57 protein-coding genes (2 of these 57 cut by a window edge) are annotated in these 55737 nt (G+C 64.4%); 21 read left to right on the top strand and 36 right to left on the bottom strand.

The genetic code is table 11. The annotated features are described in order from the left end of the window. Positions 1-21: the start of an ATP-binding cassette domain-containing protein gene (locus tag FJ936_RS16230; protein ID WP_181171359.1), read on the bottom strand. Its footprint begins 771 nt before the window's first position; only the first 21 of its 792 coding nucleotides appear in the window; the start codon lies at positions 19-21; its stop codon lies beyond the left edge, outside the window. A gap of 289 nt (positions 22-310) precedes the next feature. On the opposite strand from FJ936_RS16230, the gene FJ936_RS16235 reads away from it, so the two are divergent. After that, positions 311-1045: an isochorismatase family cysteine hydrolase gene (locus FJ936_RS16235; protein ID WP_140791446.1), complete on the top strand. Its 735-nt coding sequence runs from the start codon at positions 311-313 to the stop codon at positions 1043-1045. Here FJ936_RS16235 and FJ936_RS16240 read toward each other — a convergent pair. The 9 genes from FJ936_RS16240 to FJ936_RS16280 all read right to left on the bottom strand — a co-directional run bounded on the left by FJ936_RS16240 (position 1003) and on the right by FJ936_RS16280 (position 10290). Continuing rightward, a complete protein-coding gene (locus FJ936_RS16240) occupies positions 1003-1944 on the bottom strand; it encodes an LLM class flavin-dependent oxidoreductase (protein WP_141906771.1) in 942 nt (313 codons plus the stop codon). The genes FJ936_RS16235 and FJ936_RS16240 overlap by 43 nt on opposite strands. A gap of 138 nt (positions 1945-2082) precedes the next feature. Further along, positions 2083-2238 (bottom strand): hypothetical protein, encoded by a 156-nt coding sequence (locus FJ936_RS16245; RefSeq protein ID WP_015315103.1) that lies wholly within the window; start codon positions 2236-2238, stop codon positions 2083-2085. 265 nt (positions 2239-2503) lie between these two features. Then, positions 2504-3448, bottom strand: coding sequence for an ABC transporter permease (locus FJ936_RS16250; protein ID WP_140791442.1), 945 nt, complete (start codon positions 3446-3448; stop codon positions 2504-2506). After that, the gene (locus tag FJ936_RS16255) at positions 3445-4500 is read right to left on the bottom strand and encodes an ABC transporter permease (protein WP_140791440.1); all 1056 of its coding nucleotides are present in this window, start codon (positions 4498-4500) and stop codon (positions 3445-3447) included. The genes FJ936_RS16250 and FJ936_RS16255 overlap by 4 nt, the downstream gene beginning before the upstream one ends. Next, on the bottom strand, positions 4500-6008 hold the full coding sequence (locus tag FJ936_RS16260; RefSeq protein ID WP_140719814.1) for an ABC transporter ATP-binding protein: 1509 nt from the start codon (positions 6006-6008) through the stop codon (positions 4500-4502). Before FJ936_RS16260 ends, FJ936_RS16255 begins: the two co-directional genes overlap by 1 nt. Positions 6009-6244: 236 nt before the next feature. Next, positions 6245-7276, bottom strand: coding sequence for a BMP family protein (locus FJ936_RS16265; RefSeq protein WP_140616526.1), 1032 nt, complete (start codon positions 7274-7276; stop codon positions 6245-6247). Positions 7277-7428: 152 nt separating this feature from the next. Further along, positions 7429-8634, bottom strand: a complete 1206-nt coding sequence (gene pcaF, locus FJ936_RS16270; RefSeq protein WP_140719812.1) for a 3-oxoadipyl-CoA thiolase — start codon at positions 8632-8634, stop codon at positions 7429-7431. A 1-nt stretch (position 8635) separates the two neighbouring features. Further along, on the bottom strand, positions 8636-9436 hold the full coding sequence (locus tag FJ936_RS16275; protein WP_140719810.1) for a CoA-transferase subunit beta: 801 nt from the start codon (positions 9434-9436) through the stop codon (positions 8636-8638). Further along, complete coding sequence (locus tag FJ936_RS16280) at positions 9433-10290, bottom strand: CoA transferase subunit A (RefSeq protein WP_140719808.1); 858 nt, start codon at positions 10288-10290, stop codon at positions 9433-9435. The genes FJ936_RS16275 and FJ936_RS16280 overlap by 4 nt, the downstream gene beginning before the upstream one ends. Positions 10291-10411: 121 nt before the next feature. Between FJ936_RS16280 and FJ936_RS16285 the strand changes: the two genes are divergently transcribed. Further along, positions 10412-11182 carry an IclR family transcriptional regulator C-terminal domain-containing protein gene (locus tag FJ936_RS16285; RefSeq protein ID WP_140791438.1) on the top strand — a complete coding sequence of 257 codons (771 nt, stop codon included), beginning with the start codon at positions 10412-10414 and terminating at the stop codon, positions 11180-11182. A 54-nt stretch (positions 11183-11236) separates the two neighbouring features. Here the strand turns inward: FJ936_RS16285 and FJ936_RS16290 are convergent, their stop codons facing one another. From FJ936_RS16290 to FJ936_RS16335, 10 genes are all read right to left on the bottom strand, one after another. Beyond that, a complete protein-coding gene (locus tag FJ936_RS16290; protein ID WP_181171356.1) occupies positions 11237-12535 on the bottom strand; it encodes an FAD-binding oxidoreductase in 1299 nt (432 codons plus the stop codon). 2 nt (positions 12536-12537) lie between these two features. Then, positions 12538-13908, bottom strand: coding sequence for a glutamine synthetase family protein (locus tag FJ936_RS16295; protein ID WP_141906816.1), 1371 nt, complete (start codon positions 13906-13908; stop codon positions 12538-12540). Positions 13909-13913: 5 nt separating this feature from the next. Continuing rightward, positions 13914-14147, bottom strand: a complete 234-nt coding sequence (locus tag FJ936_RS31275; protein WP_348642609.1) for a hypothetical protein — start codon at positions 14145-14147, stop codon at positions 13914-13916. 336 nt (positions 14148-14483) lie between these two features. Beyond that, positions 14484-14738: a serine hydrolase gene (locus FJ936_RS16305; RefSeq protein ID WP_246680482.1), complete on the bottom strand. Its 255-nt coding sequence runs from the start codon at positions 14736-14738 to the stop codon at positions 14484-14486. A 170-nt stretch (positions 14739-14908) separates the two neighbouring features. Next, positions 14909-15727: a hypothetical protein gene (locus FJ936_RS16310; RefSeq protein WP_140791434.1), complete on the bottom strand. Its 819-nt coding sequence runs from the start codon at positions 15725-15727 to the stop codon at positions 14909-14911. A gap of 285 nt (positions 15728-16012) precedes the next feature. Continuing rightward, positions 16013-16774: a glucose 1-dehydrogenase gene (locus FJ936_RS16315; RefSeq protein ID WP_140791432.1), complete on the bottom strand. Its 762-nt coding sequence runs from the start codon at positions 16772-16774 to the stop codon at positions 16013-16015. A gap of 10 nt (positions 16775-16784) precedes the next feature. Beyond that, entirely contained in the window at positions 16785-17597 is an 813-nt protein-coding gene (locus FJ936_RS16320; protein ID WP_140791430.1) for an ABC transporter permease, read from the bottom strand. Beyond that, positions 17597-18487, bottom strand: a complete 891-nt coding sequence (locus FJ936_RS16325) for an ABC transporter permease (protein WP_015315089.1) — start codon at positions 18485-18487, stop codon at positions 17597-17599. Before FJ936_RS16325 ends, FJ936_RS16320 begins: the two co-directional genes overlap by 1 nt. Positions 18488-18523: 36 nt before the next feature. Beyond that, on the bottom strand, positions 18524-19687 hold the full coding sequence (locus FJ936_RS16330; protein WP_015315088.1) for a spermidine/putrescine ABC transporter substrate-binding protein: 1164 nt from the start codon (positions 19685-19687) through the stop codon (positions 18524-18526). Beyond that, positions 19668-20804, bottom strand: a complete 1137-nt coding sequence (locus tag FJ936_RS16335; RefSeq protein ID WP_140791428.1) for an ABC transporter ATP-binding protein — start codon at positions 20802-20804, stop codon at positions 19668-19670. The genes FJ936_RS16330 and FJ936_RS16335 overlap by 20 nt, the downstream gene beginning before the upstream one ends. A gap of 114 nt (positions 20805-20918) precedes the next feature. Here FJ936_RS16335 and FJ936_RS16340 point away from each other — a divergent pair, with 114 nt between their 5' ends. Continuing rightward, complete coding sequence (locus tag FJ936_RS16340; protein WP_140791427.1) at positions 20919-21731, top strand: LuxR C-terminal-related transcriptional regulator; 813 nt, start codon at positions 20919-20921, stop codon at positions 21729-21731. A 27-nt stretch (positions 21732-21758) separates the two neighbouring features. Here FJ936_RS16340 and FJ936_RS16345 read toward each other — a convergent pair whose 3' ends face one another. The 5 genes from FJ936_RS16345 to FJ936_RS16365 all read right to left on the bottom strand — a co-directional run bounded on the left by FJ936_RS16345 (position 21759) and on the right by FJ936_RS16365 (position 28455). After that, positions 21759-23819, bottom strand: coding sequence for a 3-hydroxyacyl-CoA dehydrogenase NAD-binding domain-containing protein (locus FJ936_RS16345; RefSeq protein ID WP_140791425.1), 2061 nt, complete (start codon positions 23817-23819; stop codon positions 21759-21761). Positions 23820-23938: 119 nt separating this feature from the next. Then, positions 23939-24886 (bottom strand): ABC transporter permease, encoded by a 948-nt coding sequence (locus FJ936_RS16350; protein WP_140618406.1) that lies wholly within the window; start codon positions 24884-24886, stop codon positions 23939-23941. A 3-nt stretch (positions 24887-24889) separates the two neighbouring features. Further along, a complete protein-coding gene (locus tag FJ936_RS16355) occupies positions 24890-25870 on the bottom strand; it encodes an ABC transporter permease (protein WP_181171352.1) in 981 nt (326 codons plus the stop codon). A 1-nt stretch (position 25871) separates the two neighbouring features. Next, positions 25872-27392 (bottom strand): sugar ABC transporter ATP-binding protein, encoded by a 1521-nt coding sequence (locus FJ936_RS16360; protein ID WP_246680483.1) that lies wholly within the window; start codon positions 27390-27392, stop codon positions 25872-25874. 49 nt (positions 27393-27441) lie between these two features. Beyond that, positions 27442-28455 carry an ABC transporter substrate-binding protein gene (locus FJ936_RS16365; protein ID WP_015315081.1) on the bottom strand — a complete coding sequence of 338 codons (1014 nt, stop codon included), beginning with the start codon at positions 28453-28455 and terminating at the stop codon, positions 27442-27444. Between the two features lie 210 nt (positions 28456-28665). On the opposite strand from FJ936_RS16365, the gene FJ936_RS16370 reads away from it, so the two are divergent. The 8 genes from FJ936_RS16370 (at position 28666) to FJ936_RS16405 (ending at position 37847) form a co-directional block, all read left to right on the top strand. Beyond that, positions 28666-31083: a glucan 1,4-alpha-glucosidase gene (locus FJ936_RS16370; RefSeq protein ID WP_140791421.1), complete on the top strand. Its 2418-nt coding sequence runs from the start codon at positions 28666-28668 to the stop codon at positions 31081-31083. Positions 31084-31132: 49 nt separating this feature from the next. Next, complete coding sequence (gene gnd, locus FJ936_RS16375; protein WP_140618400.1) at positions 31133-32149, top strand: phosphogluconate dehydrogenase (NAD(+)-dependent, decarboxylating); 1017 nt, start codon at positions 31133-31135, stop codon at positions 32147-32149. A gap of 22 nt (positions 32150-32171) precedes the next feature. Further along, positions 32172-33548: a glucose-6-phosphate dehydrogenase gene (gene zwf / locus FJ936_RS16380; protein ID WP_140791419.1), complete on the top strand. Its 1377-nt coding sequence runs from the start codon at positions 32172-32174 to the stop codon at positions 33546-33548. A 14-nt stretch (positions 33549-33562) separates the two neighbouring features. Continuing rightward, positions 33563-34267, top strand: coding sequence for an ROK family protein (locus FJ936_RS16385; protein ID WP_015315077.1), 705 nt, complete (start codon positions 33563-33565; stop codon positions 34265-34267). A gap of 207 nt (positions 34268-34474) precedes the next feature. After that, entirely contained in the window at positions 34475-34939 is a 465-nt protein-coding gene (locus FJ936_RS16390; protein ID WP_041163289.1) for a MucR family transcriptional regulator, read from the top strand. A gap of 125 nt (positions 34940-35064) precedes the next feature. Then, positions 35065-36165, top strand: coding sequence for an aminotransferase class I/II-fold pyridoxal phosphate-dependent enzyme (locus FJ936_RS16395; protein WP_140791417.1), 1101 nt, complete (start codon positions 35065-35067; stop codon positions 36163-36165). Positions 36166-36323: 158 nt separating this feature from the next. Continuing rightward, positions 36324-37562 carry an MFS transporter gene (locus FJ936_RS16400; RefSeq protein WP_015315074.1) on the top strand — a complete coding sequence of 413 codons (1239 nt, stop codon included), beginning with the start codon at positions 36324-36326 and terminating at the stop codon, positions 37560-37562. Positions 37563-37577: 15 nt separating this feature from the next. Continuing rightward, positions 37578-37847 carry a hypothetical protein gene (locus FJ936_RS16405; protein ID WP_051041236.1) on the top strand — a complete coding sequence of 90 codons (270 nt, stop codon included), beginning with the start codon at positions 37578-37580 and terminating at the stop codon, positions 37845-37847. A gap of 37 nt (positions 37848-37884) precedes the next feature. Here the strand turns inward: FJ936_RS16405 and FJ936_RS16410 are convergent, their stop codons facing one another. The 6 genes from FJ936_RS16410 to hemC form a co-directional block, all read right to left on the bottom strand. Next, positions 37885-38601 carry a glutamine amidotransferase gene (locus tag FJ936_RS16410; RefSeq protein WP_015315072.1) on the bottom strand — a complete coding sequence of 239 codons (717 nt, stop codon included), beginning with the start codon at positions 38599-38601 and terminating at the stop codon, positions 37885-37887. A gap of 15 nt (positions 38602-38616) precedes the next feature. After that, entirely contained in the window at positions 38617-39096 is a 480-nt protein-coding gene (locus FJ936_RS16415; protein ID WP_015315071.1) for a TerB family tellurite resistance protein, read from the bottom strand. A gap of 36 nt (positions 39097-39132) precedes the next feature. Beyond that, positions 39133-40725 carry a heme biosynthesis protein HemY gene (locus FJ936_RS16420; protein ID WP_141906773.1) on the bottom strand — a complete coding sequence of 531 codons (1593 nt, stop codon included), beginning with the start codon at positions 40723-40725 and terminating at the stop codon, positions 39133-39135. Between the two features lie 10 nt (positions 40726-40735). Next, positions 40736-42208 (bottom strand): COG4223 family protein, encoded by a 1473-nt coding sequence (locus tag FJ936_RS16425; RefSeq protein ID WP_140791413.1) that lies wholly within the window; start codon positions 42206-42208, stop codon positions 40736-40738. Between the two features lie 109 nt (positions 42209-42317). Beyond that, the gene (locus FJ936_RS16430; RefSeq protein WP_140791411.1) at positions 42318-43034 is read right to left on the bottom strand and encodes a uroporphyrinogen-III synthase; all 717 of its coding nucleotides are present in this window, start codon (positions 43032-43034) and stop codon (positions 42318-42320) included. Between the two features lie 2 nt (positions 43035-43036). After that, entirely contained in the window at positions 43037-43963 is a 927-nt protein-coding gene (gene hemC / locus FJ936_RS16435) for a hydroxymethylbilane synthase (protein ID WP_140791409.1), read from the bottom strand. A 101-nt stretch (positions 43964-44064) separates the two neighbouring features. Here hemC and tsaD point away from each other — a divergent pair, with 101 nt between their 5' ends. The 7 genes from tsaD to FJ936_RS16470 are packed head-to-tail and all read left to right on the top strand — an operon-like array spanning position 44065 to position 48842. Then, positions 44065-45150, top strand: coding sequence for a tRNA (adenosine(37)-N6)-threonylcarbamoyltransferase complex transferase subunit TsaD (gene tsaD / locus FJ936_RS16440; protein ID WP_181171357.1), 1086 nt, complete (start codon positions 44065-44067; stop codon positions 45148-45150). Continuing rightward, positions 45147-46169: an NAD(P)H-dependent glycerol-3-phosphate dehydrogenase gene (locus FJ936_RS16445; RefSeq protein ID WP_015315065.1), complete on the top strand. Its 1023-nt coding sequence runs from the start codon at positions 45147-45149 to the stop codon at positions 46167-46169. The genes tsaD and FJ936_RS16445 overlap by 4 nt, the downstream gene beginning before the upstream one ends. Before the next feature lie 36 nt (positions 46170-46205). Further along, the gene (locus tag FJ936_RS16450; protein ID WP_140791405.1) at positions 46206-46502 is read left to right on the top strand and encodes a YciI-like protein; all 297 of its coding nucleotides are present in this window, start codon (positions 46206-46208) and stop codon (positions 46500-46502) included. A gap of 39 nt (positions 46503-46541) precedes the next feature. Then, positions 46542-46967: an EVE domain-containing protein gene (locus FJ936_RS16455; protein ID WP_140791402.1), complete on the top strand. Its 426-nt coding sequence runs from the start codon at positions 46542-46544 to the stop codon at positions 46965-46967. Further along, the gene (locus tag FJ936_RS16460) at positions 46922-47647 is read left to right on the top strand and encodes a methyltransferase (protein ID WP_181171351.1); all 726 of its coding nucleotides are present in this window, start codon (positions 46922-46924) and stop codon (positions 47645-47647) included. Before FJ936_RS16455 ends, FJ936_RS16460 begins: the two co-directional genes overlap by 46 nt. A 21-nt stretch (positions 47648-47668) precedes the next feature. Next, a complete protein-coding gene (locus FJ936_RS16465; RefSeq protein WP_140791398.1) occupies positions 47669-48085 on the top strand; it encodes a DUF1761 domain-containing protein in 417 nt (138 codons plus the stop codon). Positions 48086-48098: 13 nt separating this feature from the next. Continuing rightward, complete coding sequence (locus FJ936_RS16470) at positions 48099-48842, top strand: glycosyltransferase family 25 protein (protein ID WP_140618372.1); 744 nt, start codon at positions 48099-48101, stop codon at positions 48840-48842. Between the two features lie 4 nt (positions 48843-48846). Here the strand turns inward: FJ936_RS16470 and gcvA are convergent, their stop codons facing one another. Beyond that, positions 48847-49779, bottom strand: a complete 933-nt coding sequence (gene gcvA, locus FJ936_RS16475) for a transcriptional regulator GcvA (protein ID WP_015315059.1) — start codon at positions 49777-49779, stop codon at positions 48847-48849. Between the two features lie 166 nt (positions 49780-49945). Here gcvA and FJ936_RS16480 point away from each other — a divergent pair, with 166 nt between their 5' ends. Then, entirely contained in the window at positions 49946-50188 is a 243-nt protein-coding gene (locus FJ936_RS16480) for a hypothetical protein (protein ID WP_140618370.1), read from the top strand. Between the two features lie 73 nt (positions 50189-50261). On the opposite strand, the gene FJ936_RS16485 is transcribed toward FJ936_RS16480, so the two are convergent. Further along, positions 50262-50798, bottom strand: a complete 537-nt coding sequence (locus FJ936_RS16485; protein ID WP_181166327.1) for a L,D-transpeptidase — start codon at positions 50796-50798, stop codon at positions 50262-50264. A gap of 144 nt (positions 50799-50942) precedes the next feature. On the opposite strand from FJ936_RS16485, the gene FJ936_RS16490 reads away from it, so the two are divergent. Both FJ936_RS16490 and FJ936_RS16495 read left to right on the top strand, forming a co-directional pair. Continuing rightward, on the top strand, positions 50943-51626 hold the full coding sequence (locus FJ936_RS16490; RefSeq protein ID WP_015315056.1) for a response regulator transcription factor: 684 nt from the start codon (positions 50943-50945) through the stop codon (positions 51624-51626). 123 nt (positions 51627-51749) lie between these two features. Next, positions 51750-52205 (top strand): cyclic nucleotide-binding domain-containing protein, encoded by a 456-nt coding sequence (locus FJ936_RS16495; protein WP_015315055.1) that lies wholly within the window; start codon positions 51750-51752, stop codon positions 52203-52205. A 169-nt stretch (positions 52206-52374) separates the two neighbouring features. On the opposite strand, the gene FJ936_RS16500 is transcribed toward FJ936_RS16495, so the two are convergent. The 3 genes from FJ936_RS16500 to FJ936_RS16510 all read right to left on the bottom strand — a co-directional run. Further along, positions 52375-53181, bottom strand: coding sequence for an exodeoxyribonuclease III (locus FJ936_RS16500; protein WP_015315054.1), 807 nt, complete (start codon positions 53179-53181; stop codon positions 52375-52377). A 98-nt stretch (positions 53182-53279) separates the two neighbouring features. Then, entirely contained in the window at positions 53280-53960 is a 681-nt protein-coding gene (locus FJ936_RS16505) for an outer membrane lipoprotein carrier protein LolA (RefSeq protein ID WP_015315053.1), read from the bottom strand. Positions 53961-54093: 133 nt separating this feature from the next. Beyond that, positions 54094-55737: the 3' portion of a DNA translocase FtsK gene (locus FJ936_RS16510; protein ID WP_140791394.1), read on the bottom strand. It continues 1017 nt past the right edge of the window; the window shows 1644 of its 2661 coding nt (coding positions 1018-2661); the start codon falls outside the window, past its right edge; it ends in the stop codon at positions 54094-54096.

A 55737-nucleotide genomic window follows, 5' to 3' on the forward strand; every position in this document is an offset into this window, starting at 1 on the left:
CTGGCTATCGGCTTCGGTCATGGTCACGGCATTTCTCCAGCCCCGCCGCCGCATTCCGATCCTGTCTGCGGAGGCAGGTCCCCGGTTGACTATGAAACATGATATTGTTAGTCAAGATTTAAGATGGGAATGCACCGCAAAAACCTGAAACGCTCCGGGGCCGGTGCCATTGTTGCCGCGTACGGGCCCTCACCCGCGCAGCCGGCCGATCCGCGCCGGCGATCTCGGTCCCGGGCCACACGATGTCGGCATCCGGTGTCGCCGCATCGATGCGGACACGCTAGGGTGAGCCGGCGGCAAGGAGCTCCGGATGATCAAGGCGACACCCTTCGACTACCCCTATGACGGCAGGCTGGTTGCCGAAAACACCGCGCTCGTCGTCATCGACCTGCAACAGGATTTCCTGTCCACATCGGGCTATTTCGCGAGGAAGGGGTATGACCCCTCGCGGCTGCGGGCGATCCTGCCCGCCGTGAACCGCCTGATCGCGGCCGCGCGCAAAGCCGGCGTCACGGTCATCCACACAAGACAGGGTTACCGCGCCGACATGGCCGACATGACGCCCTACGAGAAATGGCGCCGCAAGCGTTCCGGCCTCGACGGCACCGACGTCCTGCTGCGCTCAGGCGCTGGGTTCCAGATCGTCCCGGAGATCGACGTCGCGCCGCACGACATCATCATCGACAAGACCTGCAACAGCGCCTTCACCTATACGGATTTCGAGCTTGTGCTGCGGGCGCAAGGCATCACGCATCTGATGTTTTCCGGATGCACGACGGATGTCTGCGTCCACACCACGCTGCGCGAGGCCTGTGACCGCAATTTCCAGTGCCTGACGATTTCGGACGCCTGCGCCAGCGGCGACAGACAAGCGCATGAAGCGGCGTTGCACATGGTGACGGTCGAGGACGGCGTCTTCGGCGTGCTGGCCGATTCGGACGCCGTCATTGAAGGCCTGTCGCGGCTTGGCGACAGCCTGAAGCAGCAGGCGATTGATGGGCTTCACCCCGCTGCTCGCGTCTCCAATCCTGGGCGAGGCGCATAAGCTCCAGGCTGGAACTCGCTGGCCTCCCGGCGCGCCAGGGAGTTGCGCAGCAGCGCCAATGTTTCCCGGCCGGCCGTCGCGATCTCGCGCGGCGTGTCGACGCCGACGATCATGAACTCATCGATTCCGAGCCCGGCATAGGCGAGCAGCGACAGCGCGGCCTGAGCAGGCGGGCCGGATAGGTCGACCGCCTTGTGGCCGGCGGCGGAAACACCCTGGTGGATCCTGACCGGAAGCGCGAAGCGCAGTTTGCCCGCACGGCCATGTTCGGCCGCGGCGCCACGTGCCCGCTCCATCAATTGCCTGATATCGTCGATCGGCCCCGGCGCCAGTTCGAAGACATCGGCATGCCGGCCGGCCACCTTCAGCGCCGTTCCGGATTGCCCGCCCATGCGGACCACGAGGTCGGCGCCATGCGGGCCCTTGCGCGGCACATAACCGCTTTTGATGCTGTAGAACGCGCCTTCGTGATCGAAGGGCCGGTCGTTCGACCACAGCCGCTTCAACAGCACCAGATATTCGTCGATGCGCTGCCAGACGACGCCATGTCCGACCGGCCGTGTCTCGGCATCGTCGTCGTTCAAGGGCTCGCTGATCATCCTGAGCGTCAGCCGTCCGCCGCTCTCCCTGTCGATGGACGCCAGCTGGCGGGCAGCGACCGTGGGTTCGATCACGCCGGCCCAGTGGGTGAGCACCACTTCCAGCGAAGCGGTGCGGTTGAGCACCTGCGAGGCCAGATCCATGTTGGTCAGCAGCCCGGCCGAATCGTCGACGACGATCTCCTGGAAACCGCTGTCCTCGATCAGCCCGAGCTTGGTCGAGGTCTCGGCGAAGTCATAGAAAAAGGGAACCGCCGCGTCTGCGGTCTTGCCGGGTAAATGCGTGAATTCGATCGGCATTGTCATCTCCTCCATCACTGGAATCACCGATGCTGTGAAATGCGAATCCTCAGGCGCGCGAAAACGCCCCGGGATCCGGCTCATTCAACTCCGATTGCCTGAAAGTTGTGGGGCAGCAGCCCCTGTCGATCCCGTGCCTTAGGGAATAAGGCCCAGCACGACTGCCCCGGTGAACACGAACGCAAGGGCAAAGACGAGATAGGCGAAAGCGCCGGCATAGGCCGGGCGAAAGCCCTGCGCATTGGCCACTCGCTGGCCGTTGCTGTCGGTCTGGGCGTTCTGGAAATAGGACATGTCGACCTCCGTCTCGCCGCTTAATCTATAAAACTGGTAGACTTTGTCGATTGCTATTTTTGTGCAAATGGCAGAATTATTTTCTCGTCGACCGCCGAAGATTGGTGTGAAATTGCTGTGGGCATGGGTTCCAGGCAATCGATCGGAAGAGCGCGGCGGTATCGATGTGAGGCGTCCGAAGGTCCAGCTTCTTCATTGCGGGACAGCTTGACGCCCTTCCTCTCCCCCTCCGGAGGGATAAGGAAGGACACCAAATCCTACTCGTCTAACGCTCTTCCCTTCGAAACGGCTTGAGCAGCGCCGATGGCGCCACAGCGTTGCGCGACATGACGGCCATGGCGACGATGGTGAAGATGAACGGCAGCATCAGGAACGTCTCGTAGGGGATGTGTCCAAGCCCACTCGCCTGCATGCGCAATTGCAAGGCATCGACGAAGGCGAACAGCAGCGCGGCCCCTGCCGAGCGCCAGGGATCCCAACGGCCGAAGACGACCAGTGCGATCGCCACCCAGCCGCGCCCGGAAACGACGCCGAAGGTGAAGGCGTTGAACTGCGCCATCGACAGGAAAGCACCAGCGAGCCCCATCAGGGCGCCACCGAGAATGACGGCCTGGAAGCGCGTGGCGATGACGCTGACGCCCGCAGAGTCCGCGGCGCGCGGGTTCTCGCCGACCATGCGCACCGACAGCCCCCACGGGGTGCGGTAAAGGATGAAGCCCGCCAGAGGAATGGCCAGGACGGCCATGTAGACCAGCGCGAACTGGTCGAACACCGCAGGACCCAGCACGGGAATGTCCGAGAGAACCGGGATCGGCAGCGTCTGAAAACCCTTGATGCTCGGCGGCACCGATTGCTGGCCGAAGATCAGCCGGTAGAGGAAATAGGCCAGCCCCGACGAGAACAGGGTGACGCCGATACCGCAGACATGCTGGCTGAGGCCGAGAACCACCGTGAACAGCGCATGCAGCGCGCCCATCAGCATGCCGGTCAGCACCGCCACCAGGACACCCAGCCACAGGCTTCCACTGAGGCTGGTGGCGGTGAAGCCGGTCATGGCGCAAAGCAGCATGATGCCTTCGATGCCGAGATTGAGCACGCCGGCCCGTTCGGAGAACATCTCCCCGAGCGTGGCAAAGGCCAGCGGCGTGGCGATGCGGATGATGGCGGCGAGAAAGCCGACCTGAAAAATCTGCTCGAACACCGCGCTCATCCGACGGCTCCGACGCGGCGGATGCGATAGGCCGTGAACAGCAGCGCCACCAGCATGGCGAGCAGCGCCGTGCCCTGGATGACGTCGCTGAGGAAGGCCGGCACGCCGGTCGCCCGCGACATCGCCTCGGCGCCGGTCATCACGGCTGCAAGGAAGATCGCCGCCGGCACGACGCCGAGCGGGTTGAGCCGCGCCAGCATGGCGACGACTATGCCGGAATAGCCGTAGCCCGGCGAAATATCGCTCATCACCTGGAAATGCACGCCGCCGACCTCGCCGACGCCGGCCAGCCCCGCCAACGCGCCCGACAGCAGCGCCGTCGACAGCAGCACGCGCTCGACATGGATGCCGCCATAGCGTGCCGCTTCCGGGTTTTCGCCGGTGACCCTGATCCGGAAGCCCAGCGTCGTGCGCACGATCAGGAACCAGATAACCGGGGCCGCGATCAGCGCCGCGACGACACCGAGATGCAGCCGCGTGCCTTCGATCAGCACCGGAAAGTTCGCCGAATCCTCGATCGGCGGCGAGATCGGATAGCCGCTGAAGCTGTCCTTCCACGGTCCCTCGATCAGTGCCATCAGGGCATAATAGATGACCGAGTTGAGCAGCAAGGAGCTCACGACATCGTCGACCTTGAACTTTACCCGCAGCGTCGCAGGCACCAGCGCGACCGCCGCGCCCGCGGCCGCCCCCGCCAGCGCCATGAAAAGCATGGCAAGCGATCCTGGCATCGGGATCGCACCAACGAAACAGCTCGCCACCGCGCCGGCCAGCAATTGCCCTTCCGCGCCGATGTTCCAGAACTTTGCGCGGAAGGCGACCGCTACCGCAAGTCCGGTAAAGATCATCGGGGCGGCGCGGACCAGCGTTTCGGTGACGGCGTAGCTGTCGCCAAGCGAGGCCGTGAACATCACGCCGTAGGATTCGAACACCCCGGCCCCGGCCAGCGCGATCAGGCCGCTGCACAGGATGAGCGTGGCGACGATCGCCAGCAGCGGCAGCGCGAGGTTGAACCAGGCGGGCGTGGACGTGCGGACTTCGAGGCGGAACATCAGTGGCCCTCCGCGCCGGTCATCAGCAGGCCGAGCCGGGCGACGGTCGCATCGGCACTGTCCAGCGTGCCGACGATGCGGCCCTCATACATCACCGCGATGCGGTCGCAGAGCACCAGCAGTTCCTCCAGATCCTCGCCGATGACGATGATGCCGCAGCCCTTGGCGCGCATGTCGAGGAATTTTTCATGGATGAAGCGCGCCGCACCGATGTCGAGGCCACGTGTCGGCTGTGAAACGATCAGCACCTTCGGATCGAAAGCAAGCTCGCGCGCCAGAAGCGCTTTCTGCAGATTGCCACCGGACAGCGCGCCGGCGCGCGTCATCGGCCCGGGACATCTGATGTCATAGGCCTTGATCTGTTCCTCGGCGAAAGCGCGGATCGCATCCGGCTTGAGCAGGCCCTTGGCGGAGAAGGCTGAAGTGCCGATGCGCGGCAGCACCATTGAATCGGCGAGCGGCAAATTGGTGACCAGCCCCGTCGTCATGCGATCTTCCGGGATGCGGCCAAGGCCGAGCGCCTGCACCTCGCGCGGCGAGAATTTTGCCACCTGTTTGCCGGCTATCGTCATTCGGCCCGTCTCGGGCGCCAGCACGCCGGAGATCACCTCCGCCAGCGCCCGCTGGCCATTGCCGGAGACGCCGGCGATGCCGAAGATTTCGCCGGCACGAACCGCAAGCGACACATCGCACAACGCCGTGCCGGAATGCTTCGAGGTAGAAATGCCGTCGAGCGTCAGCACATCGGCGCCGGGCGTCGACGATCCCCTTGCCGGCGGCACGATCTCATGGCCGCACATCAGTTCAGCCATTGCAGCCGACGTCGTGTTGGCCGGATCGTCGACACGGCCGGCGACGCGGCCATGCCGCAGCACGGTGCAGCGATGCGTCAGCGCCCGCACCTCGTTGAGCTTGTGCGAGATGAAGATGATGCCCAGGCCTTGCGCCGCCATCGAGCGCAGGGCCGAAAACAGTCCGTCTACCTCGCTCGGTGCCAGCACCGCCGTCGGCTCGTCAAGGATCAAGAGCTTGGCACCGCGAAACAGCGCCTTGACGATCTCCAGCCGCTGCTGCTCGCCGACCGACAGCGCCGAGACCGGCAGATTGGGATCGAGCGTCAGCCCGTGCCGGCTGCTGATTTCGGCAAGCCGCGCCAGCCCGCCGCCGCGGTCGATCCGTCCCGATTTGCCCGGAATACCAATGAGCAGATTTTCCAGCACGGTGAGCCGTGGTGCCAGATGAAAATGCTGATGCACCATGCCGATGCCCGCGGCCAGCGCATCGGCCGAGCTGGTGATCCTGACTGGCTGGCCCTGGATCAGGATCTCACCGGCATCCGGCGCGTAGGCACCGAACAGCACGTTCATCAATGTCGTCTTGCCGGCGCCGTTCTCGCCGAGCAGCCCGAGGATTTCGCCCGGCGCCACGCTGAGATCCACAGCCTCGTTCGCCTTGACGGCGCCGAAGGTCTTGGTGATGCCGCGCATTTCAATGAGAGGGGCGGACAAGAATGCTCCTGATTTTTCCGATCCGGCCTTAGCTGCGGAGGGCGGCGCTGCACCCCCCTCTGTCCTGCCGGACATCTCCCCCTCAAGTGGGGAGATTGGCAGCTTCGCCGACTTCGCTTATGTTTCAAGGTCGGCGATTGGCGAAAGCCGAAGTGACATCTGATCTCCCCCCTTGAGGGGGGAGACGGCCGGCAGGCCAGAGGGGGGCGCCACGCGCCAGCCCCTCAATCATGGCGTCAATCCGAGACCGGCGTATTCTCGTCCACATCCACCCGGAAATTGCCTTCCAGGATCTCGGCCTTCTTCTTCTCGACCAGATCCTTGACCTCGGCGGGCAAAGTCTTGTCGAACTTGTGGAAGGGCGCCAGATACGAACCGCCCTTGGCCATGCGCGAGAAATCGCCATAGTCTTGCGCGGTGTAGACCCCGGCCTTGACCAGCTTGATCGCCTGCTCGACCGTCGGGTACATGTCCCAGACCGGACCGGTGATGACGGTGTCGGGGCCGAGGCTCGACTGGTCGGACATGTTGGAGATGGCGAAGATCTTCTTTTCCACCGCCGCCTCGATGACGCCGAAGCGTTCGGCATAGATGACATCGACGCCGGCATCGATCTGCGCCACCGCGGCTTCCTTGGCCTTGGGCGGATCGAAGAAGGAGCCGATGAAGGCGACCTTCCTCTTGACGTTCGGGTTGACCTCCTTGGCGCCGGCGAAGAAGGCGTTGACCAGCCGGTTCACTTCCGGAATGCCCATCGCCGCCACCGCGCCGACCGTACCCGACTTCGACATCTTGCCTGCGATCATGCCGGAGAGATAGGCGGGCTCGTGGATCCAGTTGTCGAACACGCCGAAATTCGGCTCGGCCGGCCCGGCGCCGGAGCCGAACAGCCAGGCTGTCTTGGGGAACTGCTTGGCCGTGCGGCGCGATTCACGCTCGGCGGCGAAGGCATCGCCCAGCACCAGCTGGTAGCCGCCCTGCGCATATTCGCGCATGACGCGGCTGAAGTCGGCGGTCTGGACCTTCTCCGACCATTTATATTCTATGCCCAGTTCCTTCTCGGCCTTCTGCAGGGCGACGTGGATCTGGTTGTCCCAGGGTTCCTCGATCGGCGTGGCGAAGATCGCCGCCACCTTCAGTTTTTTGCCCGCCGCGAAGGCCGCACCCGGCAGCATCGTCGCGGCCAGGCCAAGCGCGCCCAGCTCCAGCACGTTGCGTCGCGACAGCCCTTCGCGCATCGAATGAGATCTGTTCTTCCGGTCTTCCATTGAAGTGCCCCTCTGTTTGACAGCCGTGTCGAGCCGGCCGTTCCTGAAATCAGACGGGGAACTATGGAACGGGTCCGGACTTTTGTCCACATGGTCAAATTTGGCAGGATCGAGCATATCCACTCTCCTGGCCTGCCAGGAAGAGCGATTGCTCAGGCCCGTTCGAGCGCGATGGCAATGCCCTGGCCGACGCCGATGCACATGGTGGCCAGCGCATAGCGGCCGCCGCGCTCGCGCAGCTCCAGCGCCGCCGTGCCGGAGATGCGCGCGCCCGACATGCCCAGGGGATGGCCAAGTGCGATGGCGCCGCCATTCGGGTTCACGTGCGGCGCATCCTCGGCAATGCCGAGTTGGCGCAGCACGGCGATGCCTTGCGAGGCAAAGGCTTCGTTGAGTTCGATGACATCGAATTGTTCCGGCGTCAGGCCAAGCCGCGCACAAAGTTTCTGCGTCGCCGGCGCCGGACCGATGCCCATGATGCGCGGCGCGACCCCGGCGGCGGCCCCGCCAAGAATACGGGCGATCGGCGTCAGCCCGCATGTCTTCACCGCCGCTTCCGAGGCAACAATGAGCGCCGCAGCGCCGTCATTGACACCAGACGCATTGCCGGCCGTCACCGTGCCACCTTGCCGGAACGGCGTCGGCAATTTGGCCAGCGCCTCGACGGTTGTGCCGGCGCGAGGATGTTCATCCTTGCTGATAGTGACCGCATCTCCCTTGCGCTGTGGGATGGTCACCGGGGTGATCTCCTTCGCCAGCCGGCCATTGGCTTGGGCCGCGACCGCCTTGTCCTGGCTGCGCACGGCAAAGGCATCTTGGTCCGAGCGGGAAACAGCGAAGTCTTCCGCCACATTCTCGCCGGTTTCCGGCATGGAATCGACGCCGTATTGCTTCTTCATCAGCGGGTTGACGAAGCGCCAGCCGATGGTGGTGTCATAGATCTCGGCATTGCGCGAGAACGCCGTGTCAGCCTTGGGCATGACGAAAGGCGCGCGGCTCATCGATTCGACACCACCCGCGATCATCAGTTCCGCCTCGCCGGCCTTGATGGCACGCGCCGCGATGGTCAGCGCGTCCATGCCCGAGCCGCACAGACGATTGACCGTCGAGCCTGGTATCTCCTTCGGCAGCCCAGCTAGCAGCAAGGCCATGCGCGCCACGTTGCGGTTGTCCTCGCCGGCCTGGTTGGCGCAGCCATAGACGACATCGTCGATCCGCTGCCAATCGATCCCGGGATTCCGCTCGAGCAAAGCCTTCAGCGGGATGGCGGCAAGATCGTCGGCACGAACCGAAGACAGCGAACCGCCGAAGCGGCCGATCGGCGTGCGGATGTAGTCGCAGATGTAGGCCTCGGCCATTTTATGCAGCCTTTGTTTTTCCGGTTCCCTCATGCGCCGCCTTGGTGCGGGCCTGCAGGTCGCGCAATGTCTTCAGTTCGAGTTCGCTTGGCGCGGGTGTTTCGTCAAGCGCCTCGGCGAACTTAACAACCCAGCCACAGCTCTCCTGCACCTGCTGACGGGTTACCTTGGGGTGCAGCGACACGACCGTGAATTCCTTGGTCACCGGATCGGGCTTCCAGATGGCAAGATCGGTGATCAGCAGCGTGGGGCCCGCGGTCTCGATGCCCAACCGCTGTCGATGATCGCCGCCCTCGCCATGGCCGAAGGAGGTGACAAAGTCGATCTTCTCGACCATGCCGCGCTTGGTCTGCGCCATAGTGATGTAGATCTCCTTCGACGATGTCGCGATCTCCGGCGCGCCGCCGCCGCCGGGCAGTCGGGTCTTGGGATGGAAATAGTCGCCTATCACAGTGGTGTTGATGTTGCCGAACTTGTCGAGCTGCGCCGCACCGAGGAACCCGATGGAAATGCGGCCGCCCTGCAGCCAGTAGCGGAACATCTCCGGCACCGCGACGGTGGTGACGGCGGTTTCGCACAATTCGCCATCGCCGATCGACAGCGGCAGCACGTCGGGCGCCGTACCGATCGTGCCGCTCTCATAGATCAAGGTGATGTCGGGCGCATGCGTCAGCCGCGAGACGTTGCATGCCGCGGACGGCGCGCCGATGCCGACGAAGCAGACATCGTCATTCCTCAGCGCCCGGCTCGCGGCGATCGTCATCATCTCGTTGGGGGTGAAGCCCAGCTGATTGTCGCTCATGCCGCGTTCCGCAGATGCGAGACCCGGGCCGCGAAATCGTCGGGACTTTTCTCGATCACGTTTGCCTGCATCCAGGCCCGGAATTTCTCGCGGTCGGCCGCGACCTCGTCCCATTCGATATAGGCGGCATTGTCGCGCGCATAATAGCCATGGGCATAGGAGGGGTGCGAGCCGCCGGGCACGACCGAGATCGCCGCGATCGTCCAGCGGGGCAGCACAGTCAGATTGGGGTGAAGATCGTCAAAATTGTCGACCACCTCCTCCACCGTCACCACCGCGCGCCTCGCCGCCAATACCGCCTCCTTCTGGACGCCGATGATGCCTTCGACCAGCACATTGCCTTTTCGGTCGGCTTTCTGCGCATGGATGAAAGTGACATCGGGCCGGATGGAAGGCACGGCCGCCAGCATCTCGCCGGTGAACGGACAGGTCACCGCTTTGATGTTCGGATTGACATCAGCCAGCCCCGTGCCGCGATAGCCGCGGAACACCGCGCAGGGCAGGCCGGCCGCACCCGCCTCGTAGCCATTGGCCATGCCGGCATGGCTGTGTTCCTCGACCGCGATCGAGCGGGGAAAACCGTTCTCGATCGCATCGCGGGCGCGCCGCAGCAGGCCGACACCGGGATTGCCGACATAGGAGAAGACGATTTTCTGGGCCATGCCCATGCCGATCATCTGGTCGTAGATCAGGTCCGGCGTCATGCGGATCAGGGTCAGGTCGCGATATCCCTGGCGGATCGCCTCATGCGCCGCAGCCGTCGGGATCAGGTGGGTGAAACCTTCGAAGGCAGCGGTGTCGCCATCGTTCAGGTTCTCGGCCACGGCCTGTTTGAGCGGCAGGAACTTGACCATCGCGGCGACTCCCAGAGTCCAAAAGTTCGTATTGCGAACACATGTATTGAATGCGATACTTTCTAAACTCCGTTGAGCCGGGGTGTCAATCGTGGCGAGATCGCCCGGACCGAGAGATGAGATGGACAACGAGACCGTTTCCCGTGATCACGTCGGCTCGCTCGAGCGCGGACTCGGCGTGATGGAGATATTGGCCCGCCATCCCTCCGGCATGACCCTGACCGAAATGGCCGAACAAGCCGGCCTGACCCGTGCCGGCGCCCGGCGATTCCTGCTGACGCTCACCGCTACCGGCTATGCGACGCAATCGGGGCGTGTGTTCTCCCTGTCCCCGCGCCTGCTGACCGTTGCGCGCAGCTGGCTTGGCGGCGCCTCGCTCTGGAGCTTCGCCGCGCCTATCATGCGCGCCATCGCCGCGCAGCTCAACGAAGCTTGTTCGGCGGCGATCCTGTCAGGCGATGATGTCGTCTATGTCGCCCGCGTTCCCGGCCGGCGGATCCTGAGCGTATCGCTCGATGTCGGCACCAGGCTACCCGCTTATTGCACCTCGATGGGGCGGATGCTGCTGGCGGGGCTGACACCGGCGGAATTGGACGCCTTCTTCCGTAAGGCAACGGTCGAGCGGCGGACGCCGAAGACAATTGTTGAAAGACCGTTGCTGGCAAAGGCCATTGCCAAAGCCAGAACGGATGGCTTCGCCATCGTCGACGAAGAGCTGGAACTCGGCCTGCGCTCCATCGCCGTGCCGATCCGCGACCGCGCTGGGCGCACGGTCGCGGCGATCAATGTCTCGACCCAGTCGGCACGGTTTTCCGTCGCGGATATGGAGCGGGAGATCTTGCCTGCGCTGCTTGAGGCCAGACAGCGTGTCGAGGATTTCTTTGTCGTCTGATAGAGGCCTGTTAGGCTTCCCTGGCGTTGGCCCGCCAGCGTCTAAATAGCGCCCTCAATGCTTGATCCGGTCCCGCATCGCGTACCACAGCATGCCCAGCACATAGAGCGGCCCGCGCAGCGCCGTGCCGCCCGGGAACGGCATTGGTGTCAGCGTCGAGAACAGGTCGAGCCGTGAGGCATCGCCGGTGATCGCCTCGGCCAAAAGCTTGCCCGAGAGCGTCGACAGGATGACGCCCTTGCCTGAATAGCCGTGCGCGAAATAGACCTCGCCATAGTGCCCGACATGCGGCAGCCGCGACGTCGTTACCGACACCAGCCCGCCCCAGGCATGGTCGATGCGGCAGCCCTTGAGTTGCGGAAAGGTGCTCTCCATGTGCGGCCGCACGAAGCCGGCAATGTCGGCCGGCGGTGACGGCGTGTAGCGCTCGCCGCCGCCGAACAGCAGGCGTCCATCGGCGGACATCCGGTAATAGTTGACGACGAAGCGTGTGTCGGACACCGCGACATTGGCCGGGATGACGTTGCGCGCGCCCTCCAGCGGCTCGGTGGCGACAATGTAGTTACCGACCGGCATGATGCGACTGTTGACGCGCGGCTCCAGCCCGTTGAGCAGCGCGTCGCCCGCCAGCACGACATGTCTGGCCCGCACCGATCCCTTTGCAGTCGAGACCCGGATCGAGGGTTCGCGCTCCAGCTTCACGGCCACCGAGTTTTCGTGGATGACCACGCCGGCCGCGACAGCCGCGCGGGCAAGCCCAAGCGTGTAGTTGAGCGGATGCATGTGGCCGCCGAGCGGCTCATACATAGCGCCATGATAAGGCGTGTCGACCTTGGCCCGAGCCGCCGCCGCCGAGAGTATCTCGACATCGCGGAATTTCATCACGCTCTCGAGGCACTTGGCCTCTTCTTCCAGATCCCTGAGGTCGGATCCGTTGACCGCGCCGACCAGATGGCCGGTCAGCCTGAGATCGCACTCGATGGCATTGCGTTCGATGATGTCGAGCACCAGGCCGCGCGCCTCGAAAGCGAGAGCGAACAGCACCTTGGCGCGCTCGGCTCCGTAGAGCTTGATCAGGCCCTTGGCGCCCTTGCGCAGGCCGGGGATCATCTGGCCGCCATTTCGGCCCGATGCGCCCCAGCCGATCTTGCCGCCTTCGAGCAGCACCACCTTCAGCCCGCGTTCGGCGGCGTGAAGGGCGGCCGACAGCCCGGTGCAGCCGCCGCCGACGATGACCAGGTCGGTTTCGGCATCGCCGACGAGCGCTGGATGGTCCGGCGCCGGATTGGCGGTGGCGACGTAGTAGGATTTGCCGATGTCGAGACCGGAATTGAAACCCGTTGAAGATGCCATGATCACACCTTCAGCAAGAGATGGTCGCGTTCCCAGCTCGTCACCACGCTTTGGAATAGGTCGAGTTCGACGCTCTTGACGCGCAGATAGGTCTGGAAGAAGTCCTCGCCGAGCAGCTCTCGCACCGGGGCACAAGCCTCGAAACGATCCAGCGCCTCCTCCATGGTCTTAGGCAGCGTGCTCCTGATCTTGTAGGCATTGCCCGACGCCTCGGCCGAGCGCGCCAATTTCTGCTCGACGCCCAGATAGCCGGCAAGCAGCGATCCGGCGATCGCCAGATAGGGATTGCAATCCGCCCCGGGCAGCCGGTTCTCCACCCGCCGCGCGGCGCGTCCCCCCGCCGGCACGCGCAGGCCGCAGGAGCGGTTGTCATGCGACCACTCGATATTGGCGGGTGCGCTGTGGTTGGGCCTTATGCGGCGGAAAGAGTTCACGTTTGGCGCGAACAGCGGCATGATTTCCGGAACGTATTTCTGCAATCCGCCGATGAAGTGGCCGAACATTCCGGTGTCGGCATCGTCGCCGCTGGCGAAAAGCGCGTTGCCGGCCTCGTCGACGACCGACATGTGCAGATGCATCGAGCTGCCGGCCTGGGCCGCGATCGGCTTGGCCATGAAGGTCGCATGCATGCCGCATTGCTGCGCGGCCTGGCGCGTAAACCGCTTGAACAAAAGCACCTGGTCGGCAAGCGGCAGGGCGTCGCCATGCAGCAGGTTGATTTCCAGCTGCGCCGTACCCGATTCATGGATCAGCGTGTCGAGCGGCAGACCGGCCGCCGCTGAATAGTCGTAGATGCGCCGGATCACCGGCTCGAATTCTTCCAGCGCGGCCATGTCATAGGGATGCTGCACACCCTCGGCGCGGCCGTTGGCGCCGACCGGGGCGGTGAGGGGCTTGTCCGGATCGGGATTCGGTGCGGTCAGATAGAATTCAAGTTCCGGCGCCACCACCGCGCCCCAGCCGCGCTTGCGATAGAGATCGAGCACGGCGCGCAGCACATGGCGTGGCGAGGCCATCCATGGCCTGCCGTCCATGTGGAAGGCGTCGGCGAAGACATAGGCCTTGCCCGCCCCCGCACCCGGCGCCAGGCACAGCGTCGAGACATCGGGCACCATGCGCATGTCGGGGTCCGAATAAGCAAAACCCTCGTCGATAGAGCCGGAATAGCGACCGTCGATGCTGACCAGGAAGGCGCTGCTCGGCAGGTAGAGCGCGCGGTCTTCCAGCGCCTTGAGGAGTTTGGCGGTCGGCAGCGCCTTGCCGCGCAACACGCCGTTCATGTCGGGCACCAGGCACTCGACCTCGGTGATGCCGTGCTGCGTGAGCCAGGCCTTGGGGTCGTTGGTTGCGGTATTCGTGTTCTTATCAAGCATTTCGTTCATGTCCGTATCATGGAGACAATGGCTTGCGCGGCCTCGTCCGTTCCGGATTTCAGCGCTATCTCGGCTGTATTGTCCCTGAGCCGGGCGCGCATGGCGTCATCGGCCAGCAGGCCGAGAATGGCTCTCTCCAATCCCCCTTCGGTCCAGCCGTCGCGGCCGATATGATCGCCGGTCTCTCCGGCGCGTTGCGCATTGTCGTCCCAGCAATAGAGCATGATCAGCGACGGCACGCCGAAGCGCAGCGCCTCGCAAAAGCTTTTATTGCCGCCGTGGTGGATGAAGGCTGGGCGCCCCGGGCGCGCAAGGCCTGTGCGATGCCGATGCAGTTCAGCGCGGCGCCAGAGCCCGCCTTGGAAAACAGCGCGATGGTCGGGCTGGCTTTACGCGTCAATTCATCCTCTTCAATCCGGCCGGCTGATCACGCCGAACAGTGCGGCTCCTTGCCTGGCCGCCTGCGGTCCCTGGCTGCGGGAGAGGCGCAGGGGATGCGAACAGATCGGCACCCATTTCATATCGCCGGTTGTCGAGATGGTCGAGTGTATTGAGGTGCTCGCGCAACGATTGCTTCAGCCGGAAGACGCTGATGCATGACCCGGAACGGCTGGATGTGTGTGAAACCGGCGGCGCGGCAGAGCCGCGCCGTTCAGGCTCTGCTCGGTGCCGGTCAGATAGATCGACATCAGAACCGGATTGCCCGAGGCCGGCCAGATGACGGCGGCATCATTGGTACTGCCGCGCTCGCCGGTCCCGGTCTTGTCGCCGCATTTCAAGCCTCTCGGCAGGCCCGCCCTGATGCGCTCACCACCGGTCTTGTTGGCCACCAGCCAGTCGACAAGCCGCGCTCGGCTTTTTTCGCCGACAATCAGGTCGAAGCGAGAAGCGGTTCTGCGTTGTCGTTGAACGGGAACGGCTCCAGGAGGAAAACGATGCCGCCAGGCCAAGCCCAGCGGCATCTCCTCTGGTAACTACGGGCCTTTTCAGCGACGAACCGCTACGGCGTCGTTTCCGCCTGAAGCTTGGCCGCCGTCTGGTCGATCTTGCCGGCAAGAACACCTTGGGCCCAGGCCGTGACCTCGGCGTCGACCGGCTTGTTGGCCATGTCGGTCAGCGCCGAATCGAGCGATGCATCATCGGTGCCGACCGCTGCCGCCGCAGCCGCGGCCGCAGCCTCATCGGCCGCAGTATTGTCGGCGTCGACCACCGCCTGCTGGGCAGTGATGTCAGCCTGCAGCGCCGATATCTGGCCGGGCAGGGCCGCCTGCTGTTCGGCTGTCATGGCGTCGATTTCGGCCTGAGACAGCGACGTCAGTGCGCTCAACTGCGAATTCAGCGTATCCAGTTGAGCCTGGGCCGCGGCAGCCGTGGCAGCGGCCGCCGCAGCCGCGGTCTGCGCGTTCTTGGCTTTCGCGGACTGCGTCACGAATGCCTGAACGGCGGCGAACTTCTTGCTCTTGGAGTTCATATAGGCGTTGACGTTGCGCTGCAGCGAGTTCAGCCGGCCAAGCTTGGCGTGGATATTCTTCTCCTTGGGCACGGACGAGACCTTTGTGTTCGTATCGACCGTGGCGTCGGCCGTTGTGTCGGTGTCCGTCTTGGCTGCCCGTCCCGGTGCCGACGACTTGCCGTGCGAAGCACCGCTGTTGCCGTTGCCATTCCCATGGGTGCCGCCATTGCCGCCGCCATTGCCGTTGCCGCCGCCATTGCCTCCAGCATTGCCGCCGCCATTGCCATGCCCATTGCCGGCGAGCGCCGGAGACGCCAGGAGCGCCAATGCGGCCACGGCCGCGAACAGTGTTTTCCGGTTTGTCATGCTAATCTCCTCGGGAATCGCCGCACTCGCCCACCGCTGAACCACCTGCGTATGAGAAATCGCTAATCATACCCGGTAAACTTTAGACAAATGCGGTCTCAATCCGAGAGCGCGCGCTGCGCCGGATCAACAACCACTTGAAAAGATAAGGAAATATACCGCTTTGACCTGGCTTGGCACTGAAGTCCCATGCCCGCCAGACCATGGTCTTGTGCCGTCCGGCATCCCGCGAAACGACAGAAAAAGCGGGGCTGAACTGGGAAAGGTCGATCGATGAAAGCAGCGTCAGCCGATGCTCTCGCCGCCATCGATCACCAGCGCTTGCCCGGTCATGAAGGATGAACGGTCCGAGACCAGGAACAGGATCGCCTCGGCGATCTCTTCGACCACCGCCCAGCGCCCCATCGGGATCTTGGTGCGGACATAGGTTTCGATCGCCTCGCGTCCGCCCATCTGGGCGATGAACGGCTCGTTGAATGGGGTGTCGACCCAGCCCGGGCAGAGCGCGTTGACGCGCACATTGTGCCGGGCATAGTCGAGCGACATCTGTCTGGTCATCGCCACCACGGCATGTTTCGACGTCGCATAGGCGATCATCTCGCGGTCGTAGAACACACCCGAATTCGAAGCCGTGTTGAGGATCACGCCACCGCCTTGCGCGATCATCGACGGCATGACGATCCTCGCCGCGAGGAATTGCGCCCGCACATTGACCCGCCAGGAGGCGTCCATGCCGGCGGTCTCGACCTCGGTCAGCGTGCCGCCGACCTGGATGCCGGCATGATTATGCAGGATGTCGATGCGCTGATGTCTGTCGAGCGTGCCAACGATGAGCTGGTCGATCGCATTGTCGTTCGAGACGTCGGTCGCGATCGCCTCGGCCCGGCCGCCCGCCGCCCGGATATCCGCGGCCGTTGTCTCGCCGGCGGCCCCGTCCCTGTCGGCGATAACGACCACCGCGCCTTCCCTGCCCATGATCATGGCGCCGGCACGTCCGATGCCGGAGCCGGCGCCTGTCACCACGGCGATGCGGTCTTTGAGAATCATGGAGCGGCTTTCAGTTTGACGGCTTGCGCTGGCGCAGTTGCCATTGGGCAAGCACCACGAGCAGGACGGAGGCGACGAGCACGATCGTCGCGATGGCGTTGATCTCCGGCGTTACGCCGCGCCGGATAGAGGCAAAGACATAGATCGGCAGCGTCGTCTGCGCGCCGGCAACGAAGAAGGCGACGATGAAGTCGTCGAAGGAGAAGGTGAAAGCGAGCAGGAAACCGGCGACCACCGCCGGCATGATCTGCGGCAGGACGATCGAGCGGAAGGTCGTCAACGGCGTGGCGTATAGATCGCTGGAGGCCTCGACCAGATTGCGATCGAGGCTGCCAAGCCGCGTGCCGACGATCATCGTCACCAGCGCCATCGAGAACAGGCCATGCGCGGCGATGATCGAGCCGTAGCCGAGCGACAGGCGCGGCGGCTGGTCGCCCGGCCAGACCGAGGCGAGGAACGGATTGACGACCGCGAACAGCTGAACGAGCGCGACCAGCGTCGAGATGCCGATGACGACGCCCGGAACGACGATCGCCGCGCCAAGCAGGCCGTCGAAGACGGCGCGGGTTCTGGCGCCGACACGCGCCAGGCCAAGCGCCGCCGCGGTGCCGAACACCGCCGCCAGCAGGGCGCTGGTGCTGGCGATGAACAGGCTGTTCTTCAGCGCCTCGACCAGGAACGGGTTGGACAGGGCCTTGCCATACCACTGCACCGAGAAACCGGTGAACTCGCTGGCGTGGTGGCCGGCGTTGAAGGAAAACAGCACGACCAGCACGATCGGCAGATAGAGGAACGCAAAGGCGGCGATGACGAAGGCGCGCATCAGATGAGGTCCACCCGGCGAGCGCCCGCAACGCGGTTCGAAATGCGGTTGGCGACAATCAGCACCACCACCGAGACCAGCACCAGCGTGATCGCGATGGCCGACCCGAACGGCCAGTTGCGCGACTGCAGGAAGAGGTCGACCAGCGCGTTGCCGATGAAGAACACCTTGCCACCGCCAAGCAGCGTCGGGATCAGGTATTCGCCGAGCAGCAGGATCATGACCAGCGAGAAGCCGGTCATCACGCCCGGCAGCGACAGCTTCAGGGTCACGCCGAGAAAGGTCGACAACGGCCTCGCGCCGAGATCGGCGGAGGCCTCCAGCAGCCTTCGGTCGAGCCGTTCGAGGCTGACATAGATCGGCAGGATCATCAGCGGCAGATAGCCGTAGACGATGCCGAGCAGGACCGCGCCCGGCGTGTTGATCAACCTGACATCCTCGATGCCGGCAAAGGCGAGCAGCGCCGGGATGCCGCGTCCACCCAGAATGTACATCCAGGCATAGGTCCGCATCAAAAGGCTGGTCCAGAACGGAATGACGACCAGCGCGAGCAGGATCAGCCGCCAGCGCTGCGGCGCCCGCAGGGCGAGGTAATAAGCGACGGGATAGGCGACGAGCAGGCAGGCGAGCGCGCCCACTGGCGCCAGCACCATCGTGTTCCAGAACGCGGTCGCCCGTGCCGGGAGATTGGCATACTGCGCCAGCGTGAAGGCTGCCTGGTAGCCGCCCTCGGGCGCCCGCTCGCCGACGCTGAACACGGCGATGGCGATGAATGGCAGCACCAGGAAGACCACCAGCCATGCTGTCGCCGGCGCGAGCAGCAAGGCGGTCAGGAAATTACGCCGAAATCTGTTGCCGTGCATCGAAACCGCCCCGGTGCCGGCGAGCATGGGCCCGCCGGTCGATTGTCTTTATCCAGGCCAGTCTCAAGCCGATTTGAAGCGCGCCATCAGTTCGGCACGGCCCGGGTCGGTCAGCGTTGCCGCCGCGCCGAATTCGAGCGGCGTCAACAGCTCCGCCGCCGGATAGAGGATCGGATTGTCGAGCACTTCCTTGGGCAGCAGCTTGTTGACGCGCGCATCCGTCGAAGGCGCGCCGTTGGCGAGGTGCTCCTTCACCGCGACCTGGGGGTTCATCAGATAGTTGAGCAGCGCATAACCGGCGGGCTTGTTGGGCGCGTCCTTCGGGATGGCATAAAAATCGGTCCAGATCTCGCCGCCCTCCTTGCCCAGCACATAGGCGATCTCGGGAATGTCGCGATGCAGCTGCGCACCGTCATTGGTCCAGCACATCGTCATCCACGCGTCGCCCGCACGCATACCCGGCTGGTAGTCGGACGAGACGGCGAACAGATGCGGCTTGACCTTCAGCAGCAGTTCCTCTGCTTTGGCGAGCTCGTCCTGCTTCAGCGAATTGAACGAATAGCCGTAATATTTCAGCGCGTTGCCGATGGTGGTGAGCTGGTAGTCGTGCACCATGGTGCGGCCATCGCCCTCGGCCATGGCGGTATCCCAGAACTCCTTCCAGCTCGTCATCGGCTTGGTCAGCTTCTTGGTGTTCACTGCAAAGCCCGTGGTGCCCCAGTTCTTCGGCACGGCGTAGATCACCTTGTCGATCGTGCCCTCGGAGGTGAAGCGCGGATCTTCCTGCGTACCGTCGAAATTCGGCAGCTTCGCCATCTCCAGCGGCTCGATAATGCCGAGCTTCTTGTAGGTCGAGATCGTATAATTGGTCGGCACGAACAGGCTCCAGCCCGAGGCGCCGGCCTGCAGCTTAGCCAGCATCTCCTCATTGGAGCCGAACACGTTGACCTCGACGGCGACGCCGGTGTCCTTCTTGAAGTTCTCGAAGGTCTGCGGGTCATGGTAATTCGGCCAGGTGGCGATCGACATGCGGTCGCCAAGGCTTTCGGCGGCGAAGGCAGGGGTCGGCATGATGCCGATCTCGCGCGCCATCACCGCCGTTGCGATACCAAGGCCGGTGAGGCCAAGGAAGTCGCGGCGGCCGATCGAGCCGCGCTTCAGGCGCATCAGCTGGTCGACGAAATTCTCTGGGCTTATCGGCAGTCCGTCACGATATGATTTCGACATGTTTGTTTACCCTCTGGTTGGTCCCGTTGTTCTTGGTTTCCGGAAACGCCAGCGGCGTTCCCGTGGCATAGCCGATGGCGACGGGTTCACCCGGCTTGAAGAGATTGCCTTGGCCGATCAGGTGATCGGCCTTGGCGAGCAAAGTGCCGATGCCCTGCACTTCGATCGCGTATTCCGCGGTCGAGCCGAGGAATATCCGGTTGCGGACGATGCCCTTGAGCGGACCGCTTTCGGGAGCGCCAAGGCTGAGTGATTCGGGGCGCAGACTGACCGAGACGGTCTCGCCTTGTCGAAGCGCGGCTCGCTTGCGCGCCGCGACCACAGTGCCGTCCGCCAGCGCCACGTCCACCAGGTCGCCCGTGTGCCCGGCGACGGTGCCGCTCAACAGATTGGTCTTGCCGACGAAATCGGCGACGAACAGGTCGGCCGGCTCGTCATAGATCTCGCTCGGCTGGCCGAGCTGGACGATGCGCCCGCCATTCATGACGCAGACGAAATCGCTCATCGACAGCGCTTCCTCCTGGTCGTGGGTCACCAGCACGAAGGTGATGCCGATCTCGCGCTGCAGGTTCTGCAGCTCGATCTGCATGTCGGTGCGCAGCTTCTTGTCGAGCGCCGCCAGCGGTTCGTCGAGCAGCAGCACCGCCGGCTTGTTGACCAATGCACGCGCCAGCGCGACACGCTGCTGCTGGCCGCCGGACAGTTCGTGGATCTTGCGGCCGCCATAGCCGGCGAGCCGCACCATTTCGAGCGCTTCGCCGGCCCGCCGGCCGATATCGCGCGACGACAGCCGTGGCCTTGCCTGGCGCAGCCCGTAGGAAACGTTGGCTTCGACATCGAGATGCGGAAACAGCGCGTATTGCTGGAACACCATGTTGACAGGCCGTCGGTAGGGCGGCGTGCCGGCCATGTCCTGGCCACGGATGAACACCTGGCCTTCGCTCGGCTGTTCGAACCCGCCGATCATGCGCAGGCAGGTGGTCTTGCCGCAGCCGGACGGTCCAAGCAGCGCAACGAAGGCGGAGGGCGGCACGGCAAGGTCGATGCCGCTGACCGCGGTCACCGCGCCATAGCGCTTGGCGACGCCGCGAAATTCGATGTCGGGCACTGCGGTCAAGGCTGCGGGCTCCAGGACGATGCGATTTCAAGACGCTACCAGAGCTAATGGCAGCTAGTATATACCTCGCAGGTGGTATATCTGATCTATTTTCCCGTTTAAGGGGGTACTGGATTGAGCGCTTCCCGCAGCGACGAATACCGCCGGCTCGCCACGCTTGTCGCGGCGACGCGGGAGACGAGCGGCGATCTCTTCGGCCAAGCGATGGTCGATTGGCTGCGGCAGCATGTCGGCTTCGACCATTGCGTGATCTTCGGCTATCGGGGTGCCGCGCGCCCGCCACTGCTGTTCGAGACCTTCACGCCGGCCGAAAGCCACGTCTTCGTCGCGCTCTATCAGGAAGGCCCCTATCTGCTCGACCCCTTCCATCACGCGGCGGTCGAGCGCAAGGAAGGGTTCTGGCGCATGCGCGAACTGGCTCCTGATCGCTTCTACGCCAGCGAATATTTTCGCTCCTATTACAGCCAGACCAGGCTGGCCGAGGAAGTCGGCTTCTTCGTGCCGCTGCCGGGCAAGGACGCGCTGGTGCTGTCGCTGATGCGGCTCAGCGCTTCCGGTCCGTTCGGCACCGCCGATGCCAGGCTGCTGCGCGACATGGCGCCGGCGGTGATCAGCTTCATCAGGCTGCGCTGGCCAACCCTTTCCACCGAGGAACCGGCCGAGACGAAGCAGGACGAGGAAATCACCGAGGTCAACGAGTTCGACCGCGCCCATATCTGGAAAAGCCTGTCGCTGACGCCGCGCGAAAAACACGTCGTCGATCTGGTGCTGCAGGGCCATTCGACCGAATCGATCGCCAGGGCCATGCGCATCGTGCCGGGAACCGTGAAGGTTCATCGCCGCAACATCTACCGCAAGCTCAACATCAAGTCGCAGGCCGGCCTTTTCGCCCGCTTTGTCGAGATCATCGACGCGCGGATCCGGTGATTCCCGCAGGCCGCTGACTACGCTGGATCAGGCTTCCCATGAGCCGGTTTCGGCCATCCGCTCGAGCAAGGGCGCCGGTTTGAAGACATCCTTGCCCGTCTGCTCATGCCAATACCTGAGTCGCCCGACGATCCTGGCCGCGCCTTCGAGGCCGGCCCAGAACATCGGGCCGCCCTTGCCGATGGGAAAGCCGTAGCCATTGACCCAGACGACATCGATGTCGGACGCACGGGCCGCGATGCCCTCCTCCAGAATCTTCGCGCCTTCGTTGACCAGGGGATAGAGTGTGCGCTCGATGATTTCGTCGGCGCCTATCGTGCGCGGCACGATGCCCTTTTCCGCCGCCTTGTCGCGGATCAGCGCCTCGACCTCTGGATCGGGCACCGGCGTGCGCGAACCGTTCTCGTAGAGATAGAAGCCACGGCCGGTTTTCTGGCCGAAGCGCCCCTGTTCGCACAGCGTGTCGGCGATGACGGCCGTGAGGCCCCGCGCCTTGCGGTTGCGCCAGCCGATGTCGAGACCGGCAAGGTCGCCCATCTGGAACGGACCCATCGGCCAGCCAAAATCGGTGAACGCCTTGTCGATCTGGCTGGGGGTTGCGCCTTCGAGCAGCAGCGCTTCGGATTCCGAGCCGCGCGCGGCCAGCATACGGTTGCCGACGAAGCCGTGGCAGACGCCGACGACGACAGCCACCTTGCCGATCCGGCGCGCAAGGTCGATCACGGTCGCCAGCGCATCAGGCGCCGTTTTTTCGGCGCGCACGATCTCCAGCAGTTTCATGACGTTGGCCGGCGAGAAGAAATGCAGGCCGAGCACATCCTGCGGCCGCGAGGTCGAGGCGGCGATTTCGTCGATGTCGAGATAAGAGGTGTTGGTGGCGAGGATGGCGCCCGGCCTCGCCGCTGCGTCGAGCTTCCCGAAGATTTCTTTCTTGACCGCCATGTCCTCGAACGCCGCCTCGACGATCAGGTCGCACTCGGCGAGATCGGCATGGTCGATCGTGCCTTTGAACTGGGCGAGCCGCTGCCGCTTGGCATCCTCGCTCAAGGAGCCGCGTGCAACCGAGACGGTGTAATTCTTCTCGATCGTCGCCAGCCCGCGCCGCAGCGCCTCCTGGCTGGTTTCCAGCAAGGTGACGGGAAAGCCGCCATTGGCGAAGGCCACGGCAATGCCGCCGCCCATCGTGCCGGCGCCGATGACGCCGACGCGGGCGATCCTGCGCTTGACGACGTCCTTGCCGGGAAGCTTGGCCGCCTCGCGTTCGGCGAAAAACAAATGCCGTTGGGCGCGCGACTGGTCGCTGGCGACAAGCTTGACGAACAGCGCCCGCTCCTCCGCCAGCGCCTCGTCGAAGGGCAGCGTGACGGCATTGCGCACCGCCTGCGCACAGGCGATTGGCGCTTCGAGGCCACGCGCTTTGCGGGCAAGATCCGCGGCCTCCGCATCGAAGGCGGCAAGGTCGGTCTCCTTCAGGACGTCGTCGCGGTCGCGCACCGGCGGGAACGGACCGCCCTTGCGGGCCATTTCGCGGGCGAAATTCACGGCGTGGGTGGTCAGATCGCCTTCGAAAACGGCATCCACCAGGCCGGCGCCGTAAGCCTCATCGGCACCGATCGGTGTACCGGAAACGATCATCTTCAATGCCTTGGCTGCGCCAACCAAGCGTGGCAGCCGCACCGTGCCGCCGCCACCGGGCAGGATGCCGAGCTTCACCTCGGGCAGGCCGAGCTTTGCGCCTTGATCGGCAACGCGGAAATGGCAGCCGAGCGCCAATTCCAGCCCGCCGCCGAGCGCGGTACCGTGGATGGCGGCGACCGTTGGCCTGGCGATGGCTTCCAGCACAGCCACGATGGCGCGCAATTCCGGCTGCTGCATCGGCTTGCCGAATTCGGTGATGTCGGCGCCGGCAACGAAGGTCCGGCCGGCGCAAGCGATGACGATGGCCGCGACCGATGCGTCATCGCGCAAAGCGACCAGAGCCTGCATCAGCGGTTCGCGGACGTGGAAACTCAGCGCGTTTACCGGCGGATTGTCGATGGTGACGATGGCGACGCCACCCTCGTTCGCGACGCTGACAGAACTGGACAAGTGGGGGCCTCCCAAGACCGACTGAGATCGGGGACCGGTTTACAAGGCCACGCCGCGAATGGGAACCGGCTGGTCCAATGGTTGGCGGATAGGCTGCGGTCGCGCCGGAGACGTTGCGGTCAGCGCACCGCCTTCTCGCCGCCCGCAGCCGTAATCACCCCTACGATGATAAGCCCGGTCAGCAGGAGACGCACCCCGGCGCTGACGCCGAATGTGTTGAGCATGGTGAGCAGCAGCACCAGGAACAGCGCCGCGCCCCAGACGCCCGGCACATTCGCCTTGCCGCCCGCCACCGACGTGCCGCCGATGACGACCACGGCGATCGAAGCGAGCAGGTATTCGTTGCCGATGTCGACATTGGCGCCGCGGAAATAACCGGCGAGCAGCGCGCCATCGATGCCGCCGAGCGCGCCCGACAGCGTATAGGTGAGAAAACGGATCCGCCCGACATTGACGCCGGCGAGCCAGGCGGCGCGGATGTTCTGGCCGATCGCCAGCACCGAGCGGCCATAGATCATGCGCTGTAAGGCGATGGCCGCACCGATGGTGAACAGCACAGTGAGGATTGCCAGCACGGGCACGCCCAGCACCTGCCAGTTGGTGAAATCGGCGAAGCCAGGCGGCGGCTTGATCTGCAGTCCGCGCCCATAGCTGATGTCGACCGACTGGATGATGAAGCTCGCCGACAGCGTGGCGATGATCGGCGGAATGCGCAGCGCCCAGATCAAGAGATAGTTGATGGCGCCGATCGCTGCGCCACAGGCGAGCGCCGCCAGCAATCCGACCAGGATCATGGCATCGCTGCCGCCCATCACCTTCATGGCGACCGCGCTGGCGAGGCCGATATTGGCCGGCAGCGACAGGTCGACATTGCCGGGTCCGAGCGTGATGACGAACATCTGGCCGACACCGACGATGACGGTGAACACGGCAAGCGACAATGCCGCCGTGACCATGCCGCCGCCGCCATAGCCCCCGGTGAAGGCGATCGTCGCCAGCCACACCAGCAGCGCACCGACAAACGACCAGATCCAGGGTTTTGTGAGCAGGGTTTTCAGCGAAGCCATCGCTCACCTCTCCTTGCGGCTGATCAGCACCCGCGCCGCAAGCACGATGATCAGGATGGCGCCGTTGGCGGCCACCTGCCAGTCGGGCGGAATGTGCATGAAGGTGAGCAGCGGCGAGGCGGCCAGCGCCAGCGTCAGCGCGCCGATGACGGCGCCGATCGGCGAGACCCGGCCGCCGACGAACTCGCCGCCGCCGAGGATGACGCCGGCGATGGCCAGCAGCGTGTAACCATTGCCGATATTGGCGTCAGCCGAGGTGGTGATGCCGATCAGCGCCATGCCCGACAGCACGCCGAACAGGCCGGCCAGCGCAAACAGCACGATCTTGGTCTTGAGCAGCGACCAGCCGGCGCGCTTGAGCGCCGCCGGATTGCCGCCCGAGCCGCGCAGGATCACCCCATAGGAGGTACGCATCAGGCCGAAATGCACGACGGCCGCGATTAGCAGCGCGGCGATGATCGGAAACGGAATGAAAGGCGGCTTGAACGACATGATCGCCAGCAGCCAGTCCGGCGCCTTGCCGCCCGGTTTTGGCAGGACGAGAATGGCGAGGCCCTGCCAGACGAAGCTCATGCCGAGCGTCACCACGATGGAGGGCAGGTTGCGCAGATGGATCAGCGCGCCGAGCAGCGCATAAATGCCGATCGATCCGGCGAGAATGAGGATGCCGATGAGCGGCGCATCCTTAAGCCAGGTCGCGGTGACGCAACCGACAAAACCGACAAAGGTGCCGATCGAGAGATCAAGCTCGTTGCCGGCGATGACGAACATCTGCGCGATCGTCGCCAGCGCGATCGGAATCGCCAGGTTCAACATCAGGCTGAAGCCGAAATAGCTGATGGCGCGCGGATTGAGCCAGGCGATCGCGAGCAACACCAGCGCCAGCGATAGCGCGGGCAGCAGGCCGCGCAACAGCCGCGCCCGCGCCGCCGCGTTGCGTGCCGCCGATCCCTTGAAGCCATTGTCGATTGGCGTCGCCGTCATCTCAGGCCGCATCGCCGAAAGAGGACTGGATGATCTTTTCTTCGGTCAGCTCGTCGCGCGTCAGATTGGCGACGATGCGGCCGTTCTTGAAGACATAGATATGGTCGCAATTGTCGAGCTCTTCGGTTTCGGTCGTGTACCAGAGGAAGGTGCGTCCGCGGCCCGCCTCCTCGCGCACGAGATCGTAGACCTCCAGCTTGGTACCGATGTCGACGCCGCGCATCGGGTCGTCCATCAGCACGATCTGGGCATCGGAGCCGAGCGCCCTGGCGAACAGCGCTTTCTGCTGGTTGCCGCCCGACAGCGAGAAAATATTGTTGTTCATGTCAGGCGTGCGGATGCCGATCTTCTTCTGCCAGAACGCGGCCAATTCGGCCTCACGCTGGGGTGAAATCAACAGCCCGTTGCGCAAGCGCACCAGCGAGCGGATGCCAATGTTTTCGGCAATCGACCATTGCGGGAAAATGCCGTCGGACTGGCGGTCGCCTGCCACCAGGGCCACCGGCGCCGTCACCTCGATGCCGGCCTTGGCGCGTGCGGCGGCGTCAAAGATGCGCAGCAGCAAGTCGGTCTGTCCGTGACCGGCCAGGCCGGCAAGGCCGATGATCTCGCCCGCGCGCGCGACGAGGTCCTTGCCATCCGCCTGTCCGGCCGGCCGCGCCCGCACGCGCAGCGGATTGGCGCCTGTCTTGGCGGCAGCGGCCTGCGCGGCGGTCTTCGCGCGCGCCTCGGCTCCGCCCATCACGGTCACCAGCCGGTCGCGATCGAAGACACCAGCCGCGTCCGACGCCACCACCTTGCCGTCGCGCATCACAACGATCCGGTCGGCGTTCCGCAGCACCTCGCCCAGCACGTGCGAGATCAGGATGCAGCTTTTGCCGCCGGCGACGAAGCGGCGCACGAAGGCCAGCAACTGGCCTGATGTGTGCGCGTCGAGCGACGAGGTCGGTTCGTCGAGGATGACCAGGTCGAGCCGGTCCTGCGTCACGGTGAAGGCACGCGCCACCTCGACCATCTGGCGCCGGCCGATCGACAGATCGCCGACAATGTCCCAGGCCGAGATGCCATGGTCCGGAAAGATTTCGTCCAGCTTGGCGGTGATCAGCTCTGCCGCCTTGCGCCGCCAGCCGAAGCCGGAAAGCGACGCATGGTTGATACGCGTGTTTTCGGCCACGCTGAGATTGGGGCACAGCGACAGTTCCTGGAACACGCAGCGTATGCCGCGCTGCTGCGCCCGCGACACCGAGTAGTTGTCCTCGATGCCGCCATGCACGGTGATCGTGCCGCTGTCGGGCGTCGAGGTCCCGGCCACCATGTGCATCAGCGTCGACTTGCCGGCGCCGTTATGGCCGACGAGGCCGACGCATTCGCCGGGCCCGACATGGAAATCCACCCCGCCCAGCGCCCTGACGGCGCCGAAATGCTTTTCGGCACCGTCAAGTCTTACGATATCAACACTGGCGGCACCGAACTGGTTTTCGGCGCCGTCCAGTCTGATGATGTCCGTGTCGCCTGCAGCCATGCTCAACGATATCCGCTCGGTGATGCCCGCGGCAACGCGTCTGCGACTTTCACTTGATATTGGCTTTGATCGCCGCGATGGCATCTTCCTGCGTGTATTCGTGGGTGGCGACACCGCCCTCCTTGATCTTGGGCAGGGCCGCCTCGAAATCGTCCTGGGTGAAGGCCAGATACGGCACCAGCAGATCGTGCGGAATGTCCTTGCGGCCATCGAGCACTTGCTGCGCCACCCAGAAGGCGAGCGTCGATACGCCCGGCGCGATCGAAGCCGACCAGGTCTGGTAGCCGTCCTTGTCCTTCTGTTCCTTCCACCACTTCAATTCGTCCTGCCGGTTGCCCATGATGATGGTCGGGCGCGGCTTGCCGGCGGCGGCGAAGGCTTGCGCGGCGCCATAGCCGTCACCGCCCTGGTCGACGATGCCGACGACGTCGGGCAGCGACGGCAGGATGGTCGCCACCGCCTTCTGAGCCGTGGTCTGGTCCCAGTCGCCGGTGACAGAACCGACGATCTTGAATTCGGGATGCGCGGCCACGCCTTCGAGGATGCCTGCATGGATGGCATCATCGATCGAGGTGCCGGCAAGCCCCCGGATTTCAAGCAGATTGCCGCCCTTGGGCTGGAACTTGGCCATCTGCTCGACTTCCTGCTTGCCCATGTCCTTGAAGTCGACGACGACGCGGTAGGCGCAGGGCTCGGTGACGGTGCCGTCGAAGGAGACGACGGTGATGCCGGCATCGCAGGCCTGCTTGATGGCACCGTTGAGCGCATCCGGCGAGGCGGCGTTGATGACGATGGCGTCATAGCCCTGCAGGATCAGGTTCTGCACCTGGGCGGCCTGGGTCGGCACCTCCTTGTCGGCAGTGGTGAAGACATCAGCCGCGCCGACGATCTTGTCGTCGACGGCCTTCTTGGTGACGATGCCATAGCTGTCGAGCATCGCCTGCCGCCACGAATTGCCGGCATAATTGTTGGAGAACGCGATCTTCTTGCCGCTGGTGTCGGCAAAAGCCGTACCGGCCGCGAGCACCGCCGCAAGCGTGCTGAGAACCAATAGTTTCTTCATGTGAGACTCCTCCCGAGAGTTGCTGATCAGTTTGATTGTCGACGAATTTCGCGATTGCGATCCTGTTTTTTATCTATTGTCAGACAAAAGTGCAGAAGGCCGGCGGGCTGTCAACTGCAATCCGATGTGCGCCGGCGATCAACTTGCGGTGCTCTGATTGAAATGGCTTCGTTTGATGGCTAGGCATGCGGGCCAGGAGAGCGAACAAGCATGGCAGTGACGCCGATTGTGCCGCCGGGCGCACCGGGAATTCCCGCGCGCTGGACCTCAAGCGCCAAGAGCGGAGTCGGCTCGGCGCTTTCGCCGTCCAGCCGCGTCTGGTTCACCATCAGCCACGGCATCCTGAACGAGGTGTACTATCCGCGCGTCGACAGCGCCTGCACGCGCGACCTCGGCCTGATCGTCACCGGCATGGATGGCTATTTCTCCGAGGAGAAGCGCGATGCCTCGCACGGCATCGAGCCGTTCGAGGACGGCGTGCCCGCCTACAGGCTGGTCAATACAGCCGACGACGGCGCCTACCGGATCGAGAAGCGTATTCTGGCCGATCCGGCGCGTCCGACCTTGCTGCAGGAAATCACCTTCAGTCCGCTCAAGGGCTCCGCGGCCGACTACCGCGTCTACGCGCTTCTGGCGCCGCATCTGGTCAATGCCGGCATAGGCAACACCGCCTGGATCGGCGAGTACCAGGGAAAACCCGTCCTGTTTGCCTCGGGGCGCGGCACCTGCCTGGCGCTGGCCTCGTCCCTGCCCTGGCGGGATTGCTCGGCCGGCTATGTCGGCTTCTCCGACGGCTGGCAGCAACTCAACAATACCGGCAAGCTCGATACGGCTTGCCGGCGTGCCGAGGACGGCAATGTCGCGCTGACCGGCGAGATCGGCTTCACCGCCGCCAACACAAAAACCGTGCTGGCGCTGGGTTTTGGGACGACACCGGACGAAGCCGCCGAAAACGCTTTCGCCAGCCTGAAGCGGGGTTTTGAACCGGCGGCGAAATCCTACGTCGAACAATGGCGCAAATGGCAGGCGGGGCTGCTGCCACTGGACCGCCACGCGGTCCCCGGAGTGAACAGCTACCGCGTCTCCACCGCCGTGCTGGCAACCCACCGGTCGTCGGCGATGCCCGGCGCTGCGGTGGCCAGCCTGTCGATCCCATGGGGATTCAACAAAGGCGACGATGATCTCGGCGGCTACCATCTGGTCTGGCCGCGCGACCTGGTCGAAACGGCGGGCGGCTTTCTCGCCGCCGGCGACGCCGCCTCGGCACTGCGGATCCTGGAATATCTCCGCTCCATCCAGCAGCCGGACGGCCATTGGCCGCAGAACGCCTGGCTCGACGGCACGGCCTATTGGCCCGGCATCCAAATGGACGAATGCGCCTTTCCCTTGCTGCTGGCGGATGCCCTGCAGCGCGCTGGCCACTTGCCGCGTGCCAAGCTGAAGGCCTTCCTGCCGATGATCGAGCGCGCCGCCTCCTATGTCGTGCGCAATGGTCCGGTCACCGGCGAGGACCGCTGGGAAGAAGACGCCGGCTACAGCCCGTTCACGCTGGCCGTCGAGATCGCGGCACTGCTTGCCGGCGCCGACCTGCTCGATGCTTGCGGCAAAGCGGCGGAGGCGGCCTACCTGCGCGAAACCGCCGACTGCTGGAACGACCAGGTCGAACGCTGGACCTATGTCACCGGCACCGCCATCTGCAAGGCCGTCGGTGTCGGCGGCTATTACGTCCGCATTGCGCCGCCAGACGACCCCGATGCCGGCTCGCCGAAGGACGGCTATGTGCCGATCAAGAACCGCCCACCCGGCGACACGGACCGGCCGGCCGAGGAAATCGTCAGCCCGGATGCGCTGGCGCTGGTGCGCTTTGGCCTGAGAGCCGCCGACGATCCGCGCATCGTGGACACCGTCAAGGTCATCGACGCGCAACTGCGCTGCGAACTGCCGCAAGGGCCGCTCTGGTACCGCTATAACAGCGACGGCTATGGCGAGCATGAGGATGGCACGCCCTTCGACGGCACCGGCCAGGGCCGGCCTTGGCCCCTGCTGGCCGGCGAACGGGCGCATTACGAGCTGGCCGCCGGGCGCAAGGACAAGGCGTCCAGCTTGCTCGATGCGCTGGAGCGGTCGGCCGGGCCTGGCGGCCTGCTGCCCGAACAGGTGTGGGACGGCGCCGATATTCCCGAGCGCGAGCTGCTGCATGGCAAGCCATCGGGCAGCGCCATGCCACTGGTCTGGGCGCATTCCGAACACATCAAGCTGCTGCGCTCGCTACGCGACGGCGCCGTCTTCGATATGCCGCCGCAAGGCGTGAAGCGCTACATCCAGGACAAGACCGTCTCATCGTTCAGGGCATGGCGCTTCAACAACAAGATCCGCGCACTGCCCGAGGGCAAGACATTGCGCGTCGAGCTGTTGACGGCGGCCACCATCCATTGGAGCACGGACAATTGGGCAACCGCCCACGACAGCCGGACAGCGGAAAACGCTTTCGGCCTTCATCTTGTCGATCTGCCCACGGCCAGCCTCCCCAACGGAAGCACGCTGATCTTCACTTTTTTCTGGCCCGGAACCGGCGATTGGGAGAATGTCGACTTCTCCATCATGTCAGGCGCTCAGGACAGCCAGTAGATCCTTCCTCGACAACGCCAGAAAATCTCTAGGAAACAGGGACGAAACCATGCAGATCGGAATGATGGGACTGGGCCGGATGGGCGCCAACATGGTGCGGCGGCTGATGCGCGACGGCCACGAATGCGTCGTCTATGACATCAACCCGGCCAGCGTCGCGGCGCTTGTGAGCGACGGCGCCTTGGGGGCGGCATCCCTGGAGGAATTCGTCGGCAAGCTGGCCAAGCCGCGCTGTGTCTGGCTGATGCTGCCGGCGGCGATCACCGGCAGGATCATCGATCAGGTCGCGGCGCTGATGGAGCCCGGCGACATCGTCATCGACGGCGGCAATTCCTACTATCACGACGCCGTCGACCAGGCCGCGAAACTGGCCACCAAGGGCATGCATCTTGTCGATGTCGGCACCAGTGGCGGCGTCTGGGGGCTGGAGCGCGGCTACTGCCTGATGATCGGGGGTCCCGACGTGGCCGTGCAGCACCTCGATTCGGTCTTTGCCACGCTGGCGCCTGGCGCTGATGCCGGCGCGCCAACCCCGGACAAGACCGCCGGCACCGCGCCCTATGGCTACCTGCATTGCGGACCGAGCGGCGCCGGCCATTTCGTCAAGATGGTGCACAACGGCATCGAATACGGCGTCATGGCCGCCTATGCCGAAGGCATGAACATCCTGAAGTCGGCCAATGCCGGCAAACGGCAGCGGACGGCGGACGCCGAGACAAGCCCGCTGGAAAACCCGCAATACTACCAGTTCGACATCGACCTTCCGCAGGTGGCCGAGGTGTGGCGGCATGGCAGCGTCATCGGCTCCTGGCTGCTCGATCTCACCGCCGGTGCGCTGAAGAGCGATCCGGGTCTGGCGCAATTCGGCGGCCGGGTCTCGGATTCCGGCGAGGGCCGCTGGACGCTTAAGGCGGCGATCGACACCGGCGTGCCGGCACCGGTGCTGTCGTCGGCCCTGTTCGACCGCTTCTCCTCGCAAGGCGAATCCGAATTCGCCGACAAGCTGTTGTCCGCCATGCGCTATGCCTTTGGCGGGCACATCGAAAAGCCGAAGGGCGGCAAGTGACGGCGACAGGGGAGACGCACGCATGAGCCAGGAACGGTCCGATACGCTGGTGCTCTTCGGAGCGACCGGCGACCTCGCCCACAAGAAGATATTTCCAGCGCTTTACCAGATGGTCGCCAAGGGCACGCTCACCGAACCGGTGATCGGCGTCGCCTTCGACGCCTGGGATTTGAAGCAGTTGCAGGACCGCGCCCGCGACGGCATCGTCCATGCCCTTGGCGCCATAGATGAGACGGTCTTCGCCAAGTTCGCGTCGCTGCTGCGCTATGTCAGCGGCGACTATCGCGATCCCACGACCTTCGAGAAGCTGAAGACGGCACTCGGCAGCGCCCAGCGGCCGCTGCATTACATGGCGGTGCCGCCGTCCATGTTCGAGACCGTCGTGCAAGGGCTGGAGCAATCCGGCACCGCGCATGGCGCACGGCTGATGGTCGAAAAGCCGTTCGGCCACGATCTGCAGTCGGCACGCTGGCTGAACCGGGTGCTGCACCTGGTGTTCGACGAACAGTCGATCTTCCGCATCGACCACTATCTCGGCAAGGAGGCGATCCAGAACCTGCTCTATTTCCGCTTCGCCAACTCCCTGCTGGAGCCGATCTGGAACCGCAACTACGTCGAGAGCGTGCAGATCACCATGGCGGAGGATTTCGGCGTCGAGGGGCGCGGGCGGTTCTATGACGATGTTGGCGCCATCCGCGACGTCATCGAGAACCATCTGCTCAACATCCTGCTGCTCCTGGCCATGGAGCCGCCCGTCGGCCGCTCCGCCGACGACCTGATCGACGAGAAGGTGCAGGTGTTGCGCGCCATCCGGACATTGACGAAAGCCGATGTCGTGCGCGGCCAGTTCACCGGCTATCTCGCCGAGCCCGGCGTGGCGCCGAACTCGCCGGTCGAGACCTTCGCGGCGGTACGCTTTTTCGTCGACACCTGGCGCTGGCAGGACGTGCCGTTCCTCATCCGCGCCGGCAAGAACATGCCGGTGCATGTCACCGAGGTGGTGGTGCGTCTGAAACGGCCGCCGCTCGACGTCTTCGACCCGATCAAGCCCGCCGACCAGAATTACGTCCGCTTCCGCATCGACCCGCAGGTGATAATCGCCATCGGCGCCCAACGCAAGGCGCCCGGCGACGACATGATCGGCGAGCAGGTGGAACTCACCGCGCTCGACGATTCGAAGGGCGACATGCCGCCCTATGAACGGCTGATCGGCGACGCCATGAACGGCAACGGCCAGCTCTTCACCCGCCAGGACGCCGCCGAACTCGCCTGGCGCATCGTCGGTCCGGTGCTCGGCGACACCACGCCGCCGCATCTTTACGAGCCGAAGACGTGGGGGCCAGCGGACGCCATGGCCGGCTTCGGGCCGCCCAATGGCTGGATCGACCCGGTCGCATGAGTGGAGGGGACGAGATGGCCAAGGTGGTTAAGAAGGCTGCGTCGGACACCGGGCAGGTAGTCCTTTCGATCGACATTGGCGGGTCGCACGTCAAGATCCTGACCAGCGACGGTGGCACCGAGCGCCGGACGGATTCCGGGCCTGACCTGACGCCAAGGCAGATGATCGACAAGGTGAAGAAGCTCGCCGACGGCTTGTCCTACGACGTCATCTCGATGGGCTATCCAGGCCCCGTGCGTCAAAACAAGCCCGTGCTCGATCCCATGAATCTCGGCAAGGGCTGGGCCGGCTTCGATTTCACCGCTGAGTTCGGCAAGCCGGTCAAGGTGGTCAATGACGCGCTGATGCAGGCCCTCGGCAGCTATGAGGGCGGGCGCATGCTGTTCCTCGGCCTCGGAACCGGCCTCGGTGCCGCGATGGTCCTCGACAATGTCGGCCAGCCGATGGAACTCGCCCACCTTCCCTACAGAAAAGGCCAGAGTTTCGAGGACTATGTCGGTGAACGCGGCCTCGTAAAGCGCGGCAAGAAGAAGTGGCGCGGTCATGTCTTCGACGTCGTCAACCGGCTGCGCGCCGCCCTGCAGCCAGACTATGTCGTCATCGGCGGCGGCAATGTCGACAAGCTCGACGAATTGCCCCCCGACTCCAGGCGCGGTGACAACACACGCGCCTTTGAAGGCGGATTTCGTCTGTGGCGCGACAAGGCCCTGATCGTCTGATATTATTACAGCTTAGTATAGTTGTTCAAAATGCCGTGTTATGTCGCGGCGATAGATTGCATTGCGCAGATTTGCCGACTAGGAAGTCAGCCCCACTACATCGCGTCGCGCGCGACGCACGAAGACGACCCACTTTAATTTTGCGCATCATCCTTTTTGAAAACGGCCCCATTTTCGAGGTTATGCGCCATGGATGGAGGAAATAGATTGACCGACGAAAACAGCCACGCCAGCAAGACACTCGACCTTCTCGAGCTGACGGCCCATATCGTATCGGCCTATGTCGAGAAGAATCGCCTGCCTGCGTCCGGCCTTCCCGAGCTGATCGCCAGCGTCAGCGCCTCGATCAGCGGGCTCGGCCAGCCGGTCGCCCCGGTGGCGGCACCGCTGGTCCCGGCCGTCAACCCGAAGAAGTCGGTGACGCCGGATTTCATCATCTGCCTCGAGGACGGCAAGAAATTCAAATCGCTGAAGCGTCATCTCGGCGTGCATTTCGGCCTGACGCCGGACGCCTATCGCGCCAAATGGGGCCTGCCTTCCGACTATCCGATGGTTGCCCCCAACTACGCGGCTTCGCGCTCCGAACTGGCGAAGTCGATCGGCCTCGGCCGCAAGGCCGCCGTGGTCGCCGCCGTCAAAGGCAAGGGCCGAAAGGCCAAAGTCTCGGCCTGAGGCGATTTGGACGCTGAGCCAATTGTTAGGACGACTGGAATAGAAGCCTGCCGGCGAATTCGCCTTGGCAGGCTTCGTGCTTTTGTGGCTTGGATACCCTGGGACAAGACGATCTGGGGGAAGCCATGAATTACACCAGGATGGTGATCGAGAAAGAAGCGCCGGAGGAGTACGGTTACGACCGCATCCGTTACAACCTCTCCGAAAGTTCGATCGCCGATCAGAAACTCTCCGACATCGGCCTCTCGCTGCCTGATCTGACCCTCTTCTATGGCGAGCATCGCGGCGACAAGGAATTGCGCGCGCTGATCGCCGCGCAGGATGCCGGCATCGCGCCCGACGATGTGCTGGTCACGGCCGGTGCGGCCGGCGCGTTGTTCATCATCTCCACCTCGCTGCTCTCCGCCAGCGATCACCTCGTCGTCATCAGGCCCAACTACGCCACCAACATCGAAACGCCGCGGGCGATCGGCTGCGCCATCAGCTTTGTCGACCTCGCCTTCGACGAAGGCTTCGCCATCGACGTCGAGCGCGTCAGGGCCGCGATGCGGCCGAACACGAAGCTGATCAGCGTTACTTGCCCGCACAATCCGACCGGCACCATGATGAGCCGTGCCGAATTGGACGCGCTGGTCGCGCTCGCCGAGGCCAGCGGCTGCCATCTGCTGGTCGACGAAACCTATCGCGATCTCTCCTATGGCAGGCGCCTGCCTTTGGCGGCCTCGCTGAGCAAAAAAGCCATCAGCGTCTCGTCGCTGTCGAAAGCCTTCGGCATTCCCGGCATCCGCATCGGCTGGCTGATCACCAGGGATGCGGCCCTTCAGGAGACATTTCTGGCCGCCAAGGAGCAGATCGGCATCTGCGGCAGCGTCATCGACGAAGGCATAGCGCGCGGCATGCTGGAAGGCCGGGACGCTTTCCTGGCAAAGCTGCTGCCCGAAATGGCCAGGCGCCGGGACATCGTCCAGGCCTGGATCGACCGCGAGCCGCTGGTCGACTGGGTGCGGCCCGAAGGCGGTGTCGTCGGCTTCCCGCGCCTCGATGTCGAGCCCGGTTTCGACCTCGACCGCTTCTATGTCAGGCTGCTGGAAGATCACGGCACCTATGTCGGGCCCGGCCACTGGTTCGAAATGGAAAAGCGCTTCTTCCGCGTCGGCTTCGGCTGGCCGACGGAGGCCGAGTTGAAAGGCGGGCTGGACGCGATTTCAGCTGCGCTGCGGCAGTAAATTCCGCGTGCTATCGGTGGTGCGGATCGAAAGTCCCTTGATCCGGATCTGATTTTAAAGCATATCCGCCCCGAACTTTACCAAGTTCCATTGGTCGAACAGCGCCCATTCGGGAAGTGCCCCGCGAGCCGATGCCCACCGCAACGGGGCCTCACTTCATGATACCAGAACAAACCTTGCCGGAGCAGCGCTATGCCGCTTTCCGGCACAGAGCCTTCCTCAGCTACTGGACGGCGCGCTTTCTCACCACTTTCGCGACCATGATCGTTTCGGTGGCCGTCGGCTGGCAGGTCTATGATCTGACGCGCGATCCGTTCGATCTTGGCATTGTCGGCATCGTCCAGTTCCTGCCGTCGCTGCTTCTGGTGCTGGTTACAGGTGTCGTCGCCGACCGTTTCGGCCGCCGGCTGATCATGACCTTGGCGACCTTGGTCGAAGGCGCCTGCGCGCTGGCTCTGCTGTTTTTGACCCTGCGCGGCCTTACAACCCCGCTCCCGATCTTCGCCGTGCTGGTCATGTTCGGCATTGCCCGCGCCTTCTACGGGCCGGCTTCGTCCTCCCTGTTCGCCAATCTCGTGCCGCAGCGCGATTTCGCCAATGCCATCGCCTGGAACTCCTCCGCCTGGCAGACCGCGACGATTGTCGGCCCGGTCGCCGGCGGCTTGCTCTATGGCGTGTCGGCGGAAGTGGCCTATGCGACGGCCGCAGTCCTGATGCTCGCCGCCGCGTTGCTGATCTTCACCATTCCCAAGCCCGCGCAACAGACCGCCACCGACAAGCCGACAATGGAGACGCTGTTTGCCGGCTTCCGCTACATCTGGAGCGAGAAGATCGTGCTTGGCGCCATCTCGCTCGACCTCTTCGCCGTGCTTCTGTCCGGCGCCTCGGCGCTGCTGCCGGTCTATGCGCGTGACATTCTGCAGCTTGGACCTTGGGGCCTCGGCTTGCTGCGCTCGGCACCGGGGATCGGCGCCATCTGCGTCGCCGTCTGGCTTGCGGGCCATCCGATCCGCGACCGTGCTGGCAAGATCATGCTGAGCTTCGTGGCGGCGTTCGGCGCCTGCACCGTGCTGTTCGGCCTGTCGACGCTCACCTGGCTCTCGATCGTAGCACTTGCCCTGCTCGGAGCCACCGACATGTTCAGCGTCTACATCAGGGAGACGCTGATCCAGCTGTGGACGCCCGACGAGGTGCGCGGCCGCGTCAACGCCGTCAACCAGGTCTTCGTCGGCGCCTCCAACGAGGTCGGCGAATTTCGCGCCGGCACCATGGCGGCGCTGATCGGCACGGTTCCGGCGGTGGTCATCGGCGGCATCGGCGCCGTCGCGGTTGCCGGCCTGTGGGCCTATCTGTTCCCGGCGCTGCGCAAGGTGAGGCACCTCAAAGGACGAAACTGACGGGGCAGCGAATCTATGCTAAGCCGCCGCCGAACCAATCAAAGGACGACACAAGTGAGTGAACCGACCGTGGCCGAAGCGACCGAAAATATCTACGCGTCGCTCAGGGCGGACAATGCCGACATCGACGCCCATATCGCGACGCTCAAGGCAGCGCTGGCGCGAGAGGGGATAAAACAGGCGGTGTTCGATCCTGCCAAATTGGCGCAGAGCAACCGCTCGGGCCGCAAGTTGATGCAGGCTTATTTTCGGCAGCGCGGCGTGAGCGTAACGTTTTCGGACTAGTTTTTAGGCGTCGGCGGTTCAGAGCACCGGCCCGGCACTACCGCGCCACAGGCTCGCCAAAAATCGTGCGCAAAAACTCGTCGAGCCAGCGCTTCAAATGCATGTCCCAGATCAGCCGGCCGCCGAGATGGTCGCGGCCGGGCTGCGCACCGGGCAGCTCGAAGCGGTGGGCGCCGCGCACCACCCAGCGCTGCATCATCACTCGGGTCAGTTCGCCGTGGAATTGGATGCCCCAGGCATTATCGCCATAGCGGAAGGCCTGGTTGGGATAGGTCTCGTTCGTGGCCAGCAGCGTCGCGTCGCTCGGCAGCGAAAAGCCTTCGCGATGGAATTGGTAGACCATCTCTGGCCAGTGCATCAGTTTCTTGCCGGCCTCGGTCGCTTTCAGCGGATACCAGCCGATCTCGACCAGCCCTTCGCCATGGCCCTCGACCTTGCCGCCGAGATGATTGGCCAGCATCTGCGCCCCAAGACAGATGCCGAGCAGTGGCCGGTTCTCCCTGAGTGGAATCTGCAGCCAGTTGGTCTCGCGACGGACGAACTCGTCCTCGTCATTGGCGCTCATCGGACCGCCGAAGACGACTGTGCCGGCGTGGCCATCCAGCGTTTCCGGCAAGGCGTCGCCGAGCGGCGGGCGGCGGATGTCGAGATCGAAGCCCTCTTCGAGCAGCATGTGACCGACGCGTCCGGGGCTCGAATTCTCCTGATGCAGCACGATCAGGACTTTTGGTTTCGACCTCGTCTGGCGCGGCATGGGACGGCGAAAATCCTATTCGTCCGAGGATGTTCCAGTGGCGCCCGGCGCGTGCGCCGCCGCCTTGCGGCGCGCCTCGACGCGGTCGTGGCGTTCGACGCCGATCAGCTCGGCGACACGCCACACCGTGTTGTCCTCCAGCTCATGCAGCTCGCCATCGGCATAAACGATCTCCCACATCAGGCCGATGAACGCCTTGCGCCCCTCCGCGTCGAGGTGGCGCTTGAGCACGCTGGTGAAGGCGTAGAGGTCGATTGCCTCGTTGTCGGCCCGCTCGCCGGCGGCGGCGAGTGCTTCGAGTTCGGCACCGCTGATCGAATAGCTTTGCGCCAGCACCGCCTTGAACCGCTCCCATTCGACATCCTGGCGCACGCCGTCGGCATTCATCACATGATAGAGCAGCGCCGAGGCCGCGACGCGCGGATCGTCCGTGCTGGCATGGCTGCCGGAGCCGGCCGGCAAATCCCTGAGAAACGACAGAACGCGCTCGAACATCAATTCATTCCCAAACGGCCCAACGGCCTGCCCAAATCAAAACAGCCGGAACCGGCGTGTCGACTTTTCCGCCTCGTCGTCCGGATCGACGCCTGGATCGTCCGGCAGCCGCGCCAGTTCTTCCGCCGGCTCGACCGCCTCGGCGTCGGCTGGCACCGCGGCAAAGGCGGCGGCCGTGACCGGTGTGACATGATCCTCGCGGCTTTCGGCGTCCTTGCGCGTCGCCTCGTCGCCCGGTGCGGCGTGATCGATCACCTCGACCGGCCTTTCCGGCCTGCCCGGCGCCTCGATGGCCACTGCCGGGGCGTCCGGCTCATCGCGGCTGTCGATTAGCTGGCCAAGCCGCTCCATCGGCGCGCGCCACTCGAAGGCGTCGAGCCGGCCGGTGACCGGCGAGACCGGCGCCCAGCGCTCGGAGATGACGCCGTCGGCGACCCAGGCCGGATCGCGCGGGGCTCGCACCGCCTTGGACAGCAGCTGCCGCACCTTGCCCTGGTCGCCGGTCTCGGCCTCCTCAATATCGGCGAGCAGCAGATAGGCGCCCTCGCGTCGGTCCATGCGGATCGCGGCCTCCGCCTCGCGGCGGGCGGTTGAAAAATCCTGCGCGTCGAGCGCGGCACGCGCCACCGTCATCGACGATTCGGCGTGGTTCTTCTTCATCTCCTGCAGCTTCTTTGCCCGGTTGAGCCGATCGAGCACGGCGTCACCCGGCCTTGCATGGGTGTAGAGCTCGGCAATCTCGGGATGCGGGTCGGCCCTCCACGCCGCTTCGAGGATCCTCGAACCCTTGCGCACGTCGTTCTGCTTGAACAGCGCCGCGGCGGCGGCAACGGCTGCGGGGGCAAAATCCGGCTGCAATCTGTTGGCCTCGATCGCCGCTGTCCTGGCAGCCGCGGGATCGCTGTCCGCAAGCGACTGCGCCTTGGCGGTCAACAGCACCGCGCGGCGGCGGTTGGCGGCGTCACGCTCGATCTGCCGCGTCGACTTCTGCGCGTCGACCAGTTTCAGCGCGCCATCCCAGTCGCCGCGCGCGGTCAGTTCCTCCAGCGTCGATTCGGCCGCCCAGGCCAGTTGCGGCGCCACTGCGGCGGCACGGCCGGCATAGTGCCGGGCGGCGTTGCGGTCACCCAGTCGTTCGGCTTCCAGGTAAAGCCCTCGCAGGCCAAGCAGCCGCATTTCGGGATCGTCGAGCATGCTCTCGAATTTTTGGCGCGCGCCTTCATGGTCGCCTTCGAGCAGCGATGCCTGTGCCTCGAGCAGATGGATCAGCGGCTCCTGGTCGGAGCGGATCAGCTTGGCCGCTTCCTTGGTCTTCTTGCGGGCCAGCGCCCCGTCGCCGGCGCCGGCGGCGATCATGCCGGTCGACAGCGCCTGATAGCCACGGTCGCGGCGGCGCACGCGAAAATAGCGCGAGATGGTGTAGGGACTGTTCCACAGCGACTTGATGAGCCACCAGACAATCATCACCGCGGCGACGACAGCGACGACGGCAACCGCCGCCACCATGAGGCTCACCTGGTACTGATAGCCGTTGAAGGTAACGACCATGTCGCCCGGCCGATCGGCCAGCCAGGCAAAGCCCAGCCCGAGCGCGAAAACGACGATGAGGAAGGCGAGCAGGCGGATCATCGTGTTGCCCTCATGCCTTCATCGCGCCGGAGATCAGCGCGTCGACCTGGGTTTCGACCTCGATGCGCGCCTTCAGTTTGCCGGCAAAGTCGGCGCCCGCGGCCTTCGCGGCTTCCGGCAGCGTGTCATATTCGCTGAGTGCCTTGGCATAGTCGCCCTGCGTGACCGCAACCTCCATGCGCGCCACGGTTTCCGGTGCGCCGGGGCCTTCGACGGCACCGATCGGCCGGACCTTGACCAGCGATTCAGCGCTCGACATCAGGTTCTGAAGGAAGCCGGCATTCTGATCGACCGGCGTCGCGGCGGCGACCATGGCATTGGCGGCGGCATCCATCTGCGATGCGATCTCGGTACGGGTCGGCACGCCCTTTTCGGCATAGGGCCGCAAGGTCGCGAGTTCAGGTGCATTAGGCGAAATCGCGGCCAGCGTATCGAGTTCGGCTGAAAACGGCGCGCCGCGGTCGAGCGCCGCCTTCAGCGCCGAGGCCGCGATGGCGAGTGCGATCTTTGGCTGCGACGCCTGCGCATCGACCTTGCCGGAAAGCTGCGACACCGACTGCTCCAGCGCGGAGAGACGGCCTTCCTGTGCCTTCGCCGCCTCGCCCGTCGACTTCACCAGCGCATCGAGACCCGCCAGCTTTTCGTTGAGCGGGCCGAGATCGACAGGCGCCGCGCTGCCGGCTTTGCCGAGGGCCGCCACCGTGGTTTCGATCTGCTTGACTTTGTCGCCCACCGCGGCAAGCCCGGCATTGTCGCCCGCGCCACCCTGCTCGACCGCTGATTTCAGCGCCGCGACATCGCTCTTGACCTGATCCAGCGCCGACGACAGGCCGTCGACCTTGGCCGATGCACCGCCGCTGGCTTCCCTCATATCCGCGATTTCGCTCTTCAACGAGGCGATCTCGCCATTGACGCCGTCGAGCGAGGCACCGGGAGCGGCACCCGGCGCACCGAGCACGCCGGCAAATTGCAGGCCACCGGCGCCGACCAGGGCGATGACACCACCGATGATGCCGGCTGCGATGCCGTTGAAGCCGCCCCGCTTCGGCTGCGTGGCCATCGGTTCGCTCCTTGCGTCGGTTTTACTGGAAGCCGTCTTGGTCTCGGCGGTTTTGGCGGTTGCATCCTCAAAATTGTAGTCGGAAGCCTTGGCGCGGTTGGGGGGTATATCCGAACCGGGATAAGGCATTTCCGGCTCAGTGGATTTGGCCTCGGCTTGCGGTGGCGCGTCGGTGCCAGGCTGCCCGGCGGCTGCATCGCCATGCTCCCAAGGTTCGAGATCCGCCTGATCGGCATGTACCGGCTCGTCCGGCGGCTCTGGCCGCGAGGCGTTCGCCGCTTCCTCGGTCTTCGCCTCGTCGGTCTGGGCGGTATTCTTGGCGGCATCCTCGTCGACGATGCGTGAGACGGCGCCCGGATCGAGATCGATGGTCACCGGCTCGCGGCGGCCTTTCGAGTGTCGCATCTTCGGCGTCTTGACCATGCAGGGGCTCCGCAAATTCGCTTCGTCTCAACGCCTGGCGGCGCGTGATGGTTCAGAAAGGGTCTAGCACATCACCAAGCGGTGAAAAGGGGCGGTGTGATGACGCGGGTCAGGGCCGTGCCCGCAAAAGTGCCAGCAGCGCCTCCTCGTCGGGCCGCGCGGCAACGTGCATTGCTTTGCCGGTGCCGTCGCCGAAAGCGGCGGCAATGCGCGCGGAAAGAGCGAAAAAATGGGTCTTTTCAAAGGCCTGCCGCAGGGCAGGTCGCCTGGCCAGTATCTGCATTTCGGCAGCGGCCATGGCCGAATAGAGCAGCACCGCATCGACGGATTGGCCTGATATCAGAGGAAGGATCGCTTCGTCCGAATAGCTCACCGCAAGCGTGTCATAAGTCTCGACGGCATGGACCTGGGCGTGAGCTGCTTCCAGCTTCTGCTCGAAGGCGGGAAACCGCACGCGCCCGCAGAGATAGACGATTGTTTTGCCGGAAAACGCGATTGCCATGCCGTCGGCCAGCGCCTCGGCATCGCCGGGTCCCTCATTGACCGAGAGAAAGCCGGCTTTGCGCGCGGCCTCCGCGGTCCTCCTGCCGACAGCATGACAAGGCAACCTGGACAGCACCGCAATCAGATCTCTGGGGGCATGGCGCACCGCATTAGCGCTGGTGATGGCGACGGCTGCCACGTCGTCCGGAACCGCCTTGGCATCGACCGGCAACGCCTTCGTCTCCGTCAAGGGCAGGAGAAGAGGCTCAAAACCCATCTCCTCCAGCTTTCGTGCGGTGCGCAACGCACCCGGCTCCGGTCTGGTGACCAGCACGCGGAGCATCTTCAGAGCCAGCCGTGGAAGAACTTTTCGCCGGCCTTGGCACGCACCGTCCGCGCCGCTTCATCACCGATGCGGGCGGCGTCCTGTGCCGGCCCTTGTAGCTCGACCGCGTGCGACTGCGTGCCGTCGGGCGAGATGATCAGCCCGGCGAAAGAGAGCTTTCCGGCCTCGATCGCGGCATAGCCGGCGATAGGCGTGCGGCAGGAGCCATCGAGCGCCGCCAGGAAAGCGCGCTCGCAGGCGAGTGCCTGCCCTGTCGCCACATCGTGGATCGCCACCAGCATCTTCTCGACATCGCGGTCGCCGATCCGTGTCTCGATGCCGATCGCACCCTGGCCTGGTGCCGGCGGGAAGCTGTCCAGCGGCATCAAATCGGTGGCAACATCTTCCAGGCCCAGCCGCTTCAGGCCGGCATAGGCAAGGATGGTGCCGCTCGCGACCTCTTCGTCCAGCTTGCGCAGCCGCGTCTGCACATTGCCGCGGAACATCACCACGTCGAGGTCCGGCCGCATGCGGCGGATCAACGCCTGCCGCCGCAGCGACGAGGAGCCGACTTTCGTCCCTTGCGGCAGTTCCGCGATCGTCTTCGCCGCCCTGCCCACAAAGGCATCGCGCGCATCCTCGCGCGGCAGGAAGGCGGAGAGTTCCAGGCCGGGCGGCAATTGCGTCGGCATGTCCTTCGACGAGTGCACGGCGATGTCGATCGCGCCGGCGAGCAGGGCTTCCTCGATTTCCTTGGTGAACAGGCCTTTGCCGCCAGCCTCCGACAGCGGCCGGTCCTGGATGCGGTCGCCGCTGGTCGAGATGACGACGACCTCGAACGCCTCCGCCGGCATGCCGTGCGCCGCCATCAGCCGCGCCTGTGTTTCATGCGCCTGCGCCAATGCCAGCGGGCTGCCGCGTGTTCCGATTTTCAAGATTGTTTGCATGGCGCGCGGTCCGTGATAACCCCCGGCTGGCTTTGCGTTTCCGGGCACTCTCCTAACGAGGAACGCCCTGACATACAATCTCTGGAGACAGCGACGAATTGATCCGCGTTCTGGGCATTGAGACGAGTTGCGATGAGACCGCCGCCAGCGTCGTGGCGCTGGAGGGCGATGCCGCGCCGAAAATCATGTCCAACATCGTGCTCTCCCAGATCGAGGAACATGCCGCGTTCGGCGGCGTCGTGCCGGAGATCGCCGCGCGCGCCCACGTCGAGGCGCTGGACGGCATTATCGAGGCCGCGCTCGCCGATGCGGGCGTGGCGCTGGCCGATCTCGATGCGATCGCCGCGACCGCCGGACCAGGCCTCGTCGGCGGACTGATCGTCGGGTTGATGACGGCCAAGGCGATCGCCGCGGCGGCCGGCAAGCCGCTGATCGCCGTCAATCACCTCGAAGGCCACGCCTTGACGGCGCGACTGACCGACGGGCTCGAATTCCCCTATCTCTTGCTGCTGGTCTCCGGCGGCCATACGCAGATTCTGGCCGTGCGCGGCGTTGGCGACTACCAGCGCTGGGCCACCACCATCGATGACGCGCTCGGCGAAGCCTTCGACAAGACCGCCAAGATGCTCGGTCTGCCCTATCCCGGCGGTCCCAATGTCGAGAAGGCAGCGCTGTCGGGCAATGCCTCGCGTTTTGCCTTCCCGCGGCCGATGAAAGGCTCGGCGCAGCCCGATTTCTCCTTCTCCGGCCTGAAGACCGCGGTGCGCCAGGCGGCGACAGCGATCGAGCCCTTGAGCGACCAGGATGTCGCCGACATCTGCGCCTCGTTCCAGGCGGCCGTCGCCGATGCGCTCGCCGACCGTGTTTCTCGCGCGCTGGAACGCTTTCGCGAAACATTCCCTGGCACGAAAAACCCGGCGCTGGTCGTCGCCGGCGGCGTCGCCGCCAACCGCACGGTCAAGACAACGCTGGAGCGGCTTTGCACTGACGCCGGTTTCAGCTTCGTCGCGCCACCACTGAAGCTTTGCACCGACAACGCGGCGATGATTGCCTGGGCCGGTATCGAACGCCTGCGAGAAGGCATGGCGCAGGATAACGGCTTCGATTTCGTGCCGCGCTCGCGCTGGCCGCTGGACAGCGTCTCGGCGCCAATGGTCGGCTCCGGTCGTCGCGGAGCCAAGGCATGACCGATCGAGCCATGAAGGGTGGGGGTCCGGGCAAAAGCGGCTGGCATGTCGCCGTGCTCGGCGGCGGCGCCTGGGGCACGGCGCTGGCGCTGGCCATGCTGCGCGCCGGCCATACGGTGCGGCTGTTCGCGCGTGACCCTGAAACCGTGGCTGCGATCGGCCGGGGCGAGAACCCACGCTATCTCCCGGGCATCGCCATCGCGCCCGGCATCAAGGCGACGAGCGACATGGAGGCAGCCCTCACTGGGGCCGATTGCGTGCTGACGGTGACGCCGGCTCAGGCGTTGCGGGCCACGCTGGCCGCCGCCAGGGATCATATGCCGGCCGGCATTCCGCTCGTGCTCTGCGCCAAGGGCATCGAGCGCGACACCGGCGCCTTGCTGTCGGCAATCGCTGCGGAAATCTTGCCGCCAAACCCGGTCGCAGCGCTGTCAGGGCCGAGCTTTGCCAGCGATGTCGCCCGCGGCCTGCCGACGGCGGTGGTGGTGGCCGCCGGCGACGAGGCGCTTGCCGCCAACCTTGCCGCCCGATTTTCGGCTGAAAACCTGCGCTGCTATTCGAGCGACGACTTGATCGGCGTCGAGATCGGCGGCGCCTTGAAGAACGTCTTCGCCATCGCCGCCGGCGCTGTCACCGGGGCCGGGCTCGGCGCCAGCGCACAGGCGGCCATGGTGACGCGCGGCTTTGTCGAACTGCGCCGCATCGGTGCCGCCTTCGGCGCCAGGCCCGAGACCCTGATGGGGCTTTCCGGGCTTGGCGACCTGCTGCTTACCTGCTCGTCGGCGCAGTCGCGCAATTTCGCCTATGGGCTGGCGCTCGGACAGGGCAAGGCACTTTCCGGATTGCCGCTGGCCGAGGGCGTGCCGACCGCGGCGATCGCCGCCCGCATCGCCGCCGAGCGCGAAATCGATGCGCCGATCATCGCCGCGGTCGCCGCCATACTGGATGGCACCATCACCATCGGGCAGGCCGTGACGGCGCTGATGACCCGGCCGCTGAAGACCGAAACCAACGATTGATCCCACACTCTGATCCAACCACCCAGGAGAAAGACCATGCTGTTTGCTCTGATCTGCAAGGACAAGCCCGGAGGCCTGCAGGTGCGCCTCGACACGCGGCCCGAGCATGTCGCCTTTCTCGAAGGGCTGAACGGCGACAAGAAATTGGCCTTTGCCGGTCCGTTCCTCGACGCCGACGGCAAGCCCAATGGCAGCCTCGTGGTGGTCGAGGCCCCCGATCTGCCCGGCGCGCAGGCTCTGTCGGCCGCCGACCCCTACGCCAAGGCCGGCCTGTTCGAAAGCGTCGAAATCCGCCAGTGGAACTGGACGTTCAACAAGCCGGCGGCTAGTTAATTCGCAGCGCCCGCGACTGGGCCGCAAGGAGGAGAGAAAATGAACTACTGGCTGTTCAAATCCGAACCCTCGGTTTTCTCCTTCGAGGCGTTGAAGGCCAAGGGCAAGGCCGGCACCCAATGGGACGGCGTGCGCAACTACGCCGCCCGCAACAACATGAAGGCCATGCAGATCGGCGATCTCGGCTTCTTCTACCATTCCAACGAGGGGCTGAACGTGGTCGGCATTGCCGAGGTCTGCGCGCTGGCCCATCCCGACACCACGTCGGATGATCCGCGCTGGGAGTGTGTCGACATCCGCGCCGTCAGGGACATGCCGAACCCGCCGACGCTGGAAGAAGTCAAAGCCAATCCGAAACTGGCCGAGATGGCGCTGGTGCGGCTCGGACGGCTTTCCGTGCAGCCGGTGACCCCGGCCGAATGGAAGGAAGTCTGCCGCATGGGCGGCCTGATGCCTGCGCCGTGACGGCACTTACACTCGATAGCGCCAAGCAATTCATTCTCGACAACACGGCGCTGATGGCGCCGCCGCATGTGCCAGAAATTCGCCTTCACCTCGCCGACGAAGCGCATGATCTCTGGCAGCGAACAGAGGACGAACTTGTCGAGATCGGCCTGCCGCCGCCCTTTTGGGCGTTTGCCTGGGCGGGCGGCCAGGGCCTCGCCCGCTATGTCATCGACAATCCCGATATGGTCCGAGGCAAGCGCGTGCTCGATTTCGCTTCGGGCTCCGGACTCGTCGCCATCGCCGCCGTCAAGGCGGGCGCTGCCGAGGTAACCGCCGCCGACATCGACCCGTTCTGCGCCACCGCGATCCGCCTCAACAGCGAGGCCAACGGCGTCGGCATCGCGTTCCTCGGCACGGACTGTGTGGGCACCGATGCGGGCTGGGACGTGGTCCTGGCAGGCGACGTCTTCTACGACAAACCCTTCGCCGACCGGCTGATGCCGTGGTTTTCGACGCTCAAACGGCGTGGCGCCGACATTCTGGTCGGCGATCCCGGCCGGTCCTATCTGCCGCGATCGGGGCTGGAGCCGCTTGCCGTCTATCAGGTGCCGGTGACAAGGGCGCTGGAGGATGCCGAAGTCAAACGCACCACGGTATGGCGACTGCTTGACGCCATCGCCGAACAGGCGTTTCCATAAAACCGCACAGGAGGGGAACGCATGGATTTTTCAGCGGTGAATTGGCTGGCGGTGATCGCCGCCGCCGTCGTGGCCTGGCTGTTCGGCGCCGCCTGGTACATGGTGTTGAGCAAGCCCTGGCTGAAGGCCGCCAGGCTCGATCCGGCGACGATGAAGAAATCGCCTCTGCCCTTCGTCATCTCCTTCATCGCCGAACTGCTGATGGCCTACATCATGGCCCTGGTCGTCGGCGCGATGACGGGTGGTGAGCCGACCTGGCTGGCCGGACTGATCTTCGGTTTCGTGCTTTGGCTGGGTTTTGTCGCCACGACGCTGTCGGTCAACCATCGCTACGAGAATTTCGGCTGGGACCTGACTGTCATTGACGGCGGTCACTGGCTTGGCGTGCTGTTGATCATCGGCGCGGTGATCGGCTGGTTCGGCGCCGCTGCAAGCTGACGGTGCGTTGACGATGGCGGATAAGTCCGGATTTCCCCGCGACCTGGTGTTCACCAGGATCTGTCACGTCAAGCAGGGCTACGACGACCGGCGCCGGCACATCGTGCGCGAGTTCGACCGGCGCGGCGTGCCGGTCACCTTCTACACCGACTGGGACAGGGCGGATATCACCCCGGAAATCCGTGCTGAATTGGTCGCTCCCGATTTTGTCCACCCGGCGCAGGTCTCGCTGGCGCTGAAGCATGTCGGCATCTGGCGCGACTTCCTCGAAACCGACCTGCCCTATTGCCTGGTCTTCGAGGATGACGTCTTCCTCGCGCGCGACTTCGTCGCCAAATTCCGGCAAGGGCTGGCCGAACTCGGCAGCCCGATGCGCAAGGCCGTCATCTATCTCGGCAACGGCAGCAACTACTACACGCCGAGCTGGAAATTGCGCAGGGGCCAGAGGCTCTACCCGGCACTGCATGCCAGGTGCGCGGATTCCTATCTCATCACCCGTCCGGTCGCCGAAGCCCGTTGTGCCTGGATCGATCAACACAAGATCTACACCGTGATCGACCACCAGATCGAGCAGATGGACGAAAAGCTGGGCGTTGAGATGCTGTGGTTCGAGCGGCCAATCGTCGAGCAAGGCAGCGAAAACGGCGCGTTCCAGACTTCCGTCGCCGGCAAGATGCAGCCGCTGCTCTACAAGAAGCTGAAATGGAACGTGAAGAAATACCGACGCATGATCTTCGGCCACAACGCCCGGTCCTGAGGGACTACACCTTGTCCGCTGTCCGCGTCCTGGAAACTTCCTCGAGGATCCATTCGCGGAAGGCGACAATGCGGGGATCGTCGGCCATGGCCTGGGGATAAACCAGGAAATAGGCATATTCCGGTGCAACCCTGATGCTGAGTTCGAAGGGCCGCACCAGCCGGCCCTCGGACAGGTCGTTTGCCACCATGGCGAAATCGGCGAGCGCGACGGCATTGCCGTCGAGCGCTGCCTGGACCGCATCCGTCGATGTGCCGAAGACCACGGTGCGGCTGTCGTCGAAATCGTTGATGCCGGCCGCCGCCATCCACATGCGCCAGTTTGGCCATGTCACGCCCTGGCGAGCCCATTCGATATGGGCAAGCGTGTGGTTGAACAGGTCGCGCGGCTCGCGCAGGGGCGGCCCCGATGTCAGGAGGCCCGGACTGCACACCGGAATGATGATGTTGTCGAACAGGCGGTGTGCGCTGAGCCCCGGATATTTGCCGGCGCCGAAGCGGATGCCGACATCGACGTCGTCGAGATCGAAATCGCGCAAGCCATAGGCGATGTCGAACCTGAGTTCGATGCCCGGCCGCTGCTGGCGGAAATTCTCGACGCGCCGCATCAGCCATTTCGCCGCGAACTGCGCGTCCAGCGTCACCTTCAGGAATTCGGTGCCGCGCGCCATCTTGCGCGCCCGCATCACGGCGCGGCCAAGCAGGTCGAGCGTGTCGGTCGCCGCCTCGTAAAGCACCGTGCCCGCCTCCGTCAGCCGGATGGTGCGGCTGGTGCGGGTGAACAGCACGATGCCGAGCTGATCCTCGATTTCCTTGATCTGGTGGCTGACGGCGGCAGGCGTCAGGCCGAGCTCGTCGGCGGCGCGGGTGAAGTTGAGGTGCCGGGCCGCCGCCTCCAGCGTCCTGAGCGCCCGCGTTCCCGGCAAGAGCGCTGCCATCAGCGTGCGGCCTGATCGAAGCGGCTCATGGAGCCTTAATCCTCAAATTAAACTTGATGATCAGACAAGAACTACTCGTTTCCCGTTGGTTTTTCAATACGGCATGATTGCAGCATCAAAGACACCATCAAACCGGATTTGATCTCCGGGGAATACGGATCACCTCATGTCTCACATCGCTCTTCGCCCTGCATACATCGCCCGGCCAGACTGGCTGTCGGCTGCCCGTACCTGGCTGCGGCAGGCCAGGGTCGCGGTCAACCTTCCTCACCAGAACGTCGAGGATCTCTCCGATCGCCAGTTGCGCGATATCGGGGCCGGTCGCAGGGACATCGCCCGGGCCATGGACCGCGAGACAGGCCGGTTGGGCCTTCTCGACATCGGCTGGCAGCGGAACAGGAAGGGATAAGCGAGCAGGGGAATAGGATGATACAGTTTGAGCGTGTCTGCTGCCGCTGAAGACTTCCCTATTCCCTATCCCCCTATCTCACCACCCTTACCACTGTCCGGTCCGACAGCAGCGGCAAAAGCCGCGCCATCGTGCGCGCGGTCACCGCCACGCAACCTTCCGTCGGCGTGAAGCCGGGACGCGCCAGATGGAAGAAGATGGCGCTGCCGCGCCCGCGCCGGCGCGGCGCGATGTTCCAGTCGAGCACCAGGCAGGCGTCATAGAGCCGGTCGTCGCGCCGCATGCGTTCGTGGCTGGCGCCGTAGGGAATCTTGACCGGCCTGTTATAGTTGCGGTCGTCAGGCACTTCGCACCAGCCGAGGTCCGGCCCGATCGGCGCCATCGCCAGCCGCGTTCTGCGCCCGGCGGCAAACTGATCTCCCCGGAAATAGCCCGTCAGTATGCGCATCGAAGCGAGCGGCGTGGCGCCGTCGCCTTCGCGCTTGCCGGCCGAGATGCCGCCACGCCCCAGCGCGCACGCAAACACCGTTTTGCCGGCCTGCAGCAGGCCCTGGCTTGGATGGCCGGGGCGAGCCCGCACGGTCAGCACGCGCAGCCCTTTTGCCAAAATTGCGCCGGCTGCATTGCGATCGCGTTTTTTCTTGTATGATCGTGCCACGGAACAAATCACTGTGATCGGCTATTGTGCCGGCCAGCTTCCGCATAAATACGCAGCGGTCAACTGAATTCACTTTTCAAAACAACGGATTGATCCATGACCTCACGTACCATCCTGATCGTCGATGACGATGACGACCTGCGCGGCACACTGGTCGAGCAACTGTCCCTCTATGAGGAATTCGATGTGCTGCAGGAAGCGACTGCGGCAAAAGGCGTCACCGCTGCGCGCGGCGGGCTCATCGACCTGCTCATCATGGATGTCGGCCTGCCCGACATGGACGGCCGGGAAGCGGTGAAGATCCTGCGCAAGGGCGGCTACAAGGCGCCCATCATCATGCTGACCGGCCACGACACCGATTCGGACACGATTCTGGGTCTCGAGGCCGGCGCCAACGACTATGTGACCAAGCCGTTCCGCTTCGCGGTGCTGCTTGCCCGTATCCGGGCGCAACTGCGCCAGCATGAGCAGAGCGAGGACGCGACCTTCTCGGTCGGCCCCTACACCTTCAAGCCCAGCCAGAAATTGCTCATCGATCAGCGTGGGGGCAAGGTGCGGCTGACGGAAAAGGAAGCCTCGATCATCAAGTATCTCTATCGCGCCGACCAGAAGGTGGTGACCCGCGACGTGCTGCTGGAGGAAGTGTGGGGATACAATTCCGGCGTCACCACGCATACCCTGGAAACCCATGTCTACCGTCTGCGCCAGAAGATCGAGCGCGATCCTTCCAATGCTGAAATTCTTGTGACAGAAAGCGGCGGCTACAAGCTGGTTCCTTAAACATTTCACCATTCAAATGAGCGGTTCGGGCGGGGCCGCTTTCGGGTACGATCCTGTTGGAGGGGGATTCTGGGATCGTACCGCAGAGGAGGGATTGGACTGACCGTTCGGGGACACAGCTAGATGGCGCTGGATGACGACATCCGCATCCTGTCCGCCGTGAGGCTTTTCGAGGGCTTCACGCAGGAACAGTTGCGCCTGCTCGCCTTCGGTGCCGAGACCACTTTGGTGCAGGCCGACCACAAGCTTTATCGCGAGGACGACGTGGCCGACTCGGCCTATGTCGTGGTCAGCGGGCGCATCGTGCTCTATCGCGAGCAGGATGGCGAGCGCATCCCGATCGGCAAGGTCGGCCCAGGCACGATGCTTAGCGAGCTGGCGCTGATCGCCGATACCAACCGGCTGACCAGCGCCTCGGCCGAAATCGACTCGGAAGTGATAAGGCTGAGCCGCAAGATGTTCCGGCGCATCCTGGAGGAATACCCGGAATTGGCGGTGAAGCTGCATCAGCGCATCTCCGAGGAATTCCACGACATGATCCGCCGCATCGAGGAATTGGCGCCACGATTTTCGGGTTGACCTGGCATTTGACGCCGCAGGTGTCGAGATTCAGGTCAGGCCGAGGCGAAAACGGCGGACTCCGAGAAGCGTACTAAAGTACGTGAGCACAGTTCTACTGCGACGTAGTAGAACTGGGAAGCGCAGGAAGCCGCCGTTTGCAGGCCGGCTTCACCTGAATATCATAAACTTAATCCAGGGCGAACCGGGCAATCACTGGCACATGGTCCGACGGCCGGTCCCAGCCACGGGCGGCTCTAAGGATCTCATAGCCGGCAAAACTGGGCACCAGGTTTGGTGACGACCAGACATGGTCGAGCCGCCGGCCGCGATTGGACGCCTCCCAATCCTGCGCGCGATAACTCCACCAGGTATAGAGCTTCTGTTCCGGTGGCACGTTGTGCCGCATCAGGTCGACCCAGCCGCCGGCGCGCCGCATCGCCTCGAAGTTTTCGGTCTCGACCGGCGTGTGGCTGACCACGTTGAGCAATTGCTTGTGCGACCAGACATCATGCTCCAGCGGCGCGATATTGAGGTCCCCGACCAGCACCGACGCCGATACCTCGCCATGCTCGGCCCGGATGGCGTTCATCTCGGCGACGAAATCGAGCTTGTGCCTGAACTTCCTGTTGATCTCGGGATCCGGCTCGTCGCCACCTGCGGGCACGTAGAAATTGTGCACCAGGATGGTCTTGCCGCCGGCCTGTACCGTCACCGACAGGTGGCGGCTGTCCTCGATGTCGCAGAAGCGCCGCTTTTCGACCACCTCGATCGGCCGCCGCGCCACCGTCGCCACGCCATGATAGCCCTTCTGGCCATGGAACGCGATGTAGGGATAGCCGACCTTGCGAAAGGCTTTTTCGGGAAAGAGCTCGTCCGGGACCTTGGTTTCCTGCAGGCAGAGCACATCGGGCGCGTACTCATCGAGCAGGCGTTCGACGATCGGCATGCGCAGGCGCACGGAGTTGATATTCCAGGTGGCGATCGAAAAGGGCATGCGGAGGGGTCCGGCAAGAGATCGCCATTCTACTGCCAGCCGCGCGCCGCAAAAACAAGCCAGCCCGCTCCGTTAACGGGCCTGGCTCTATGGCGGGCCTACCGCGTCTTGGTGTTCAGCTCGCGATTGGCCGTATAGTCGATGGCAAAGGTATCGGGCGCGAAGCTGACGCCTTCCTTGGTGTTGAAGATCATCACCGTCGTGTCCTTGCCCTGCGCGTCGGTGATCGTCCACTGCCGCAAATCATAGGTTTTCGGGTCGAACATCATGGTGATCCGCGCATTGCCGAAAACCGACTTGTCGGAAAGCTGGATGGTGGTGAGGTCGTCTTCTTCCTTGACGCTCTTGACGCGGTTGCCGGAGAGGTCGATGCGGTCGTCGAGCAGCAGTTTCAGCGGCGTCTTCGACAGCGGATAAAGGTCCGACGTGTTCAGTTTCTTGTTGAGTATGGCGACCGATCTGCCGTCGGAAATCACCCGGAAATTCGAGGACCCGTCATAGTTGAAGCGGATCTTGCCCGGCCGTTCCAGGAAGAATTTTCCGCCGGTCTGCTCGCCCTTGGGGCCGAACTGGACGAATTCGCCGCTCATCGATTTGACCGCCGAGAAATGGTCGGCGATCTTCTGTGCCGCCGCGGGCACGGCCGCCTGCGCCGAGGCCAGCAACTCGAATCCGGGCACCACGTTAAGGGCGGCGGCACCCGCGAAGACCAGGCCGAGGCCAAGCAACTGGCGGCGTGTCGGGGCAAAATTGCTGAGCGCTGAAAGATCGTTTTTCATATCGGTCACTCTCGTCCGGTTCCTGATTTGGTCGCTGTCGTGAACCCCCAGTTGGGCTGAAGTTTGGCGAGGCGATGGCTGCTCAGTCGGTGAACGCGCCAGAAGGTTCAAAGTTGCCGTGAACTCTGCGCTATCAGAACTTGTCGTCTTCTGTCGGCACCAAGATTTCGCGTTTTCCGGCATGGTTGGCCGGGCCGACAATGCCTTCCTTTTCCATCTTCTCGATAATCGAGGCGGCTCTGTTATAGCCGATGCCCAGACGCCGCTGGATGTAGCTGGTCGAGGCCTTGCCGTCGCGCAGCACCACCGAAACCGCCTGATCGTAAGGGTCGTCGGAATCCTCGAAATTGCCACCGCCGCCGCCGCCGCCCGAACCGCCCTTGCCGGACGACTCGTCGTCGTCCTCGCCGTCGTCCTCGGTGATGGCGTCGAGATATTCCGGCACGCCCTGCAGCTTCAGGTGCCCGACGATCTTCTCGACCTCGTCATCGGAGACGAACGGCCCGTGCACGCGCTGGATGCGGCCGCCGCCGGCCATGTAGAGCATGTCGCCCATGCCGAGCAGCTGCTCGGCGCCCTGCTCGCCCAGAATGGTGCGGCTGTCGATCTTGGACGTCACCTGGAAGGAGATGCGGGTCGGGAAATTGGCCTTGATGGTGCCGGTGATGACGTCGACCGAGGGACGTTGCGTGGCCATGATGACGTGGATGCCGGCGGCACGCGCCATCTGCGCCAGGCGCTGGACGGCTCCTTCGATGTCCTTGCCGGCGACCATCATCAGGTCGGCCATTTCGTCGATGATGACGACGATATAGGGCATCGGCTCGAGATCGAGATCCTCGGTCTCGTAGATCGCCTCGCCTGTCTGGCGGTCGAAGCCGGTCTGCACGGTGCGCGAGATCTTTTCGCCCTTCTTCTCGGCCTGCTGCACGCGTGCGTTGAAGCCGTCGATGTTGCGCACGCCGACCTTGGACATCTTGCGGTAGCGGTCCTCCATCTCGCGCACGGTCCATTTCAGCGCCACCACCGCCTTCTTCGGGTCGGTGACCACGGGCGTCAGCAGATGCGGAATGCCGTCATAGACGGAGAGTTCGAGCATTTTCGGATCGATCATGATCAGCCGGCACTCCTGCGGGGTGAGGCGGTAGAGCAGCGACAGGATCATGGTGTTGATGGCGACCGACTTGCCCGAACCGGTGGTGCCGGCGACCAGCACGTGCGGCATCTTGGCGATGTCGACGATGACGGCTTCGCCATTGATGGTCTTGCCCAGCGCCAGCGCCAGCTTGGCCTTGGTCGTCTCGAAGTCGCGGCTGGCCATGATCTCGCGGAGGTAAACCGTTTCGCGCTTGGCGTTGGGCAGTTCGATGCCGATGGCGTTGCGGCCCGGCACCACGGCTACGCGGCAGGCGATCGCGCTCATCGAACGGGCGATGTCGTCGGAAAGGCCGATGACCCGCGACGACTTGATGCCCGGCGCCGGTTCGAGTTCGTAAAGGGTGACGACCGGACCCGGGCGAACGGCAATGATCTCGCCCTTGACGCCGAAATCCTCCAGCACGCCTTCGAGCAGGCGCGCATTCTGTTCCAGCGCGTCCTTGGAAAGACTTGGGTCGCGCGCGACATTCTTCGGTTCGGACAGGAAATGCAGCGACGGCATTTCGAACGTGTCGGAGCCGATCAGCGAGGTTTGCGCCTCGCGCTGGACGCGGGCGCCCGGCACGGGTCGCGCCGCCGGCGCCTCCACCCGGGTGGCGGCATCGGAGCGGAACTGCTG

It is taken from the genome of Mesorhizobium sp. B2-4-13 (genome assembly GCF_006658535.1).
In the GTDB taxonomy this organism is placed as follows: Bacteria; Pseudomonadota; Alphaproteobacteria; order Rhizobiales; family Rhizobiaceae; genus Mesorhizobium; species Mesorhizobium australicum.

What these genes read in the sequence shown, in the direction of transcription:
- FJ936_RS16490 (WP_015315056.1), top strand. Translation starts at nt 50,943, where the DNA reads ATGACCTCACGTACCATCCTGATCGTCGATGACGATGACGACCTGCGC.
- FJ936_RS16330 (WP_015315088.1), bottom strand. Translation starts at nt 19,687, where the DNA reads ATGTCGAAATCATATCGTGACGGACTGCCGATAAGCCCAGAGAATTTC.
- FJ936_RS16285 (WP_140791438.1), top strand. Translation starts at nt 10,412, where the DNA reads ATGGACAACGAGACCGTTTCCCGTGATCACGTCGGCTCGCTCGAGCGC.
- FJ936_RS16295 (WP_141906816.1), bottom strand. Translation starts at nt 13,908, where the DNA reads ATGCTTGATAAGAACACGAATACCGCAACCAACGACCCCAAGGCCTGG.
- FJ936_RS16370 (WP_140791421.1), top strand. Translation starts at nt 28,666, where the DNA reads ATGGCAGTGACGCCGATTGTGCCGCCGGGCGCACCGGGAATTCCCGCG.
- FJ936_RS16360 (WP_246680483.1), bottom strand. Translation starts at nt 27,392, where the DNA reads ATGGCTGCAGGCGACACGGACATCATCAGACTGGACGGCGCCGAAAAC.
- FJ936_RS16365 (WP_015315081.1), bottom strand. Translation starts at nt 28,455, where the DNA reads ATGAAGAAACTATTGGTTCTCAGCACGCTTGCGGCGGTGCTCGCGGCC.
- FJ936_RS16385 (WP_015315077.1), top strand. Translation starts at nt 33,563, where the DNA reads ATGGCCAAGGTGGTTAAGAAGGCTGCGTCGGACACCGGGCAGGTAGTC.
- FJ936_RS16470 (WP_140618372.1), top strand. Translation starts at nt 48,099, where the DNA reads ATGGCGGATAAGTCCGGATTTCCCCGCGACCTGGTGTTCACCAGGATC.
- FJ936_RS16425 (WP_140791413.1), bottom strand. Translation starts at nt 42,208, where the DNA reads ATGGTCAAGACGCCGAAGATGCGACACTCGAAAGGCCGCCGCGAGCCG.
- FJ936_RS16445 (WP_015315065.1), top strand. Translation starts at nt 45,147, where the DNA reads ATGACCGATCGAGCCATGAAGGGTGGGGGTCCGGGCAAAAGCGGCTGG.
- pcaF (WP_140719812.1), bottom strand. Translation starts at nt 8,634, where the DNA reads ATGGCCGAGGCCTACATCTGCGACTACATCCGCACGCCGATCGGCCGC.
- FJ936_RS16250 (WP_140791442.1), bottom strand. Translation starts at nt 3,448, where the DNA reads ATGAGCGCGGTGTTCGAGCAGATTTTTCAGGTCGGCTTTCTCGCCGCC.
- FJ936_RS16235 (WP_140791446.1), top strand. Translation starts at nt 311, where the DNA reads ATGATCAAGGCGACACCCTTCGACTACCCCTATGACGGCAGGCTGGTT.
- FJ936_RS16355 (WP_181171352.1), bottom strand. Translation starts at nt 25,870, where the DNA reads ATGACGGCGACGCCAATCGACAATGGCTTCAAGGGATCGGCGGCACGC.
- FJ936_RS16325 (WP_015315089.1), bottom strand. Translation starts at nt 18,487, where the DNA reads ATGCTCGCCGGCACCGGGGCGGTTTCGATGCACGGCAACAGATTTCGG.
- FJ936_RS16420 (WP_141906773.1), bottom strand. Translation starts at nt 40,725, where the DNA reads ATGATCCGCCTGCTCGCCTTCCTCATCGTCGTTTTCGCGCTCGGGCTG.
- FJ936_RS16245 (WP_015315103.1), bottom strand. Translation starts at nt 2,238, where the DNA reads ATGTCCTATTTCCAGAACGCCCAGACCGACAGCAACGGCCAGCGAGTG.
- FJ936_RS16350 (WP_140618406.1), bottom strand. Translation starts at nt 24,886, where the DNA reads ATGGCTTCGCTGAAAACCCTGCTCACAAAACCCTGGATCTGGTCGTTT.
- zwf (WP_140791419.1), top strand. Translation starts at nt 32,172, where the DNA reads ATGAGCCAGGAACGGTCCGATACGCTGGTGCTCTTCGGAGCGACCGGC.
- FJ936_RS16405 (WP_051041236.1), top strand. Translation starts at nt 37,578, where the DNA reads ATGCTAAGCCGCCGCCGAACCAATCAAAGGACGACACAAGTGAGTGAA.
- FJ936_RS16450 (WP_140791405.1), top strand. Translation starts at nt 46,206, where the DNA reads ATGCTGTTTGCTCTGATCTGCAAGGACAAGCCCGGAGGCCTGCAGGTG.
- FJ936_RS16415 (WP_015315071.1), bottom strand. Translation starts at nt 39,096, where the DNA reads ATGTTCGAGCGCGTTCTGTCGTTTCTCAGGGATTTGCCGGCCGGCTCC.
- FJ936_RS16500 (WP_015315054.1), bottom strand. Translation starts at nt 53,181, where the DNA reads ATGCCCTTTTCGATCGCCACCTGGAATATCAACTCCGTGCGCCTGCGC.
- FJ936_RS16480 (WP_140618370.1), top strand. Translation starts at nt 49,946, where the DNA reads ATGTCTCACATCGCTCTTCGCCCTGCATACATCGCCCGGCCAGACTGG.
- FJ936_RS16505 (WP_015315053.1), bottom strand. Translation starts at nt 53,960, where the DNA reads ATGAAAAACGATCTTTCAGCGCTCAGCAATTTTGCCCCGACACGCCGC.
- FJ936_RS16455 (WP_140791402.1), top strand. Translation starts at nt 46,542, where the DNA reads ATGAACTACTGGCTGTTCAAATCCGAACCCTCGGTTTTCTCCTTCGAG.
- FJ936_RS16495 (WP_015315055.1), top strand. Translation starts at nt 51,750, where the DNA reads ATGGCGCTGGATGACGACATCCGCATCCTGTCCGCCGTGAGGCTTTTC.
- FJ936_RS16395 (WP_140791417.1), top strand. Translation starts at nt 35,065, where the DNA reads ATGAATTACACCAGGATGGTGATCGAGAAAGAAGCGCCGGAGGAGTAC.
- FJ936_RS16275 (WP_140719810.1), bottom strand. Translation starts at nt 9,436, where the DNA reads ATGAGCGACAATCAGCTGGGCTTCACCCCCAACGAGATGATGACGATC.
- FJ936_RS16315 (WP_140791432.1), bottom strand. Translation starts at nt 16,774, where the DNA reads ATGATTCTCAAAGACCGCATCGCCGTGGTGACAGGCGCCGGCTCCGGC.
- FJ936_RS16255 (WP_140791440.1), bottom strand. Translation starts at nt 4,500, where the DNA reads ATGTTCCGCCTCGAAGTCCGCACGTCCACGCCCGCCTGGTTCAACCTC.
- FJ936_RS16430 (WP_140791411.1), bottom strand. Translation starts at nt 43,034, where the DNA reads ATGCTCCGCGTGCTGGTCACCAGACCGGAGCCGGGTGCGTTGCGCACC.
- FJ936_RS16280 (WP_140719808.1), bottom strand. Translation starts at nt 10,290, where the DNA reads ATGGTCAAGTTCCTGCCGCTCAAACAGGCCGTGGCCGAGAACCTGAAC.
- FJ936_RS16410 (WP_015315072.1), bottom strand. Translation starts at nt 38,601, where the DNA reads ATGCCGCGCCAGACGAGGTCGAAACCAAAAGTCCTGATCGTGCTGCAT.
- FJ936_RS16290 (WP_181171356.1), bottom strand. Translation starts at nt 12,535, where the DNA reads ATGGCATCTTCAACGGGTTTCAATTCCGGTCTCGACATCGGCAAATCC.
- FJ936_RS16240 (WP_141906771.1), bottom strand. Translation starts at nt 1,944, where the DNA reads ATGCCGATCGAATTCACGCATTTACCCGGCAAGACCGCAGACGCGGCG.
- gnd (WP_140618400.1), top strand. Translation starts at nt 31,133, where the DNA reads ATGCAGATCGGAATGATGGGACTGGGCCGGATGGGCGCCAACATGGTG.
- FJ936_RS16320 (WP_140791430.1), bottom strand. Translation starts at nt 17,597, where the DNA reads ATGCGCGCCTTCGTCATCGCCGCCTTTGCGTTCCTCTATCTGCCGATC.
- FJ936_RS16460 (WP_181171351.1), top strand. Translation starts at nt 46,922, where the DNA reads ATGGAAGGAAGTCTGCCGCATGGGCGGCCTGATGCCTGCGCCGTGACG.
- FJ936_RS16465 (WP_140791398.1), top strand. Translation starts at nt 47,669, where the DNA reads ATGGATTTTTCAGCGGTGAATTGGCTGGCGGTGATCGCCGCCGCCGTC.
- FJ936_RS16265 (WP_140616526.1), bottom strand. Translation starts at nt 7,276, where the DNA reads ATGGAAGACCGGAAGAACAGATCTCATTCGATGCGCGAAGGGCTGTCG.
- FJ936_RS16310 (WP_140791434.1), bottom strand. Translation starts at nt 15,727, where the DNA reads ATGACAAACCGGAAAACACTGTTCGCGGCCGTGGCCGCATTGGCGCTC.
- hemC (WP_140791409.1), bottom strand. Translation starts at nt 43,963, where the DNA reads ATGCAAACAATCTTGAAAATCGGAACACGCGGCAGCCCGCTGGCATTG.
- gcvA (WP_015315059.1), bottom strand. Translation starts at nt 49,779, where the DNA reads ATGGCAGCGCTCTTGCCGGGAACGCGGGCGCTCAGGACGCTGGAGGCG.
- FJ936_RS16400 (WP_015315074.1), top strand. Translation starts at nt 36,324, where the DNA reads ATGATACCAGAACAAACCTTGCCGGAGCAGCGCTATGCCGCTTTCCGG.